Origin of the sequence: Acinetobacter sp. YH01022, assembly GCF_013420235.1 — a bacterium.
Lineage (GTDB): Bacteria > Pseudomonadota > Gammaproteobacteria > Pseudomonadales > Moraxellaceae > Acinetobacter.
On the sequence record NZ_VOYP01000001.1, the window covers coordinates 57,672 to 115,342 of the forward strand.

A 57,671-nucleotide genomic window follows, 5' to 3' on the forward strand; every position below is an offset into this window, starting at 1 on the left:
TTATCCATGATGAATAATCGTCAGTTAAACAAGTTTCAAAAATTACCGATTATTTCGCAGCGCCTGGTCATCAAGGACATTCCTAATTTTTCTCGGGCGATTTTTCTGGCCACCCCGCATCGGGGAACCGATTATGCCGATCGCTGGTTTACCAAGGCAGCACGTAAAATCATCCGTATTCCCGGAGCTTTCCTCTCTGCGATTAGCGATAGCATACAAACTCAGGATCTGGATTTGAAAGAGCTGTTACAGCAGATTGATCATGGCCTGATTCAAAATGGACCGAGTGATTTAAGTTATCAGTCCAAGTTTATTGAACTGACCAAAGACATTAACCCGCGTAAAGGATTGGTCTTTCATTCCATTATTGGCAATATCACCAACAGTAATGATATCCATGTGATCACTGATGACATAGTGCCCTATAAGAGTGCCCATCTGGAGGGTGCTATTTCGGAAAAAATTATTAAAGGCGGTCATTCCATTCAGGAAACACCAGAAGCTGTTTTAGAATTGCGTCGTATCTTGCGTCTACATTTAACCAGACTTGGTTTGCATCAGCCCTAATGTCCGCTTGAGTTCTCCAGTTTCGTATCAACCCGCAGCGTCATTTTCATTGCCGGTACAATCAGCACTGCGATAAAACCCGTCAAACTGTTCTCCTAATTTTTATTCATTTACTGCAAAGCATTTTTCGCAATTCATGCAAATTTGATAAGATGTCTGAGCAAATGAAATAGCGTTTTTCCATAGCTCGGGTTGGCTTGAAAATAACAATAAGAACAAAGCCAGAGTCTAGGATTTAACGCATATCGTTTCATGCATAAATTTGAAATTGGTGAGACAGCCAAATTTTAACGATGAGATGTATTTAAATATTTAAGGATTTTACCTCAATGAGTTACCCGGAAATCATGGCTGATCTTTCCACTTTAACGCCGATGATGCAGCAGTACATGAGCGTCAAAATGCAGCACCCGCACTCCCTGATGTTTTATCGCATGGGTGACTTTTATGAACTGTTTTTTGACGATGCCCATAAAGCCGCCAAATTACTGGGGATTACCTTAACCCACCGCGGTAAGGCCAATGGCGAACCGATTCCCATGGCAGGTGTTCCCTATCATGCCGCTGAAGGCTATTTGGCCCGTCTGGTCAAAAAAGGCGAAACCGTGGTCATTTGCGAACAGCTTGGTGAGGGCGAGAGCGCAGGCTCTCGCGGAAAGGCACCTATGGAGCGTGGTGTGGTGCGTATCATCACTCCGGGCACCCTGACCGATGATGCGCTATTGAACAGTCATCAGTCTTCCAATCTGGTTGCACTCTGCTTACATCAGGGGCAAATTGGTATTGCATTGCTGGATTTAAGTGCCGGTATTTTCAAGGTACAACAACAAGAGTTTCATCACGAACAACTGGCAATTGAACTTTCCCGCTTAATGCCAAGTGAAATTGTGGTAGATGAAGATATTGTCGATCCCAATATTATCGAGCAGATCAAAAAACAACTCGACTGCCCTGTGACCCGTCGTCCGAATGTCGATTTCAACCTGAATAATGCACAAAAAACCTTATGTGACCAGTTCGCGGTATCTACCCTGTCCGGCTTCGGAATTGACCATTTACCGCTGGCCAAAGCGGCGGCAGCGGCACTGATCCATTATGCCAAAGAAACCCAGAAAACTGCTTTACCGCATATCCGCTCGATTCAGCTAGAACAAAGCAGTGATTTTATTGCGCTAGATCCGGTCACGCGTCGCAATCTGGAACTGGTTGAACCTCTATTTGAACATGGTACATCCCTGTTCCAGCTGATCAATGACTGCCAGACTGCCATGGGTGGCCGACTGCTCAGCCGTACACTGATGCAGCCTTTACGCGACACCAAAATACTGGATGCCCGTTTGGATGCCATTGCCGCTATGTTGAGCGGTTATCATGAAACACCGATTCGTCTGGTCCTGAAAGAAATTAGCGATATTGAACGTGTACTGAGCCGTGTCGCTTTAGGCAGTGCACGTCCGCGTGATCTGGTACAACTACGTCAGGCCTGTGCGCAAATTCCTTTTTTACGCCATGCCCTACAGCCAATGATGCAGACTAAGCAATCCGTTCTAATTCAGCAGCTGACAGATGAACTAGGGGATTTTAATGGCCTGCATCAACGCCTGATGTCTGCGATTGTCGAAAACCCTCCGGTATTACTCCGTGATGGCAATGTCATTGCAGAAGGATTTGACAGTGAACTGGATGAGCTGCGTAAAATCCGTGATCATGCAGGCCAGTTCCTGATTGATCTGGAAACTCAAGAACGTGCCAACACCGGCATTTCAACCCTGAAAATTGGCTATAATCGTGTCAGTGGCTACTATATTGAACTGACTCGTGCTCAAGCCGAGCAGGCACCGGATCATTATATCCGTCGCCAGACCTTAAAAAATGCCGAGCGTTATATCACGCCGGAACTGAAATCTTTTGAAGATAAAGTCCTGTCCAGCGAATCACGTGCCCTTGCGCGTGAAAAAATGCTGTTTGAAATGCTGCTGGATGAATTACGTCAAGACATTGGCAATTTACAGATGATGAGCAGCGCTATTGCCCAGATTGACATGCTGGCCAATTTTGCCCATCAGGCGCGTTTACGCAACTGGTCCCGTCCAGAATTCAGCCCTGAAATTGGGGTTAAAATTGTTGCAGGCCGGCATCCTGTGGTGGAAGCCTTAAGCAAAACTGCTTTTACCCCGAACGATACCACACTAGACTTTAACCACCGTATGGCCATTGTGACCGGTCCGAATATGGGCGGCAAATCCACCTTTATGCGTCAAACCGCACTGATCAGTTTACTGGCCTATTGCGGTTCCTATGTGCCTGCAAAGTCCGCAGTATTAGGCCCGATTGATCGCGTGTTTACCCGTATTGGTTCAGCAGATGACTTATCGACCGGTAAATCGACTTTTATGGTGGAGATGACCGAAACTTCGCAAATTCTGCATCATGCCACCAACCAGTCTTTGGTACTGATGGATGAAGTCGGACGCGGAACCAGTACCTATGATGGTTTGTCTCTAGCCTGGGCTTGTGTGATTGACCTGAGCAAACGGATTAAGTGCCTGTGCCTGTTTGCGACTCATTATTTCGAGTTGACCGAACTGGGCAAGGAATCAGGAATTGATAACTATCATGTCACAGCCAAGGAGCTGAACGGTAATTTAATCCTGCTACACAAGGTTCAGCACGGCCCTGCCAGTCAAAGCCATGGCTTACAGGTAGCAAAACTGGCCGGTATTCCTGCCAGCGTGATTAAAGAAGCACAAAATCGGTTAAAGATTCTGGAAAAACAGCAACATCAACAGGTCAATAAGGTAGTACAAAATGACTTGTTTAGTGCGATCGATGAACCGGCTGTAGAAATTATTGAACGTGTAGTGGAAATTGAAAAAGATAGCCCTGCACTAAGGTTGTTAAGATCGCTGGATGTAGACAATCTTTCTCCCCGGGAAGCCTTGCAACAAATTTATGCTTTAAAAGATGCCCTGGAAAGCTAATTTAAATCTGTGCCAGAAAAAGACTTCTAAATAGAAGTCTTTTTCATTTACTACATATATTTAATGAAATATTCAATTTTTACTAAAATTAACAGCCTTATATATAATAAATATCAATAAAAGCAATTGTTACTTAGCAGCATTTTTGCCTAAAATACAGCAAGAGTAACTAGAACCATATTTTTTAGGTAGCTGTCGCCATGACCTTTGTTGTCACTGAAAATTGTATTAAATGTAAATACCAAGACTGCGTAGAAGTTTGTCCGGTAGATTGTTTCTACGAAGGTCCAAATTTCCTCGTGATTAATCCAGATGAATGTATTGACTGCGCATTATGCGAACCTGAATGCCCGGCAAATGCTATTTTCTCGGAAGATGAGTTGCCTGAAGGTCAGGAAGTCTTTATTGAGCTGAATGCCGATCTTTCACAAAAATGGCCAAACATCACTCAAATTGGTGACCAGCCTGCCGATCGTGAAGAATGGAACGGTAAAGCCGACAAGTTACAATACTTGGAAAAATAAGACTGTTTCTGAGCCTGAAAAAGATCAGCATAGGCTGATCTTTTTTATACTTAAAAAAACATTTGATTGCAATATTTTCAAATTTTATCCTTCAAATTAGATTAAAATAGCATGTATTTATAAATATCTGATTTCTATAATGAAGCATGTTTTAAAGGGCTTACTGGGCTTGAGCTTGGTCCCACTTGTCATGATTGGATGTAGCACATCTCCTCAGAAACAAGGGCAAATGCCCCATGGAAAACGGATCTTCATTCCTCAAGAACGCATTAGCCTTGAACGCCCAATTCCACCTAAAACAGTACCTTATGTTTATAATTCATGGATTGCCATCGGTGATAATTTACATCGTGTCCGTGAATATGAAAATTTTCTGGAACGTAATGGTGTCGGCAATATTATCCCAAGTTTCGAATTGTTGCGTTCTGCCCGTGACTGGCAAAAATGCGGCCGTCCACAATATATGATTCCTAACCGTGAATTGTGGAACAATCAAATTGCAACTTTACGTGTCTTTAAATACCTGGTTGCTGCCAAAGTGCTTACTGACTTTGAAGTGACCTCTGTTTACCGGGATTTGTCACTTAACCAGTGTGCCGGTGGCGCAAATTCATCACGCCACTTATTTAATTCGGCGATCGATTTCCGTATTGGGCCTGAAGTGCCCCAAGCAGAAGATTATGCATTTATTGAAAATAGCAAATTTAAATTATGTCAATTCTGGGTGCAGTACGGACAAAGCCTGAATATGGGACTTGGGCTATATGCTTCTGGTCAAATCCATATTGATACTCAAGGTTACCGCACCTGGGGTCCAGACCACTCACGCCACAGCTCGATGTGTAATTTTTAAAATCGTGTATTGCGGTAAAAAAGAGATCCTGCTGATCTCTTTTTTATTGCCCTATTTTCAATAAATCAAAACGATAAATTGCACTCTGAATGGAAAAGTTTAAAATGCATGCATCGCAACACAGGTGACCAGACTATGCAACAAATGTGGACAGAGATTGATGCTTACATCGATTCACATTTAATTCCAGAAGACCCCATTCTGCTACAGACATTAAAAAATACTGAAGATAAAGGTTTTCCAGATCACCTCGCAGTCGCACCCAATCAGGGCATGCTGCTGCAAATGCTGATTCAGATGAACAAGTGCAAACGTGTACTGGAACTGGGTACCTTTGCTGCCTACAGTACAATGTGGTTGGCTCGTGCGCTACCAGAAGATGGCTACATTCTGACCATTGAGGGTCGTGATACTCATGCAGCTTTGGGTCAGGAAAATATTGATCATGCCAAACTTCCGCAGACCATTGAGCTTAAGGTAGGGCGTGCAGCAGATGTATTAAAGGCATTGCCTGCAGATTTTGAACCATTTGACTTTGTGTTTATTGATGCCGACAAACAGAGTTATCCAGAGTATCTAGAACTCAGCTTAAACTTGTCCCATTCAGGGACTATTATTGTGCTGGATAACGTGATTCGTGCTGGCGAGATCATTAATCCTGCAAACCACAAACCTAGTATTGAAGGTATTCGCGATATGTTTGTCGCCTTGCAAGACCATCCTCGAATTTTGTCCTGTACTGCATTACAAACAGTTGGTAGCAAAGGACATGATGGCTTTGCACTTGCCATAGTGAAATAATATGACACAAAGGTTAAAAAACAATCTTTTTATTTTTTTTGTTTTTTATTAATAACTTAAAGATACTGTCCATATAGTTATCCACAACTTATGCGGATAACTATGGGCAATTATTAATCAAACCTGTTAGATATTGACTCAGTTATTTCACCACCAGTAAGGGTACGGTTGAGTTTCGGAATATACTTGTTGCCACACTTCCCAAAAAGAATTGGCGAATCTTGCTGTGACTAAATGCACCCAGCAATATCAGTTGTATGCCATGTTCACTTTGGTATTCCAGTATATTTTCCGAAACATCGCCATAACGGTATTCAGTCACCACATCCATCCCGGCATCACGTAAATACTGCGAAGGTTCATTCAGTATTTCCGGATGATCACCTACATATAACAGATGGCACTGTAAGAGTCTTAATAAATCACTTTGTGCGACACGTTTCATCAGATTAACGCAGGTTGGTGAATATTCATAGGCAAAAATGAATCGTGTGGGTGGTTTAAACTGTTCCCCGACGGTCATTACGGTACATTTTGCACCACGAATAAAATTTTCTACATTACTGCCTATTGGTTTGTTTCGTTCCGCAGAACGCTCTCCGACCCGGCCAATAATGGCGATGTCATCTTCTTTAAGCACATGAAAACTTTGTTCCAGGAAATCGCCTTTTTCTTGCAGATGCGAGGCGCTAATCTCATACTTCTGCTGAATCATGTCAGAAATATGGGTTAAAAGATTATTGCTGTAATCCAGTGCCAGTTCACTTTGTTTTTGTTCAAGTTCTGCCAGTTCTTTCAGTAACATTGCATTACTTTCAAACCCGATCACCCCACTAATTTCCCCCAAATGATAACTAGCCGGGTAATAATCTAAAACCTGTAATAGTACCAATTCACGTTGTGTCTGCTTTGCAACCCATGCCGCAGCTTCAGCCACTGCATTTACACATGGAGAAGAATCAATACAAGCGATTACACGTTTCATTTTCGCCTCGCTTTTCGCCCATACAGGCTTTAAGTCTAATTGTTATTTTAACTTAGCATAACTCTTCACCGCTGTGCAGGCTTTTATGTAATTAAACTTACTCCCTGATTCATCTTCATTTTCTTGGATTTTTTAATCCCGATGACGAATAAACCTGGCCGGATTACCCGCAACAATAGTTGCCTTTTCAACATCCTTTGTGACCATACTGTTCATGCCGACAATGGCATGAGCATCAATCTTTATACCATCTTTAACACCCACATGCGCGCCTAGCCATACATCCTGACCAATCTCGATGCCCTGAGAACGTACCGCTTGCTGGTAAATGGGCTGTGCAAGTTCAATCCCGTGGTCAAAAGCATATAAATGGCAATATGCAGCTATACGGACCTGATCATGTAGCTTGATCCCCATGCGCCCACCATCGAGAATACAGTGATGGTTAATGGCCACTTCATTGCCAATTTCTAAAGGACCATGCAAGGTACAGTCTGCGGCAATAAAAGTATTGTCACCAATCGTGATTTTCCGGCCCGGCTCGGCAAAAATATGGGCCAGCGGTGAAATAAAACAGTTTTCACCAATTTCGACAGTTTCCATTTCCATCAAATAAGCCTGATATTCTTTTTGCCACTGTTCTGCCCAGCCGCGATTTTTCGGTTTTAATGACCAGTACAGCCACGGCATGTAATTTAAACGGTGCTTATGTTGTTCACGATATTTTAATAGCGGATCCTGTTCAGTCATGGTTCGGCTCTTCTACAATTTTCAGTTGTTCACGTCCGCGAGTCACATCCTGAATTTTCAGTGCCAAAGGCTGAATTTGATGAACTTGTAACAAGGCTTCGACCTGTACGCCTGTGGCAGTATATTGTTCTTGAAATTCGATGTTTTGGTGGTTCAACTCATACTGAAAAATAGCCCATTCATTAAAATGGGAGGCAAAGCTGACTTTCTTTTTTTCAATCAGTTCAATTTTTTCCGCCAGTACCAGGCACTGCCCTGCACAACCACCATAGGCCCGAACTAGCCCTCCCGTTCCGAGTTTAATACCGCCAAACCAGCGATTGACCAGAACGATGATATTGGTTAATTCATTGCCTTCAATGGTTGCCAAAATCGGGCGTCCAGCAGTACCTGATGGTTCACCATCATCATTAAAACGAACATTATGGCCAATTTTCCATGCCCAGCACTGATGTGTGGTGGTGATATCTTTATGGAACTCTAAAAAGTTTTTGACATCCTGTTCATTTTCGACTGGTGCAGCAATCGCCTGAAAGCGACTTTTTTTAATGTCTTCTTCGAAAGTAACGGATGAGGCAATCGTAAATGGCATAAATCTGGAATAAATAACAATACAGCAGCAGTATAGCCTGTTTTGAACCGCTTGCAGATACAAAAAAACCTCCTATAAAAGAAGGTTTCTTAATAATTAAAAATATTTAAACTTAAATGATACTGTAATTTATAAGATTAAATCATTCTGATTAAACTTTAATTAAACAGTAAAATCTTCACCCAAATAGACTTTGCGCACAGTGTCATTTTCAAGCACTTCTTGCGGTGTACCCTCTGCAATTACCGCACCTTCACTGACAATATAGGCATGCTCACAAATCGCCAATGTATCCCGTACGTTATGATCGGTAATCAGTACACCAATTCCGCGGTCTTTAAGTTCACGGATAATATCCTTGATGTCCGCTACAGAAATAGGATCGACCCCCGCGAAAGGTTCATCAAGCAGCATGAACTTGGGATCGGCCGCCAAAGCACGGGCAATTTCAGCACGACGGCGCTCACCACCAGACACACTCATCCCCAGTGAATCCTTAATATGCGTGATTTTAAAATCTGCCAATAGTTCATTTAAACGCTGTTGACGCTGTTGCTTGTTCAGATCTTTACGGGTTTCAAGAATCGCCATAATGTTTTCAGAAATCGTCAGTTTTCTAAAAATTGAGGCTTCTTGCGGCAAATAACCAATGCCTTTACGGGCACGTTCATGCATGGCCAAGTCTGACAAATCAAGATCATCCAAATGAATCTCGCCTTTGTCCATCCGAACTAAACCCACCACCATATAGAAACTTGTGGTTTTACCCGCACCGTTTGGACCAAGTAAGCCTACAATCTGTCCACTCTGCATCTGAAAAGAGACATCTTTCACAACCCATCTTTTACTATAGTTTTTTGCCAGATGTTTAATACACAATGTTTGGGGCTGATTTAGCGGTTGATCCATTAATCACGTGCTCCTGGGAACGTTTTTGAGCTAGATGGTGGAATAATAATTTGTACGCGACCTGAAGATGAGCCAGTATTGTTCGGTGTACCTGTCGCTTCAACATCACCTTTATTCATGCTGTATTTCAAAGTATTACCGCGAATACTTGCCCCATCCTGCTGTAAAAATGCATTGCCGGACAAGGTGATAATGCCAGTTTGGGCATTATAAAGAATCTTTTGTGCCTGACCTTTCGCCAAGCCTTTATTGACATCAATTTGTTGTTGGAAACGTGCCGGACCGCCTGTCGCCGTAATGCTACTGATCTGTTTTTGACTGTTCAGATTGGCAACAATAGAGTTGGCTTGCAATCTCATGGTGCCCTGTTCGATGATGACATTCCCGCTATAGGTCGTCACCCCGGATTTTTCATTATAGGTGGCACGGTCAGCAACCAGTGAAATAGGCTGATTTCGGTCAGATGGAATGGCCAATGCCGCTGCCGACGAGAATACAACCAAACCGGCTAAAGCTGCCTGTTTAAGCAAAGTTTTAGACAATGTAAGCTTAAGATTGTGGTTCATATTTTCCTCGAATATTAAAAAATTCGTATTGACCGTCATTTAAATTGGCTTTCAGACCTTGGCTTACAAATTCAGCTTGCGGAGATTGCACAATGACCTGTTTATCTGTCTCAATTTCCCGGGTTTCAGGATATCCGGTTAATTCCTGGGTCTGAAACTGCATTTTGCCCTGTGGCATCAACTTGGTCGCCACGACATTTCCTGACAGAATCACCCGTTGATTGTCATCATAACTGTTCGCCACTTTGGCATAAAAAGTGGCATCAACTGCGCCATTTTTATACAGCGAGGCATTCAGGTTCTCGAGTTTGGCCGTTTCTTTTTGCATGTCCTGTTCCATACGGTCGACCTGAGCACGGGCATACAAATTACCGTTGTCATCGGTTTGAGTCAGGTTAATTTTTTCAGCGGAATAGGTCATGCTTCTGGCTGAATCAACCTCGAGCTTGTTGCCCTTACCACTGTAATAGTAGTAACCACCACTTATAGCTGCAATTGCTATAGCAGTCAGGTATAAAACTTTTGTATCCATAAGTGTGGCACTTAACTCAAATTCAATGAATTGTTTAACAATTAATGTGGGGCAGCGGTATAGGTTTCAAGCAGCTGTTCATAAGCCCCTTTGGCCGTCAGAATCATGTCGCAGATTTCACGCACTGCACCACGACCACCCATGGCCTGAGTAACAAGGTCAGCACGGCGTCGAACTTCGACATGACCATTGGGAACAGTCACTTTCATACCGGCAATGGCAAATGCCGAAAGATCAGGCCAGTCATCGCCCATATATAAACAGTCTTCTGGAGCAACATTCAATTGGGCACAGGCTTCGCGTAATGCAGTGCCTTTGTCTTCACGGCCCTGGAAAACCAGGTCTACACCCAAGTCAGACATGCGCTTTTCTACAATATTGCTTTTACGTCCAGTAATAATAATGACTTTTACACCGGCTTTCTGTACGAGTTTCATACCTAAACCATCACGGATATCAAAGGACTTGATTTCATCCCCGGTATTGGTCAGGGTGACAAAACCATCACTCAGAATTCCATCGACATCAAGAACCAAAGCTTCAACATGGCGCGCCTGTTCCAATAAAATATAAGATGCCATTTATTAATTTACCCCGGCTTGAATCAGGTCATGCATGCTAATCACGCCAATAACCTTGTTTGCACTATCTACTACAACAAATTGATTAATTTTCTTTTCGTTCATGCGCTCTAGGGCTTCAACGGCACGTGCCTCTTGCGAAATGGTCAATGGATTTTTAGTCATGACCTCAGAAACCGGCAAGTTCACATCAAAGCCTTGTTGTTTATCAATTAAACGACGTAAATCGCCATCAGTAAAAATACCCAATAGAACGTCATTTTGATCGACAATTGTGGTTAAACCTAGGCGTTTGTTTGAAATTTCGTATAAAACCTGATTCATTGGTGTATCTGGAGAGACTTTTGGCAATTCTGTACCTGTGTGCATGAGGTGTTCGACATGTAACAACAAGCGTTTACCTAATGCACCGGCTGGATGAGACAGCGCAAAATCATCAGCAGTAAAACCACGTGCATCCAGCAAGGCAACCGCCAAGGCATCGCCTAAAGCCAGAGTTGCCGTGGTGCTTGAGGTCGGTGCCAGACCCAGTGGACAGGCTTCCTGAATATTTCCCAAGGTTAAAGCGACATCGGCATTTTGCGGCATAGGGCCTTTGTTGTCGCCACTAATGGTAATTAGAGGAATTTCCAGACGCTTGATTAATGGCATGAGCATCATGATTTCATCACTCTTGCCCGAGTTAGAAATGGCAATCAGCACATCGCCAGGAACCAGCATGCCCAAATCGCCATGTCCCGCTTCACCTGGGTGCATAAAGAATGACGGCGTACCTGTAGAAGCAAAGGTTGCTGCCATTTTACGGCCGATATGCCCTGACTTCCCCATACCGGTAATGACTAAACGCCCTCGACACTTCAAGATGATTTCACAGGCACGACTAAAACGATCGTCAATTTGTGTTGCCAATATTTCCAGTGCTCGTTCTTCTATACGCAAAGTTTCTAATGCAACTTTTTGAAAGTCTATTTGATTTGGCATATTTGGTGGGTTCAAAATAGGTTTACCTTTACTCTATACAGAGTTGATTCAATCAAGCAAAAAATAATTTTCGCAATTTTATCATATCTATGCAAATGTCACGTTTCTAAATTACAAGATTTCAATAATTGTGCAGAAATTATGGTGAGTAAAACTCAGGTTTATCGCGAACGTCATCCTTACTCTCTTCAGGTCATGTGTCATGAATCATTCTGCATTTATGTAAAGCTGAGTGTATATTATGAAACTTGGTTTATTATTTAATTCTCATATGAAAAATACGCTTTCTGATCACAAGCAAATTGGTGTGGTTGCCACTTTTCCTGAACTGGTCAATTCCAAGTTTCAAGGAAATATGAATGCCATGTGCTGGTATAGAAATCTGGCTGGTGATTTTAAAGAGATTGTGACTAAACTTGAATTAAAAGAGAATATTACAGAAATTTCTGTGGAAGATCTTTTAGCGCTGCAACTTTCAGAACAAGGTCATCTGGCTCGGGAAATGATCTTAAAAGATATCCAGCTATTAACCGATTTCGGAGCATCCCCATCTCTTAATTTACTTAAAAGTTATGAACGGGATGAAGAGCTGGATTTCATTGCAACAGATGTGTATTCCTATCACGTTGACCGCTCACCTATAGAAACCGATACTTTCTTATGTACTTATTCTGGTTGTGCCAGTGATATTTTGCCAAATGATCAGGTTGAGCAAAAGATTTTGATTCCCGAATTAAGAGCAAAGCTGAAAGACTTACATGATGGTCCAGAAACTGAGTTCGAAAATTTCCTGGAAGAATATTTCTTTGATTTGCATTATGCCCCCAAAGCGGATGCAACACCGATCAATTTAGGCCAGGGACATCTTTGGCGTTTGGCTGTCGATCATCCAACGCAGCCCGTTTTGCCTTGCGTGCATAGAGCGCCTGCTGAAGCGGGTGAATACAGACTTCTCTTGATCTGTTAAATATTGATGAGATATAGGGCTCACTTGATCTATAAGATTTAGATGTTACATCTGTCTGTTTATTCAATGCTCTGCTCTTGAATGCTCTAGAGGAACGGGACAGATTGGTCCGTATGAACTCACATTCCCGCTATACAACTATTTTGATTGCTGAATTGTTATTTTTCAGGTATCGCTGATTATTTTCATGAGCAGTGTGCTTTCTTAAGCCATAAGTAATGACATTAAATTTTCATATCGAGTTTTATATTCCCTAAAAAACTTCTGCATTTTTTCGTTTTAACTTTATGAAAAAAAATGCTTAGGTTAAGATGAGCCATCTTTTGTAAAAGCATCTTAGAAGACCTATGCAGCCATTTGTTCTATATAACTCAGAGCAACGTAAAAAAGTAGAATTCGTACCTCGTAAAGAAGGTCATATCGACATGTATGTCTGCGGTATGACCGTATATGACTACTGTCATATTGGGCATGCTCGAGTGATGGTTGCATTTGACTACATTATCCGTTTCCTGCGCAGTCAGGGCTGGAATGTAAAATACGTACGTAACATTACCGATATTGACGACAAAATTATTAAACGTGCCAATGAAAATGGGGAAAGCATTACAGCTTTAACGGATCGTTTCATTCAAGCAATGAATGAAGATGCTGAAAACTTGGGCTGTCTGCATCCAGATGAAGCCCCTCGTGCGACTGATTACATCGACCAGATGCAAAGCATGATTGGTAACCTAGTCAATAAAGGCACTGCTTATCCATCATCAAATGGTGATGTGTATTTTGAAGTGGAAAAATTTGCCAAATATGGCCGTCTTTCAGGCCGTAAACTGGAAGATATGCAGGCCGGTGCATCTGAACGCGTTGATGTTGAAGTAGAGAAAAAACATCCATTTGACTTTGTGCTGTGGAAACATGCCAAAGAAAATGAACCGTCTTGGGCTTCACCTTGGGGCAATGGCCGTCCGGGCTGGCATATCGAATGTTCGGCAATGTCAACTTGCTGCCTAGGCAATCATTTTGACATTCACGGTGGCGGTTCAGACTTAATGTTCCCGCACCATGAAAATGAAATTGCCCAATCAGAAGCATCTACGGATGAACAGTATGTGAATTACTGGATGCATGTCGGTTTCATTAATGTTGATGGCGAAAAAATGTCTAAGTCTTTAGGCAACTTCTTTACCATTCGTGATGTGATGGAAAAATTCCACCCTGAAGTGATCCGTTACTTTATTGTGTCTTCACACTACCGCAGCCCAGTGAACTTCTCGGATGTGGCATTAAAAGAAGCCAAAACAGCCCTTTCCCGTTTCTATCATTCATTTAAGGCTTATCAGCAGGTCTACGGTGAAAAAACCGTAGAAACTCTGGATGATGCATTGGTTGAACGTTTTAATACTGCTATGCGTGATGACTTCAATACAGCAGAAGCCATTGCTGTACTGTTTGAAATCAACAAAGAATTCAACCGTGCAGTGAAAGACGAAAACCAGGAGCAGGCAGCGGTTTATTATTCAACTTTACGTCACCTTACCAATATTCTAGGTCTGGTTCAGTACAATGTTGATGACTTCTTGAAGTCTGATATTGGTCAGGAAGCATTAGGTTTATCTGAAGAACAGATTGAAGATTTGATTCAGCAACGTAAAGATGCGAAAAAGGCCAAAGAATTTGCCAAGGCCGATGAAATTCGCCAGTCTTTACTGGATCAAGGTGTGGTTCTGGAAGATACACGTCAAGGCACTATTTGGCGTCGTGCTGATTAATTAATCATTTGGAAGCATAAAGAGTTGACAGTTAAAAGAAACTCTCTATAATTCACTTCCATATTGCGGGAATAGCTCAGTTGGTAGAGCATAACCTTGCCAAGGTTGGGGTCGGGAGTTCGAGTCTCCTTTCCCGCTCCAGAATATGAAAAGCCCAGATCAATTGATCTGGGCTTTTTTATTTATTAATCTCATTAAGTTTTAAGCTGAATATACGCCAAACCCATAATGATAGTTCCACTTAAACTTTTTAGTAAAATACACAAGATCGTTTGCCCTCGCATAGATGGTTTAGAAAATTAATTAAAATAATTTACAGGCTCAATAATAAATCATAAAAGATACATTTTTATCCTTTTTCCTTTCCACATTCCGGCTATGTTAAGCTTTGAACAAATAATAAATATTGAAACAAGAGGACAGCATCATGGAGTATTACCAGCACATTCTAGTTTCTGTCGATGACTCGCCCATTGCCGTAGCCGCAGCTGATCAGGCCATGGTGTTAGCCAAAGCTTTTGGCAGTAAAGTGACCATTGTGAGCGTAGTGATTATTGATCCTTTAACCAGTGTCAGTTTTTATAAAAATGTTCCCGGCGTCACTGATTATTTTATGGAAGCTCAAGCTCATGCTAAAAATATATTGGCCGAGCTAGGTGCCAGATTTTCCGAAGCAGGTATTCCAGCAGAAACCAAGCTTTTAGCCAAACAATCCCCTAGTGAGGCCATTGCTGAACTTGCCGATGAACTAAAGGCCGATTTGATTGTGGTTGGATCGCATGGCCGAACCGGTTTGAAAAAAACCTTCATTGGCAGTATTGCCCAAGATATTCTGACCGCCAGTCATGTTCCTGTGCTTGTGGTTAAACATACCCAATAACCCTTTTACTCTGCTTTTTTATGCCATTAACCTATCACTTCTGAGTTAATGGCTTCACGCAATTGGGCTTAAAAACTGTCTTTTAAGGATTTGTGTTCTGCTCAGCTGACCTTATTGCTGCACTCATTTTAAAACACTTAGATTAGCATTTAAAAACATAGACATGAGCCAAGCAATCATCTCGCAGATTCTATAAAAAACATCAAACTACGACCATAAACCTATACGCATAAACGTGATTAAGACATAAACTTTGTTCACAATTTTTTATAGACATTCAAAGAGCAAAACATGTCACAACAAGATTTTGAAAATGGTTTAAAAGTTCGCACCGAAGTCATGGGCGAAGCTTTCGTAAAACGTGCACAGGACAATACGGTACCCTTTACCCAGCCTTTACAGGACTGGATTAATGAACATGCCTGGGGTTCAACCTGGCAACGCGAAGGCGTTCTTCCACGTAAATATCGTTCACTGATCACCATTGCTTTTTTAACCGCACAAAAAAGCCCCACAGAACTTAAGGGACATGTTCGTGGTGCACTCAATAACGGTGCAACAGTAGAAGAAATTCAGGAAGTGTTATTACACAGTTTGCCCTACTGTGGCGCTCCTGCCACCCAGGAAGCCTTTCGTGCTGCACTTGAAGTCATCAATGAATATCAAAAAACTGAATAATATAATTTGATATTTATAGAAATGGTTTAAGCAGTTTAGCATTTAAATTGCTTAGGCTATTTTTATTGTTGACGATCTGATTCAACCGCAATCCATTGAATTGCGCTGTAATTGACCTTGACTTAACTGCAAAGTTTCCGCTTCCAGATATTCCAGTTCTTCGGGATGATGTGTGACATAAATCACTGGCAAATCCAGCTCCTCTTTTATCCGTTTAAAAAACGGTAAAATTTGCTGTTTTAAGCTACGGTCCAGTCCCGTTAAGGGTTCATCCAGAAGCAATAAATGGGGGGAAGATAGCAGTGCCCGCCCAATCGAGACCCGCTGTGCTTCCCCACCAGAAAGCTGATGGGCCTTACGTTGTATCAAGGTGGTCAAATCCAGCAATTCGACAATGTCATCAAACTGGAACTTTCGTTCTGACTTATCTACTAATTTCTCTGCATAGCGTAGATTCTGCTGCACATTCATATGTGGAAACAGCAAGGCATGCTGGAAAATTAAAGCGATTTTGCGCTGATACATCGGGATATGAATATTCTGCCGGGTATCTATTAACAGCTGTTCATTCAACTGGATATAGCCTTGTTGTGGCTTGAGCAAACCCACAATATTTTTTAGCAAGGTACTCTTGCCACTCCCTGATGCTCCGACAATGCCTAACAGTTGCTGCTGCATCTCCAGTTCAACGTTCAGGCTGAAATCACCCTGCTGATAGAGAAAATCACATTTCAACATATCAGGCTCCCAATTTCCGTTGATATTTTTGCAAAATAAAATAGTTCGCAATCAGGGCTGAAAATGCCAGAAATAAAGATAAGACCACCAGCCGCATGGCAAATTCTTCGCCATTGGGTTGTTGCAGCAAGGAATAAATCGCGATTGGAATGGTGCGGGTCTCATCTGGAATATTGCCGACAAAGGTAATGGTGGCACCAAACTCTCCCAGACTTCGGCTAAAACACAGAATGCTCCCGATCAGCATGCCCGGCAGTGCCAAAGGCAGGCTAATACTGCAAAACACCCTGAACGGGCTTGCTCCCAACGAGCCGGCCACCTGTTCTAATTGCCGGTTAATCAATTGAAAAGACAGGCGAATCGGCTGCACCATCAAGGGAAATGCCACAATCATTGATGCCAGTACCGCCCCTTTCCAGTTAAAGGCCAGTTCAATCCCGAGCGCATTCAGATATTGTCCAATCCAGCCTTTATTGCCAAACAGCAGCAACAGTAAATAGCCCAAGACCACAGGCGGCAGCACCATCGGTAATTGCAAACATGCTTCAAGCAAAAATTTCAGCCTGAATTCATGGCGTGCCAATGTCCAGGCCAAAGCCACTGCAAACGGTAAACAGATGACCGTTGCCCAGAAGGCGACTTTTGCGGAAAGATATAAGGCACTCAGTTCTTCGGGACTGAACATTGCGTGGCGATCTCCCTATGGTTGATTTATAGATTAATTCATGCGAAATCCATATTTTTGAAAGATGCTTTTTGCCTGTGAACTGCTTTTCACAAATTTTTCGAACTGCATTGCCTCTGCATTTTTCTCGCCCTGCTTGGTCAAGGCAATCGGATAAATAATGGGATGATGCGAATCTGCGGGAAAAGTTCCGATTATTTTCACTTTCTGGCTAATAAATGCATCCGTTTTATAAACAATGCCTACCTCACACTCACCCCGCTCTACAAAAGCCAAGGCTGAACGAACATCATCCGTTCCTACAATGCGGCTTTTGAGCTGAGCCAGCCAATTCAGCTTGATCAAACTCTGTTTGGCATATTTACCCGCAGGTACTGACTCCATTTGTCCTGTACATAAATGCCCTTTAAAGGCTTGGGCAAAATTAAAATTGGGCTGTGGCTTAAATGCAATATTTAAATTTTTCGGGCTAATGACCACCAGCTGATTGAACAATACGGGCTTGGCCCTATTGTGATGAATGAATTGCTTTTTAATCAGATAATTCATCCAGTCCAGATCTGCAGAGAAAAAGAGGTCACTGCTGGCACCAGCTTCAATCTGTTTGGCAAGTGCTGAGGATGCACCAAATACTGCTACAACATCCGTTTTCGGATGCTGCTTTGCATACAATTTTTTAATGTCGTTAAGGGCATTACTCAGACTGGCTGCTGCGTAGATTTTTACCGTGCCTGCATAGGTAGAGGAAAATGTAACTGACAAACACGCTGCTAAAAACAGGGATTTTTTCATCGATATTTTCCTTCTCAGTGAATAAACAGACCTTGCACGATTTGCCCTTTAGATAATGCAGCTCCCGCAGGAATCCTGACCAGACAATTGGCCTGCATTAAATTGCTCAGCATATGTGACTGCTGTTTGGACAAGCTCCGGACTTTGAGCAGTCCCTGATCAAAACTGGCCGACATTCTTAAAAAACGTTCTCGGCTATCCATTTTTAGCTCATGGGTCAACACGACGCTAAACCAGTCCGGTTGCTGTTTCTGTCCTTGCAAAGCCCTTAACAGGGTTGAAGTATAAATTTGCATGCCTACATAAACTGCTGCCGGATTGCCCGGCAGTCCAAGCAGATAACAACGTGTGCGATCAGGGCGTGTTAATTCTGCAAAGAACATCGGCTTGCCCGGCTTTTGTTTCACTTTCCAGAACAGCTGTTCAAAACCCAAATCGAGGGCTACCGGTCGAATAAAATCATAATCTCCAACGGATACACCACCGGTGGTTAAAATCACATCATGGCTTTCCGATAATTCCTGGATTAAGGCTTTCACGGCATCTTCTGTATCAGCCACATGGAAAATTTCAACCTGCTGTCCTGCATTTTGAAACCAGGCCTGAATCAGGGGAGCATTGGCATCAAAAATTTTTCCTGCTGCAAAATCCTCGATGCTGCTCGCGACTTCATCTCCCGTAATGACCACTGCAACTTGGGGATAGCGAAAAACTTCAACCTTTTGAATGCCTGCCATACTTAAGGAGGCAATTGCACCTACTGAAAGGAACTGTCCTTTGTGGGCCAATAATTGTCCAACCGAAATTTCTTCACCCACATTGCGAATATCGGCATGAGCATGCAGGTTTTCGACTATTGCGATTTTGCCTGAATCGATGAGCTTGACGATTTCCTGACGTGCCACCGTGGTGGTTCCATAGGGAATTTTGGCGCCAGTAAAAATCCGTACGGCTTGCCCTGCCTTAAGTTGTAATTCGGACGAATGTCCGGCTTGAATTTCACCGATCAGTTTAAATTCGCTATGCGGCTCAATGGCAGATTGGGCGCAAATTGCATAGCCATCTACAGCGCTTTGCGAAAATAAGGGCAGATTAATGGCAGAATAAACCTCTTGCGCCAAATAGCGGTTTAAAGCCCCATTTAACTCCAGACTTTCCGTGGCCAGTCCCTGAGTATGCTGCAAAATTAAATCCAGGGCCTGATCTACCGTAATCAGGCCATGCTCTGCTCCACATCCAGACATGATGCTATTCATTGGTACCCCCCTGGATGGGGAATATTTTTCTGGACATCAAATAAATGTACCAATGCCGGCAAGACTGCAATCAACGATTCTTTCGCCCCCTGACGGCTACCCGGTAAAGTCATTACCAGACTGTTATCAATATAACCGGCTACACCGCGACTTAAAGCCGCATAAGGCGTACGCTTTTGGCCAAAACTGCGCGAGGCTTCCATCAGTCCGGGAATTTCACGTTTTAATAAAGGCTGCAGGGTTTCCACGGTTAAATCTTTTGGTCCCAGACCCGTTCCCCCAACGGTTAAAATTAGCGGATAGTCATTTTTTTGCTGTTCAATCAAGGCCAGTAACTGTTCCGGACTGTCAGGAATGACATGGTAAGCAATATCGCTAAAATTGGCTTCCTGCAAAATTTCCCGCACATTCTGTCCTGCCGTATCCGGTTTCTTTCCTGCAGCAACGGTATCGGACAACACAATGATAGACGCAGGCAGCGCTTCTTTTAATACACGGGTAAAATGGGATTTGCCGCCTTTTTTCTTTTGTAACTTGACCTGATCCAGGCATAAATCTTCCGGTTCACAATGCGGTTTCAACATGTCATACAGCGTTAAACCGGCCAGACTGACTGCGGTTAAGGCTTCCATTTCCACCCCGGTCGGACCGATGGTTTCTACGGTTGCAATAATCTCGACATGGGCATCGAACAGTTCATATTCCACATCGGCACGGTAAATCGGCAGCGGATGACACAGTGGAATCAGCTCATCGGTGCGTTTCGCAGCTAAAATGCCTGCTATCCGTGCTGTCTTCAAGGCATCGCCTTTTTCAGTATTGCCTTGACGTAATAATTCAATGCAATGTGGCGGTGCATGCAAAATCCCTGTGGCTACTGCAGTCCGGTAACTTTCTGCTTTCATCCCGACATTTTTCATTGCATATTTCCTGAATTCATTTTTACTTTAAATATTGCTGTTGACTGACATCTACCCGGGTTCACTCAGTAGATGAAACTGTTTTTAATGATGGCAATGGGCATGATCACCGTGTGCAGGTTGTTTATCTGCATATTGTTTATCTGCATGATGATGGACATGCACCTGCTCCGCTGTATCTTTACGGATACAGCAGCCTTCTACATATTGACTGCTGCCATCCAGATAAAATTCCTCTTTCCATACCGGAACTTCATGTTTGACCCGTTCCACCGCTTCTTCACAGGCAGCAAAGGCTTCGCGGCGATGGGCCGCATAGGCCATGGCAATAATGGCTTTTTCACCAATAGCCAAAGCCCCAATCCGGTGAATCACCCGAACATAGGACACCGCATATTTGGCCTGAATCTCCTGTTCGATCTGACGGATCATTTTTTCCGCCACGGGTGCATAGGCGGTATATTTCAGCGCTTTAACCGCTTTACCTTCATGATGATTACGCACGGTTCCGATGAATACGCCAATTCCCCCACACTCGGGAAAATGTTCGATCGGGTCAAAACTGTCCAAGCTTAAGGCAGTATCCTGAATTCTGCAAAATGTTTTCAATAACGTCATTTCAGCCTCCTGCCACTGGCGATAACAGCACTAGCCTGCTGTCGATGCTTAATTGCGTCTGGCGTGAAATAATGTCTTCACCGATGGCACAGGCACAGCGTTCAATCATGGCAAACGCTGCCGGATAATCTTGCCCTACTTGAGCCAGTACCTGAGCAACCGTGCTGTATGGGCTACACATCATTTCCAGATTTTCCGGTAACTGGCGTTCTACCGCACCAAAGGCCTCAATTTTAATTTTGATCTGTGGCATCTTAACCTCCTATCATGTGCATGCTGATTTTTCGGCTGCTTTTATTCATGCGCTGATTTTCCAAACGTTGTGCTATGGCGTGATAACCTGATTCTTTGTTCCAGATATATTTTGATAACACGGCATGCAAACTCAGCACACTCAAAGGCTCAGAACAACCCAGGGCTTTAATTTCAGTTTTTAGATTCAGGCCTTGAGGAGCAAACAGGCAATTATAAAATTCACCCTGTGCGGTTAAGCGGACACGATCGCAAGTTCCACAAAATGAATTGGTGATGGTGGATATGATTCCAAGCGGATGGCCATCCATAAAATACTGTCGTGCCGGCTCTGAACTGGAGCGTGATAAATCACCTGGCTGTTGAATTACAGTAAATTCAGTACTCAGGCTATCTAAAATCTGCTGTTCGCTGACCACATGTTCTGATGACCATTTACGGTCACCATCCAGGGGCATAAATTCGATAAAACGCAGCATAATTTTTTGCTGAACCGACCAGCGTGCCAAAGGCAGAATTTGATTGTCATTGATCCCGTTCATCAATACACAATTGATCTTGATTGGCAGACCTACCGCTTGTGCTGCATGAATTCCTTCCAGTACGGGAGATAACTCTTTTTGTGTCAGCTGTTTAAATTGATGTGCATCCAGACTGTCTAAACTGATATTTAAATCATCCAGTCCGGCCTGTTTTAAAGCCTGTGCATATTGTCCAAGATAATGCGCATTGGTAGTCATGGAAATGCGTTTTAAACCCAGCTTTTTTAGCTGTTGTAGTTGTGCAATAAAATGCACCACGCCTTGACGCATTAAAGGTTCGCCACCGGTAATGCGAATAGATTCGATGCCACGACGCACCATAAAATCACAAAAATGATAAAGCTGTTCAAAACTGAGCAAATCGTGTTTTTTCATCCATTCAGGGTGTTCCGGCATGCAATAGATACACTTGAAATTACAGCGATCGGTCACTGAAATTCGTAATTTGCGCTTGCTGCGACCAAACTGATCGACAAAACGCGCTTCGGTTTCAAGTTCTGTCATCATATTCATGTTGAACATCCATCTTCGAGCAACTTCCTGTTACCGCACAGCAATTGTGCGCAAGATTTAAAGTGCCCAATCTTGTTATTGTTAGAATTGCAATAAGTGTTCCAAGTTTGTGCCAAAGGCAAAAGATTCAGTTTTAATGCAGAAATTTAAGTTGTTGATGCTGCTGTAGCTCATCCAGTGAATTAATGCTGTGAAAAAACAGGGCACGATTTTTAAAACTTGCCACTTGAGCGTGCAAGTCGGCAAAACAGTGTTTTAGACTGCGCTGTTTTTGTTCGAGATGACTGATGAAGGTAGGTAGACTACTGCGTTTAAGCAGACAAAATGGATAGAGTGCCTTGCCGTTGATTTCCACATAAGCCACCTCTGCCAGACTGTTTTTGGCCAAAGCTTGATGCAACTTGAGTAGAACTCGTGAAGGGATATAGGTCACATCACAAGGGACAAATAGCACATAGTCGGCCTGTACATGTGCCCAGGCACTTTTCATGCCCATCAGTGGACCTAAAAAGCCGCTCTCATCATCCTGATAGCAATCAATACTGGGAATGATTTTCTGGTAAATCGAATCATCCCGGTGACTGTTAATCCAGACATGTGCCACATCGGATTTTAGCTGTTGATGGATTTTGATCAGTTGAATCTGGTCATCAAATTTCTGCAACAGCTTATTGATGCCATTCATGCGCCGTGCCTGCCCCCCGGCTAAAATCACCAGATCGGTGCTCGGATAAACAGCATTTTTTAAGGTTTTTCTCATTCTACCGCCTCCATTTGACAGGCTTTAATCAGACCACGAATTTCAGGCAGACATGAACCACAGTTACCGCCCGCTTTTAAACAGGCAGTGACCTGTTTTTCATTGGTTATATTTTTTTCTTTAATGGTTTCAATAATGCGGTTTTTACCCACCTTAAAACAGCTACATACCAATGGACCTTCATTATTTGCCATCGACATCGGTTGTCCGGCAAGTAATGCCTTGCGGTGCATGGCACTTAAACGTTCACGTTTAAACAGGCTGGCGACCCAGTCACGATCAGGCAATAAAGCCTTGGGAGCAATATATAGGCTAGCAATCAAATGCCCATCTTTCAGCACCACACTGTGACTGATATGGGCAGTCTGATCTTCAATATTCAGCCATTCAAAACTTTCATCCTGAAATGGTAATAGCTCTTTTAACTGCTCTGTGGTCTGGGTAAATTTTTTACGGTCGGCCAGTTCATAACGCACAGCCTTGGCGGTGATGATTTTGGTCCACCACACCATATTCTGAATGGATGATTGCACAATCTTTTCAAAGCCCTGACGTACATAGAGGACGCCTTGCCACTGATTGTAAAATGGCTGGATGATGACTGGGGTATGCTTAAATTCAGGCTCACCGGAAATGGCATCCACCACCGGATTGACTACTTTGCCAATCCGTGCATCGGACGCGACCTGGTCATTCCAGTGAATCGGTGCAAAAACCTGTCCACGACGGATGTTGTCACTGACTGTGGCGCGTAATATACAACTCCCCCATTTCGATTTGACTTCCACCAGCTCGCCATCTTTGGCCCCGTATTTCAAGGCATCATGTGGATGGATTTCACAAAATGGCTCTGCGCGATGACTACTTAAATTGGCAGATAAACTGGTACGGCTCATGGTGTGCCACTGGTCACGAATCCGCCCGGTATTCAGCACCAAAGGAAATTCGCTACACACCTGATTGACGGGATTAACTGCGCTAATGGCAATAAATTGGGCTTTGCCATCCGCATGACTAAACTGACCTTTGGAATAAAGTCGCGCTACACAACCATCTGCCTGATGTTTAGTCCAGACCGGCCATTGCACCGGTTTTAGGTCATCATATTGATTAAAGGTTAAATCTGTTAAGCCGTTTAAATTAAAATAGCGGAAATATGGCGTTATATCGCACTGGCTTAAATCTGCATTTTGATGTGCCGATAAACGGGCATGTTCCAGAAAAATGTCATGGCTATTGTTAAAATCAAAACCGCTAAAGCCCATGCGTTTTGCGACCTGACTGATCGCCCACCAGTCGGCTTTAGCCTGTTCTGGCTCTTCTAAAAATGCACGCTGTCTGGAAATACGGCGTTCAGAATTGGTGACTGTACCATCTTTTTCACCCCAGCCTAAAGCCGGTAACAGCACGTCGGCATATTGTGTAGTGTCGGTGTCTTGGCAAATGTCGGACACCACCACAAATTCACACTTGTCTAAGGCACGTTTGACCTGATCGGCATCGGGTAAGCTCACCACCGGATTGGTGGCCATAATCCAGATGGCTTTAATTTTGCCACTTTCTACCGCATGGAATAGATCAACCGCCTTAAACCCAGCCTGCTTGGCGATATAGGGACTTTGCCAGAAGTTTTGCACCAGCTGTTGATGGTTTTCATTTTCCAGCTCTAAATGTGCTGCCAGCATATTGGCCAATCCACCGACTTCACGACCGCCCATCGCATTCGGCTGACCAGTCATGGAAAATGGCGCTGCACCGAGCTTGCCAATTTTTCCGGTGAATAAATGGCAGTTGATTATGCTATTGGCTTTATTTACCCCTTGTGAAGACTGATTCACCCCCATGGAAAACAGAGTCATTACTTTTTCAGTTTGGGCAAATTTCTGATAAAAAACTTGCAGTTTTTCCAGTGAAATACCGGTACGTACCACGACATCTTCAATGGACGATTCAGTTTGGCTGTGGATCAAAGCTTGCTCTAAGCCGTGGGTATGTGCAGCAATAAAATCTGGGGCAGCATGACCATTTTGCGATAGATATTGCAATAAGCCGTTAAATAACTTGACATCCTGCCCCGGTAAAATCGGCAAATGTAAGTCTGCTGCTTCACAGGTGCTGGTAAAGCGCGGATCAATCACCACCACAAACAGATCACGTTGCTCTTTGGCTTGCATGATGCGTTGATACAATACCGGATGACACCATGCGGTATTGGAACCCACCAGCACCACCATGTCGGTATGTTCAAAATCTTCATAGCTTGCCGGTACAATATCTTCACCGAAAGCACGTTTATGTGCCGCAACTGCGGAAGACATGCAGAGTCGTGAATTGGTATCGATATTGGCTGTACCGAGGTAACCTTTAACGAACTTATTCACTACGTAATAGTCTTCCGTCAGCAATTGCCCGGACACATAAAAGGCAATACTGTCACGACCATATTGATCAATGCATTGCTGAAACTTATTGGCAATTAAATCCGTTGCAGTATTCCAATCGGTCTTTTCACGCTGATTTTTTCTGCCCAGCATAGGATAAAGAACGCGTGTTTCAAGCCCCAGGGTATCGGCCAGATTACTGCCTTTAATGCACAGTTTCCCGTAGTTGGATGGATGATTAACATCCCCTGCAACCGACACTTTTTGCCCTAAAGCAGTGTCCTGCACAGTCGCAGTGACACCACAACCTACCCCACAATAGGGACAGGTGGTATTGGTGATTTTGGTATTTATTTCTGTGGAGCTATGCAGTTCCATAACGGGAATACTATTCATGGATGCTCCTTTCTATCGAATAAATTCACTTGAATAATTTCTTCTATTTTCCAAGCTATCTAAATCTTTAGAGTTCACGTAAGCATGTATTCTGTCGAGGTGGCATGGATGCCACCGTTTCCCATCATTACAGGACGTAATGTATGGGAAACAAAGATTTTTGTTACTTTTGATCTTTCAAAAGTAAGATCATGCCTACGCAATTACTCTTTACTTATTAGTGCAAAGTGTGGCTGTGCAAATATTTAAAATTGAACAAATACCACTTATGTGATTAGCCTGCTTTCTTTAATGCAAAATCTTTACCAAAAAGCAATTTATTACGAATATTACTGATTGGCGTTTGATCAGAAATCAGTTCTGCATACCAGGTACCATCTTCAGTATCACCAAACAGCACTGCACCAATGACTTTATCTTTTTGAATAATAATGCGTTTATAAATCTGACGTTTTTCATCATTCAAGATAATGTCTTCGTAATCGTCCTGTGGTTCACCATTTTCTAAATCAATTCGACCCGCTGAAAATACATCACAGCCACTGACCTTGAGCTGCGTTGGAACTGTCGGTGCTTTAAAAGTTAAGCTGCCGTGTTCGGCCAGATGTGAGGCACAAATAAAGGCTTGACCCCAAAGTGGTTCAACCAGACCGAAGGTTTGATTACGGTGCTCAATACATTCACCCACCGCATAAATACTCGGATCAAAGGTTTGCATGGTGTCATTCACCATCACACCACGGTTACAACGTAAGCCGGCACTTTGCGCCAATGCCATATTCGGACGGATGCCCACAGCAAAAACCACCAGATCAGCATCCAGCACCGTTCCATCTTTCAGCTTGATTTGGGTGACATGACCCTCTTCGCCAATCAGTTGTTCGGTATTGGCTTGAGTCATGATGTTGATGCCCTTGGCTTCAATACTTTGTTTTAACAGGCTGCTTGCACGACTATCCAATTGACGTTCCATAATCCGGTCCATCAAATGCAAAACTGTCACATTCATGCCGCGTTGTTTCAGACCATAAGCCGCTTCAAGCCCAAGCAGACCGCCACCAATCACCACGGCATTCTGTTTAGATTTGCAGTAATCCAGCATGGTATTGACATCATAGATATCGCGGAAACTGATCACGCCCTTTAAGTCCGAACCTGGAATAGGCGGGACAAAGGGTTTGGAACCTGTTGCCAGAATTAGACGATCATAATCCACCACCAAGCCTTTTTCGGTATAGACCTGCTTACGTGGACGGTCAATTTTCACCGCAGCATCACCGGCAATAAAGCGAATGTTTTTATCGCTATACCAGGCATGTGGATGCAGCATGATGTCATCAATGGTTTTATCGCCAGATAACACCGGTGAAAGCATGATGCGGTTATAGTTGCCCCACGGCTCTTCGCCAATGACCGTCACTTCATAACGTTCAGGTGCCATATCCAGTAAGTCTTCCAGACAGCGCATACCCGCCAGACCATTACCTACCAACACCAGTTTCATCTTTTCTTGGGAAGTGCCGTTATTGGTGATATAGGTTTTTTGCGGTGTAGGACTGATCCAGACCTTGCCATTTTCAATCTTGCTTGGGAAAACCAGTAACTTTTGATCTTTATCTTCCAGACAACGTCCGGTGGCCAGACTGAAATGCTGCTTGTAGATGGGAGATGCCACTACACGCTCACCCTGCAAATCGCCAATGATGCCGCGCGACATGACAAAAGCCTGACTAAACGGATCTTGATTGCTCAAGGCATAGACGCGTTTTTCATTACCGACACGGAAAATGGCAATTTGCTGATTTTCAATTAATGCACCTACACCGGTATTCGGGGTAATGTCATCCAGTGCACAAATTTCCAGCCATTCCAGCTCATTGGTTTTATTCATTTCTTTTAAAATTGTCATCATCTTTCTCCTTTATTCTTTTAAGCTTCAACAACAGGAATACGCATCACATCACGTTCAGCCTCGGTTTTTGGACGGATTTGCCCGCGCACCTCGGCGAATTGAATGTGTGGATCATTTTGTTGTTCAACTTTTGCATTGATAAAGGTTACGAAGCGTTTACGGACTTCCGGATCTTCCACCGCGGTACGCCATTCATCTTGATAGGTGCCGACCACATGGTTCATACGGCGTTCCAGTTCAGCAGCCAGACCCAGTGAGTCATTTACCACCACATCTTTTAAATAATCTAGACCGCCTTCCAGGTTGTCACGCCATACCGAAGTACGTTGCAAACGGTCTGCAGTTTGGATATAGAACATAAAGAAGCGGTCGATATAACGGATTAGAGTTTGCGTATCCAGATCCGATGCCAGCAATTCCGCGTGGCGTGGTTTCATGCCGCCATTACCGCAGACATACAGGTTCCAGCCTTTTTCTGTAGCAATCACCCCAACATCTTTACTTTGTGCTTCGGCACATTCACGGGTACAGCCCGACACCGCCATTTTCAGTTTGTGTGGTGAACGCAGACCTTTGTAACGGTTTTCCAGGAAGATGGCCAAACCGACTGAGTCATCCACCCCATAACGGCACCAGGTACTGCCGACGCAAGATTTCACGGTACGCAATGATTTACCGTAAGCATGTCCTGACTCAAAACCGGCATTGATCAGTTTCTCCCAGATTTCAGGCAGCTGATGCACTTGTGCACCAAACATGTCGACCCGTTGTCCACCGGTGAGTTTAGTATATAAACCGTATTCTTTGGCAATTTGACCGATTGCAATCAGGCCCTCTGGAGTGACTTCACCTCCAGCCATTCGCGGTACAACCGAGTAAGAGCCATCTTTTTGAACATTACCCAGATAATAGTCATTACTGTCTTGCAACCCTGCATGGCTTGGCTTCAATACAAAGTCATTCCAGCAGGAGGCTAAAATATTGGCTGCAGTCGGTTTACAGATATCACAACCTAGACCGTGACCATGTTGTCCGATCAAATCATCAAAGGTTTTGATTTCATTGACCCGCACCAGGTGATACAGCTCCTGGCGTGAATAGGCAAAGTGTTCGCAAAGGTGATTGTTTACAGTCACCCCTTGACGTTGCAATTCAGATTTCAATACTTGAGTGACTAAAGGTGCACATCCGCCACAAGCCGTTGCCGCTTTAGTACATTTTTTCAAGGCACCCAGCGAGGTTGAACCATCAGCGATAGCACTGCAAATATCGGCTTTAGAGACGTTATTACATGAACAGATGGTGGCACTATCTGGAAGCAGATCCACACCGCTACCACCCGCTTTGGCCGTAGATTGCGCATAGCCTGGCATGATCAGGCTTTCCGGATTTTCTGGAATTTCCAATCCATTCAGCATCATTTGCAGCAGGTCGTTATATTCTTTGGCACAGCCCACCAGAACAGCACCGAGTAGCTTGGTTTTTTCCGCATTCACCACGATTTTTTTATAAATCATGGCATCTTCATCTGCATAGAAATAACTTAAGGCATTTGGCGTCATGGCATGCGCATCACCCACCGATGCCACATCTACCCCCATCAGTTTGAGCTTGGTGCTCATGTCTGCGCCGGTAAATGAATTGCAAGCCTGATCCATGACATGTTTGGCTGCAATACGTGCCATGTCATAGCCCGGAGCCACCAGACCATAAATTTTGTTTTGCCACAGTGCACATTCACCAATCGCGTAAATGTCAGCATCAGAAGTCTGGCAATAATCATTGATGACAATACCGCCACGCTCACCCAGCGCCAAGCCGCTTTGACGCGCCAATTCATCACGTGGGCGAATCCCCGCAGAGAATAAAACGATATCGGTTTCAAGTTCAGAACCATCGCCAAACTTCATCACATGCGTGGTATTTTCACCGGCTTCGATGCATTGTGTAGCTTTTTGGGTATGAACTTTCACACCCAGATTTTCGATTTTTGCACGTAAAACCTTACCGCCTAAATCATCAATTTGTACCGCCATTAAACGGGGTGCAAATTCGACCACATGGGTTTCAAGATCCAGATCACGCAAGGCTTTCGCAGCTTCCAAACCGAGTAAACCACCACCAATCACCACGCCGGTTTTGGCATTTAAACTCGTGGCACGAATGGCATCTAGGTCTTCAATAGTACGGTAAACAAAGCAGTTTTCACGCTCATTCCCTGGAATAGGAGGAACAAAAGCATATGAACCAGTTGCCAGCACCAGTTTGTCATATGCAATGACTTCGCCATGATTGGTGGTAACGGTTTTATTCAGAGTATCTATTGCAATAGCTTTGGTGCTTAAACGCAGATCAATACCATAGGCATCGGCAAAATCCGCACGACATAAAGTTAAGTCTTTGGCTGATTTACCAGTGAAATATTCGGTTAAATGCACACGGTCATAAGCTAAACGTGGTTCTTCTGCCAGAATCGTGATTTCAACCTCGTCACCTGCATGTTCAAGAACCGATTCAATGAACTTGTGCCCTACCATACCGTGACCAATCATGACTAATTTCATATCAATTCTCCTTAATCCCTTTGCTTAACCTTGCGCCATGTTGTTGCGTTCAAGCACTGCATCTTCAAACAGTTTTTGTTCTTTCTGTTTATGCTCAACCGAGAAGCGAATCATCAGTACAAAGCTTGCTGCAATCACCACCAGTCCACCTAGAGCCATCAGGCAGGTTTGAATATCCAGCATGCCTTTCAGTAAGAAACCTGCTGCCACTGCACCGACGTTACCGCCTGCGCCAATGATGCCAGCAACACCACCCAAAGCATCACGGTCAATGAAAGGCACCAAGGCATAGGTGGCACCACAGGCCATGTGGGTAAACAGTGCAAAAACTGTCATGACCAGAATTGCGAGAACTGCGGTATTCATTTGAGAGAACAAGATCAGGAACAGGCCTTCCATCAAGATCATGCCGAACAGCACTTTGGTACGACCATCCAGGCCTTTTTTAATTGCGACTTTGTCCGAGACAATGCCACCTAAAGCACGGGCAAACAGCGCCAGTAAACCGAAGATCCCTGCTGCCAGTCCTGCTTCTTTGAGGCCAAAGCTAAAGTGTTCAACGTAGTACATCGCCACAATGTTATGAATGAAGATTTCAATACCGAAACACGCAGCATAAGCACCAAATAAAATCCAGACCCGGTAGTTACGTGCAGCGTGCATCAGAATCGCCATGCCGCCTTTTTTATCGCTACCAACTTGAATGCCTTGTGCACGAAGTTCTTTAAAGTTGCCTTGTGGACAGTCCTGGGTGAATTTCCAGTACATTGCACCGACAATCAGCATCATCAAACCTGGAACAATGAGCGCAATTCTCCAGCCCATCGCCTGTTCAACACCAAACATCACCAAGGCAGCAAGCATTAACGGCATCAAGGCTTGAGTTGCACCACCACCCGCATTCCCCCAACCTGCTGATGCAGCATTGGCAGTCCCGACCACATTCGGAGCGAACATAATACTGGTGTGATATTGCGTGATCACGAAGCTGGCACCAATGGCACCAATCAATAAGCGGAAGAAAAGGAAAGATTCATAGCTGTTGGCAGAGGCCACACCAAAGACAGGAATACTGCCGATAATCAGTAATGCGGTATAGGTTTTGCGTGGGCCATACTTATCACATAAAGGCCCGACAATCAGACGAACTAAAATAGTAATTGCGACTGCGGCAATATTAATATTGGCAATTTGATCTTTAGTAAGATGAAATTCACCGGCAATGACAGGCATGAGTGGGGCACAGGCAAACCAGGCAAAGAAACAGACAAAAAATGCGAGCCAACTCATATGGAAGGCCCGCATTGCTGCGCTACTGAAATTGAAAAGACTTATTTTTGTTGCTTTTTTAGCATTTAAATTTGAAGACATAGCCCTCTCCTTCCTGAACTGAACGTATTGTTTTATCTGTCATGCAGATAGCTGCACAGCAGATTCGATCAGAACGGACGTCTTTGGCCGTCTTACAATTTTTGGAGTCGTCTTTGACTCACAAGAGATATAGCAATGCGCGTGCCAATAACTCAGAGAAAACTATAAGTTTATATTTTTTATCATTTTTAATTTTTATTTATAATTTTTCAATGCCAGTAATGGTCTGCTTCTCTATTTTTAACTATGACCTCCTGACTCAGCTCAACAATGATTATGCTTCCTTGTAGCGCATTTTTGCATTAAGACAGTGCGCAATTTGCTCACCGTTCCTTGGTTCAGTGAACTTTTATTGAAATCATAATGATTTAACTCATTTGGCATTTTAATTGCTTTAAATAGATTATGACTTTTTCTTTCAGGCATGGCCTGATGATATTTAGCCCATATGCCAAAACTCAAAATCGCACTGATTGATGACGATCAAGACCGTGCCCATTACATTCAAGCCTCCCTGATCGAACACAATTTCGAGGTCGTGGCCTGCCTCAGCGCGGATCATTTAAGCATGTTCCGCCTCGAACAGTTGCATGCCGACGTGATTTTGCTGGATATGGATCATCCCCATCGTGACATCATTGAAAGCTGTGTCAGCCAGTTCGATCTGCCGACAGTACTGTTCACTAAAAACAGCCACAAAGACACGATCAAAAACGCCATTGATGCCGGGGTTACGGCGTATATTGTCGATGGCATTGACCCATCCAAACTGGACAGCATTTTAGAAATCTCGATTGAACAGTTTAAAAAACATAAAAAATTGCTCGGCGATCTGGAAGACACCAAAAATAAGCTAGCCGACCGTAAAGATGTGGAGAAAGCCAAAGTATTGATGATGCAATTGCACCATCTTACTGAAGATCAAGCCTTTCAGTTACTGCGTAAAAATGCCATGAGCCACCGTATGACCATTGGCGAAATGGCACGGCGTTTACTGGATGCACAGCAACTACTACAAAGCCAATTGAAGGATTAAGCCATGCCAGATTTAGAAAAAACTCAAATCCAGTTCGGCTATATTCCTCTGCTGGATTGTGTGGCCATTCTTTGGGCCAAGCAGCGTGGTTTTTTTGAGGAAGCGGGTTTAGAGGTCACGCTGGTGAAGGAAGCATCTTGGGCCAGCTTAAGAGACCGGTTGGCTTTTGGTTTTTTAGATGCTGCACATTGCCTGTCTGCCATGCTGCCTGCCGCAGCACTTGGTGAAGACCAGCTCGGTATTCCACTCCAGACTGCCCTGGTATTAAGTTATAACCGTGCCTTTATTAGTTTGAGTCAAAAACTGTGCTTTGATCTGAACATTTCCAGTCAGGACAGCGCACAACAATCTGCACAAAAAATCGTCTCTGCCCTACAAGCGCAAAAAAAGATTCAATTTGCCCATGTCTTTAAGCAGTCGATTCATCATTATTGTCTCAGAGAATGGCTCGCCCTTGCCAATCCTGAAATTGCACGAAATATAAAACTGGCCACGCTTCCCCCGCCCTATATGGTGCAGGCATTAGCCAATCAGGTCATTGATGGTTTTTGTGTCGGTGAACCCTGGAACAGCCAGGCTGAACTACTGGGAATCGGTCAAATTGTCGCTTCCAGTCAGGACATTATTCCCCAAGTGGCAGATAAGGTTTTGGCAGTCACCTGTGATTGGGCAATGCAACATCCAAACACGCATCAGGCTTTAACGCAGGCCATTCAAAAAGCCCAGCAAGAACTGAAAGATTTACAGGACTATGCTGACGTTTGGCAAATGCTGACCGAGTTCAATATTGTGCAATTTCAATGCTCAGACAGCATTCATGTACAAAAATTCCACTCCATTCAAAATATTATCCGCAATTTTGTCGATGAGACATCTGTGCCAAAGGTAGATGATTTTAAATGGCTGACCCAAAAAATGCTGAAATGGGATAACCCAATTCACTTGAATGATGCGGTGATTGAAAACATCAGCCAAAACTGTATTTTATCTTTGACGAAATAAGGCAGCATCCGCATTGCCCCCGGCCACAAAAAATAATCAGAATGCTGGGGTTAAGCCATTCATTTTGATTATTTTATCGCTGTAATCCAGTTTTATGGTTTATTTTCATTTCTGCTGTTTCCCACAAATTTTCTCCATATTTTTACGTTATCTTACGCAAAATTACATAGGGAACATCGAATAATGAAACGCATACAACCGCGTTGGCAATGGAGCACCCTGAGTTGTGCACTGTTTAGTTTTATCTCCCCAAGCTGGGCGGCTGACACGATTAGCGATGCCACAACAAACAGCACGGTTGTTCAAACAGACCCGGTACAGACACTGGCAACCCTAAAATTTCAAGCAACGCCCGCCCAAGCCAAAGACCCGGATATCAGTGCGGTGGCGAAAACTATTGTCACGCGTGAAGAAATGCTGCAATTTGGTGATCAATCCGTGAATGATACCTTACGCCGTGCCGCCGGTTTTCAGATGCCCACACCGGGACAAGGTCCACGTGGGGGTGGCGGTGCTTCAGCTATGCGTTTTCGTGGCGGTGGTGCCCCGGCATTTTTAATCAATGGTGAACCGGTTCAAGGTGGCCCACGCGGTGGCATGTCGGTTGTTGACAGCATCACGCCAGACATGATCGAACGGATTGAAATTACCAAACAGCCAAGTGTCGCTCAGGTTTCTGTGGCATCTTCCGCCGTCATCAATATTATTCTGAAACAACCCTTGGATCATGCCCGCATCAGCGGAACCATTCGTGCAGGATATGGTTTGGCAAAATCTGACCAAAAAGAAGAGGAACGTAAAAATATCAGTGTTCAGGCTGATGACCGGGATAATGCCTGGTTATACAGCCTGTCTGCCAACCAGATGTGGAATGACACCATCTCGATCACCCAGACCCAAAACAGCAGCCAAACCCGCGAACAAAAGCGTATTACTGAACGCAAGTCGCAAATGCTGACACCCCGTGTTGAATATGAACTGGATGACCAGCAAAAACTGGTTGCCGAACTGTTCTATCGTAACAATGAAAGTGACGGCAGCCGTGGCGATCAGACGCAAAATGACAAGAATGACAGCATCCGTTTAAATACCCGTTATGAACGTAAAGACAAGGATAATTCCGACAAAATTCGTCTTTCAGTCGAACAGCAGAACGAAATCGAATCGACCCGGTCACCGCTCTTCAGCAGCTATACCGATGAAACCATCCATGAGTATGGTGTGGCTTATGATGGTGTGCGTAAATTTGATGACACCCGACAACTGAAGTTTGGTACGGATATTCGCTCGAATGAACTTGAAAGTAATATTACCGATACACTCGATGAACAGCATTATGCGCTCTATACCGAAGGTAGTTGGAAGTTTACCGACCGGCAAACCGTGACCTTGGGTGCACGTCAGGAATGGATTCATCGTTCAGGACTTGTGGATTACAGTGACCAGCACTTTAGTCCTGTTTTGGCACACCGATTTGATTTTGATGATCACTGGTCATTACAAAGCAATATCAGCCAGGCATTCCGCAGTCCTAAAACCGACCAGCTGTTACCTACGGTTTCTGTTTCTACCGATAGTGATGCCGGTAGCCTGAACAATCCGGATCGTGGTGGAAACCCCAATTTACGTCCGGAAAAAATAACCGCCTTTGAATCCACCTTAGGTTATAACACCCCGTCAGGTGGCGTCAACATCACGGCATATCAACGTGAAATTGAAGATTACATTGAGAAAGTGATTCGTCAGGAAGGCTCGCGTTTTGTAGAACGCCCGCAAAATCAGGATAATGCCACCACCTATGGGGTTGAAATTGCTGCTCGTTATGCCTTAAAGCAAACTGAAAATGGGCATGCATTGATGTTGAATGGTCAACTGTCGACGGTACGTGCAAAAATTGAAGAGACCAATCATCAGCAACGTTTAGCCAGTGATGTGGCACCTTATACAGCCAGTGCCGGTTTATCTTATAACTACCAGCCCTGGCGTCTTTCCAGCAGTGTGAACCTGAACTATGTTCCTGAATTTACCCGTGCCCTGGATAACCAACCCTATGACCGCACCAGTAATGAACGGGTCAATGTCGATATCAGTATGAGCAAACGCTTTGATGATGGCTGGGCAATGACCCTGAGTGCACGCAATATCTTGAGTACAGATTATAAAGAGCGTTTAACCAATCAATCTGATGGCAGCCTGTATGAATCCCGGGTCAATCAGGCCATTCCAAGTGTACTCCTCAGTGTAGAAAAAAAATTCTAAACGGGGAAGATAAAAAACCGGTGCCAGTCACCGGTTTTTTATCTCCAGATAATGATTGTATTTATGCTGCCCAGCGGAAAAATTTAATCTTCTGGCCGTTGCCAATTTTCTATGATTTCTCAACTAGTCAGGATTTTTAGCTTTACCCTATCACCGCCCTCAAAACTGGTATTCGAGCTTGAATATCAATCTGATGCTTAGGGCTTTTTAATGGTTGATCATCTGAATATGATTCAAACATGCTAAAGTTCGAGAACCTCTTATACATGGTTTGCAAGATAGCCTAGATATGAGTAAATGATGCATCAAAAATAGATAACCGGGCAATATTTAATAAAAAAATTATAAAATTCATTAACTTAAAATGGTAGGTATTTGGTAGGTAGGATTTTTTCCAGCTTCATTCGATACTCCAATTACGGTGAGAGTCACCGATAATATAATGAATGGTAGAAGGAATCGCACCATGGCTTTTAAAAATATTGCAGATCAAACCAACGGTTTTTATATTCCCTGTGTTTCACTTTTTGGCCCAGGCTGTGCCAAAGAAATTGGAACTAAAGCGCAAAATCTAGGTGCCAAGAAGGCCTTGATTGTGACTGATGCAGGTTTATTCAAATTTGGTGTCGCAGATACTATTTCAAACTATTTAAAAGATGCTGGCGTTGACAGTCATATTTTCCCGGGTGCAGAACCGAACCCAACCGACATTAACGTACATAACGGCGTTCAAGCCTATAATGAACAGGGTTGTGATTTTATTGTTTCTTTAGGCGGTGGTTCATCACATGACTGTGCCAAAGGTATCGGCCTGGTGACAGCGGGTGGCGGTCATATTCGTGACTACGAAGGGATCGATAAAAGCACTGTACCGATGACACCGCTGATTGCGATCAATACCACGGCAGGTACGGCTTCAGAAATGACCCGTTTCTGTATTATTACCAATACCGATACCCATGTAAAAATGGCTATTGTTGACTGGCGCTGTACCCCGCTGATTGCCATCGACGATCCTAAACTGATGATTGCCAAACCAGCCAGTTTAACTGCGGCAACCGGTATGGATGCATTGACTCACGCTGTTGAAGCCTATGTATCAACTGCAGCCAATCCAATTACCGATGCCTGTGCCGAAAAAGCAATTACCATGATTAGCGAATGGCTTAGCCCGGCTGTTGCCAATGGTGAAAATCTTGAAGCACGTGATGCCATGAGCTATGCACAGTATCTTGCAGGTATGGCTTTTAACAATGCATCTTTAGGTTATGTTCATGCCATGGCGCATCAGCTGGGCGGTTTCTACAATCTGCCACACGGTGTTTGTAATGCCATTCTGCTTCCGCATGTATCTGAATTTAACCTGATCGCCTGCCCGGATCGCTATGCGAAAATTGCACAGTTAATGGGAGTCAACACTGAAGGCCTGACGGTAACTGAAGCTGCATTTGAAGCCATCAATGCCATTCGTCAACTTTCTGCTTCTATTGGTATTCCATCTGGTTTGGCTGAACTGGGTGTCAAAGAAGCTGATCTGGCCATCATGGCAGAAAATGCGCAAAAAGATGCCTGCATGCTGACCAACCCACGTAAAGCTAACCATGCTCAAGTGGTCGATATCTTTAAGGCAGCATTGAAACCTAATGCATCGGTAGTCGATTTTAAAGCAGCAATGTAATACCTCCCTGTAAGTCTTCTATCCAATTCTTTGACTTACACTTTTAGCAACCCATGTTCGCACTTCGTCAAGAAGTGCGCCAAGAAAAGAAACCATTTCCCTTTTCCTGGCTGATCCTGTGTCCTTGATGACAGGATAAGAACTGTGGTTGCTTTTTTTTTATAAAAATAATTCAATTTGACAAATTACCACTCATCATGAAGGATAAGAGAAAACAGATTCTTCTCTATGAGTATAAAAATGAGCAATGGCAACACCGCCCCACTTTATCAACGCGATATCTTAGGCCCAGGTTATGAACAGGCCACTTTAAATTTCCCGGATGATTATGAAGGTCAGGTTACAGCGACCTTAGTCAGAAAAAAAGCCGACCAAACCACATCCAAAGCTGTGTTATATATTCATGGCTTTATTGATTATTTCTTCCAGACCGAAATGGCCGAACAGTTCAACCAGCATGGTTTTGACTTTTATGCACTGGATTTACGTAAATATGGCCGCTCCATTCTGCCGCATCAAAAATATTATAATGTGCGTGAAATTGCCGAATACGATGCGGAAATTACCGAAGCCTTAAACATTATAGGCGCAGAAGGCCATGATGCCATTTTACTCAGTGGCCATTCTACCGGTGGCTTAACCACCACACTGTATGCGGCACATCATCCAGAGCATCCTTTAATTAAGGCACTGTGGGTCAATAGTCCGTTTTATGATTTCAATATGAACCCGATCAAGAAAAAATTGGGCATTCCCAATTTAAGCCGGGTGGGTAAGGTTTGCCCGGATTTAAAATTTCCCAGTGAGCTGAACAAATGGTATGTTCCCAGTCTGCATAAAAATCTGCATGGCGAATGGGACTTTAATCTGGACTGGAAACCGCAGTCTTACCCTCTGGTTCGCTTGAGTTTTGTTCGGGCCATTTTTGAAGCACAGAAAGAAATCCATCAGGGAGTCAGCTTAACGGTACCTGCTTTGGTGATGCATTCCGATCAAAGCAAAAATCCAAAAAAATGGCATCAATATGCGCAAAGCAGTGATGTGATTCTAGATGTCAAACATATCGACAAATATGCCAGAAAAATCAAAGGTGATGTCACCATTGCTAAAATCAAGAATGGCTTACATGATCTGGTCTTGTCGGAAAAATCGGTACGCCAGAATGTCTATCTGCGGCTGTTTGAATGGCTAGAAATTAAAGGGCTGTAAATATATCTTACAGCTCTCAGGCATCCTTATATTTCAGCAGGGTTTGATGCACAGGGTGCGTTTTGGGCATGAGCTCAATCAGGCGTTCAACCGCATCAATCGCCTCAGGGAATCGAGCCACATGTTTTAGCAGCACATCGGTTTCATTGGCTTTAAAAATGGCATCACTTAAACGTGATTCCAGACAATCGCGCCAGGCACATAAAAAAGGACTTTCAGTTTTGGCTAGAAATACGCCAGTACACAGTTTTAAGGCCGAATCGATATAGCCGGCATCCAAAGACTGTTCTGTCAATAAAAAGTCAGCCTCGACATGTGCCAATAAACGATAAGGTCTGGAACCCAGCATACCGCCCAGTACATCACGCAACTGCGACATTTCCGCCTTTAAGGTACCTATACTGACTTTTCGTTCTCCGTATAAAGCCTGATGCAGGGTATCCAGACTTAAACCTTGCGGACATAATGCCAGGATGGTCAAAATTTCAATTTGGCGGGGGGTCAGAACCAGTACCTTGCCATTAAACAAAACCTGAGGCACGGAAAAAGCCCGGATAAACAGACGCTGCTTTTGGTATTCCAGCAAAGCCGATTGAATAATCGAAGCACAGCGTTCCGCTGCAAGTAGTCCCAAACTGTTATGCTTTTGCCAGGTAGTCGACAGGTCAATCACCCCTAACACCTGCTTGGAATAAGGATCAATAATCGGGGCAGCATAACAGACCCAATCATGAATGGAAGGCATATAATGTTCATTGGAAAACACACAACTCGATTGCTGGGTTTTTAACGACAGTGCCAAGGCGTTGGTTCCGACCAGTTCCTCGCGCCATTGCCCGCCTTCAATAAAATGCACACTTTCTGCTGCACGCTGCATTTGTGGACTGGAGGCTGACCAGATAATGGTGCTACCGATATCCCCGACTGCAATTACCATCGAAGACTGTTCGGCAATATGCTTTAAATCCTGTGCGCAATGTTGCAAGGCATTTGCCAAAGCCGAAGGATAGGTTTCTTTTTGTAAGTGAACCAGTGGGGCAGCCAAGCGATCCTTGGGAATTTCGGCCGAGGATGAACGTTGCCAAGAACTCGCAATACTTTGACCCAGTTGTTCCGCATGTAAGGCAGATAAACTGCTACTTTGCCTAAACTGATCAATTTTATGCCTTTTTTGCATCAAATTTTGTTTTGTCATCATTCCTTATTCTCACAACAATTCATGATTTACATCCACTGTAATCGCTATTTTTTATGCTGGATTGAAAAGATTGTAAACCTTCTTGTATCCAACCTTTCTCCAACCTTATTCAGGTTATGCTAATCATATAATGTACACAAGTACCTTATATACCAAAGCTGTAGATACGGTTTTAAGACACTAAAATAAGCAAAGGAAATACATATGCGTTACGTCGATCCTAATCAACCTGGTTCAAAAGTTCAGTTTAAAGCCCAATATGAAAACTTCATTGGTGGACAATGGGTAGCGCCTGTCAAAGGAGAATACTTTGACAATATTTCGCCTGTAGATGGTAAAGCTTTCACCAAAGTTCCGCGTTCTAGCGTTGAAGATATTGAGCTTGCTCTTGATGCTGCACATAAAGCCAAAGCACAATGGAACAAGTCATCGCCAACGACCCGTTCCAATATCCTGTTAAAAATTGCCGACCGTTTAGAAGCCAATCTGGAGCTTTTGGCAGTTGCTGAAACCTGGGATAATGGTAAGCCGATTCGTGAAACCCTGGCTGCCGATATTCCTTTGGCGATTGATCATTTCCGCTATTTTGCCGGCTGTATCCGTGCACAAGAAGGCGGCATTTCAGAAATCGATGAAGATACTATTGCTTACCATTTCCATGAACCTTTAGGTGTAGTCGGACAAATCATTCCGTGGAACTTCCCGATTTTAATGGCAACCTGGAAACTGGCACCGGCTCTGGCTGCAGGTAACTGTATTGTTTTAAAACCGGCTGAACAAACACCGGTCAGTATTCTGGTACTGGTTGAACTGATTCAGGACCTGTTGCCTGCAGGCGTATTAAACATTGTAAATGGTTATGGCGTTGAAGTGGGCCGCCCATTGGCTACCAACCCACGTATTGCCAAAATTGCATTTACTGGCTCAACAGCTGTCGGTCAGCAGATCATGCAATATGCCACCGAAAATATTATTCCGGTAACCTTAGAGCTAGGTGGTAAATCACCAAACATTTTCTTTGAAGATGTTATGGCTCAGCAAGATGACTACCTAGAAAAAGCGCTAGAAGGCTTTACCATGTTTGCCCTGAACCAAGGGGAAATCTGTACCTGTCCATCACGTGCTTTGGTTCAGGAAAGTATTGCAGACCAGTTCCTGGAACTTGCAGTAGAACGTGTGAAACGCATTAAAACCGGTCATCCACTGGATACTGAGACCATGATTGGGGCACAGGCTTCTCAAGAACAGCAAGACAAAATTCTGGGATGTATCGCAACCGGCCGTGGAGAAGGTGCTCAACTATTGACGGGTGGTGAAGCACGCCATGAAGTTGGCCAAGGTTTCTACATTGAACCGACCATTTTCAAAGGCACCAATGACATGAGAACGTTCCAGGAAGAAATTTTTGGACCAGTACTCGCAGTGACCACCTTTAAAGATTTTGATGATGCCATCAAGATTGCCAACGATACCATTTATGGTTTAGGTGCTGGTGTCTGGTCACGTTCAGCGCATACGTCATATCGTGCAGGCCGTGCGATTGAAGCAGGTCGTGTATGGACCAACTGTTATCATATCTACCCTGCACATGCTGCATTCGGTGGTTATAAAAAATCAGGTATTGGACGTGAAAACCACAAGATGATGCTGGATCATTACCAGCAAACCAAAAACTTGCTGGTGAGCTATGCCACCAAGCCAATGGGCTTCTTCTAAACATAACGTTGTATCAAGTATCTCAAAAGCGAACTTCGGTTCGCTTTTTTGCTTTAAATTGCAAACGATCAACAGAGAAATCTTCATTTTTCTGACTATTCAGGCTAAATTGCTATGATTCCTTCTCTATGAAAACAAAAGCATGATAACTATTCCTCCAGACTTTCCTGACACCATTTATGCCATTCAACATCTTGCCTTTGAAGACCTGGGGGCATTTGAAGATGTCTTTTATCAACTCGGTTTTCGGGTACGTTATTTTGAAGCCGGTGTAGATGATTTAAGCAAAGCATTGCAGCATAAAGGTCTCACCATTATTTTAGGTGGACCGATTGGCGTGTATGAAACAGATGACTACCCTTTCTTACAACAAGAAATAGACTTACTTAAAGTTCGCCTAAAAGAAAACTTGCCAACTTTAGGCATCTGTCTAGGTGCTCAACTGATTGCTCATGCCCTGGGTGCCAAAGTGTATGCAGGACATCAAAAGGAAATTGGCTGGAGCCAACTCAGTATTACAGATTGTGCAAATAATCTGCTTAAGCCATTAACTGGAACTGCTGTATTACACTGGCATGGCGATACCTTCGATTTGCCTGAACAGGCTACATTATTAGCAGGTTCAGAGATTTATCTTCATCAGGCATTTTCTGTGGGGAAAAATATTCTGGCCTTACAATTTCATCTTGAAGTGGCCCCAGAAAGTCTGGAAAAATGGCTGATTGGCCATACCTGCGAATTAAGAAAAGCTAACGTTAATATTCCGGCTTTGCGAGCCGACAATCAACGCTATGCCACTGCATTAGCATTGCAGGCACAGGCTGTATTGCAGGCATATCTCAAACAGATTTCAGCAATTTAAAGTAAAATTTCAACCAATAAAAAAGCACCCTCTCAAGGGTGCTTTTTTTATTAGCCAATTCAGGCTTATTTTTTCGCAGGAACAGAAGCTTCAGTGGTAATGTTTACCGTGATTTTATCGCCCACATTTGGTACATAAGCCCCTACGCCAAATGCTGACCGGTTGAATGAAGTCGTGGCATTGAAACCAATAGCCTCTGCTTTAGTCATTGGATGTACACCTTGTTTATTTAACACTGCATCTAAAACTACAGGTTTAGTCACATCTTTCACTGTAAGGTTACCAGTGATTTTGTATTTGTTTTTACCTAATGCCTGAACTTTAGTACTTTTAAATGTGATGTTTGGATACTTCGCTGCATCAAAAAAATCTGCTGTTTTTAAATGCTCATCCAATGCTTTTACGTTGGTATTTAAACTCGATAAAGGAATAGTCACATTCACAGATGAATTTGCAGGTTTTGCATTATCGACGTTAATTGTACCTTGAATGTCGCTAAAGTTTGCAGAAGGCGTAGAGAAACCAAAGTGACTCCAGGAAAAAACAGTTGCTGTGTGGGTTGGATCAATCTGATAGGCAACCGGTTTTGCCATAGTAAAAGTTGCCACTGATGCAACCGCCAGACCTAAAGTTAGTGCTTTAAAATTCATGTCTTATTATCTCGCATTGGAATGATTATTAGTTTATACCTTTCTTATTTTAATTCACCGATATAGATAAAACGATATGTTGCAAGAATAGAACAATTACCGGTTATCTAGCTCCATAAATGAAATGATATGGTCACCTCATCTTAATATATTGATCATCATCATAATTTATTTTAAACCCTGATTCGCAATTTTATGTCTTTATCACTTGTTTCTGTTTTTATTAAATATTTAATACAAAAATATACAGTTTATAAAAATCATGATCAATTAATGAAAAGTACAGCCCATCTATTCGTAACTGTTCACATTTTTAAATATCCAAAATAATAAAAGCCCCCATTGGGGCTTTTTAAAGATGTTTCATCTTTATAACTTTTCAACCAAAATACGGTCGATTTGCTTTAAACCGGTATGCTTTTCATGATTCTTACGGCGGATCTTGATCACCTTGTCTTCCTGCAAGTCTTGCAGCATGAGTTCCACAGCAACCATAGCATCAAGTTCAAGGTCTGTACCAATCCATTTCTGTTCACCAGCATCCATCAGGACAATTTCATCATTAATCTGATCATAAAGGCTCATATTTTCCTCACTTGGGGCAATCATGCACCCCGGGCTGAATACTGTATGAATGAATTAATTTTAAACCTAGACGTTTAAATCATTCGTTACAAATCGTTATTTCTGCAATGAAAAACGCCCCTTTTGCTGGGGCGTCTTTTTAACCTGCTAATCGGATTGATTAAGCGGTAATGTCTTTTACTGCTGCAACAACCGCTTCAGTGGTAATATCGAAATATTGGTACAAGTCTTTCGCAGGTGCAGATTCACCGTATGTAGTCATACCGATCACTCGACCATCCAGACCCACAAATTTCCACCAGTAATCCACATGCGCAGCTTCAACTGCGACACGCGCACGAATATGAGATGGAAGAACCGCTTCACGGTAAGCAGCATCCTGTTTCACAAACTCTTCGGCACATGGCATAGATACTACACGTACACCATCAAGCTGTGCATAAGCTTCCATTGCCAATGAAACTTCAGAACCAGTCGCAATAATAATCGCTTTTAATTCACCTTTTTCTTCAGCCAGCACATAACCACCTTTAGCAACGTTCTTAATTTGTGCTTGAGTACGGGTCTGGAATGGCAAGTTTTGACGAGAGAAAATTAATGCTGTAGGACCTTCGCTACGTAACAATGCAGATTTCCAAGAAATAGAAGCTTCTACAGTGTCACATGGACGCCAGGTATTTAAGTTTGGTGTGCCACGTAAAGAGGCGATCTGTTCTACCGGTTGATGCGTAGGACCATCTTCACCCAGACCGATTGAGTCATGGGTATAAACATGGATGACACGCTGTTTCATCAATGCAGACATACGCACTGCATTACGCGCGTATTCCATAAACATCAGGAATGTTGCAACGTAAGGGATGAAACCGCCATGCAATGCAACGCCGTTGGCAATTGCAGTCATACCAAATTCACGTACGCCGTAGTGAACATAGTTACCCGCTGGATTGTCTTGTACGCCTTGCGCACCTTTCCACAAGGTCAGGTTTGAACCTGCCAAGTCAGCAGAACCGCCCAAAACTTCTGGCAACAATGGTACAAGTGCTTGAAGTGCATTTTGGCTGGCTTTACGCGTCGCAATAGTTTCAGCTTTTGCATTTACTTCAGCGATATAAGCATCTGCTTTAGCGACGAAGTCAGCCGGTAATTCACCGCTTAAACGACGTTTAAGTTCAGCCGCTTCAGTTGGGTATTTTGCAGCATATGCAGCAAAAGTTTCATTCCATGCAGATTCAGATTGAGCACCTTTGTCTTTGGCATCCCAAGCTGCATAAACGTCAGCAGGAATTTCGAATGGACCTTCAGTCCAACCCAAAGCTTCACGCGTCAAGGCGATTTCGTCATTACCCAGTGGTGCACCATGACAATCTTCTTTACCTTGTTTGTTTGGTGAACCTAAACCAATAATTGTTTTACAGATAATTAAAGTCGGTTTAGCCGTTTCAGCTTTTGCTGCAACAGTTGCTTGACGGATCGCATCGCTATCGTGACCATCCACTTTAATCACTTGCCAACCATAAGCGTGGAAACGTTGTTCTGTATCGTCAGAGAACCAGCCTTCAACTTCACCATCAATAGAAATGCCGTTGTCATCGTAATAAACGACAAGTTTACCCAGACCCAAAGTACCTGCAAGTGAACATGCTTCATGAGAAACACCTTCCATCAAGCAGCCATCACCTAGGAAACAGTAAGTGAAGTGGTCAACCACTTTGATGTCGTCTTTGTTAAATTGAGCAGCTAAAGTTTTTTCAGCCAGCGCAAAACCAACCGCATTGGCAATACCCTGACCCAATGGACCAGTCGTGGTTTCAATCCCTGGTGCATAACCTAATTCAGGGTGACCTGGAGTTTTAGAATGTAACTGGCGGAAAGATTTTAAATCTTCAATAGAAAGATCATAACCGGTCAAATGCAATAGTGCATATTGCAGCATAGAGCCATGGCCGTTAGACAATACAAAACGGTCACGGTTGGCCCATTGCGGGTTTTGCGGGTTATGATTTAAAAATTCACGCCAAACGACATCAGCGATGTCTGCCATCCCCATCGGAGCACCTGGATGTCCTGAATTTGCTTTTTGCACAGCATCCATTGCCAATACACGAATTGCGTTTGCAATACGACGTTCGTTAAGCGGGGTTGTCATAGGTCAGAGTCCAACTAAATCGTTTAAAGAATATGATGAATAGGAAAATTCAAAGCTGGCTATATTGTCTTAAAAAAACAGCAAAGGGTAAAGTCTAATAGCCAACATTTCGGCATTTATTCACCACTGGACATACTTTAATGCAGGCAGAGCTCAATTTCACATCATTTGCAGCGACTTAGCGCATGATTAAATACCTTGGCTTATTTAATCTAAAATTTATATATGACACTTTAACCATTATTAATTGCATGAGCGTTGTTTCACCAGTTGCTTTTATTTCTTTATGTGGAAAAAGATCAAGAAGATCCAACAATGATGAAAAACCTCTACTTTGGCTATTGAATATAGGCTTTAAAGCTTTTCCTCATTTACAGAATCATTTTATTGTTTATGCTTTGATAAATACCCGCTACAAAATTACAGGGTAAATTAAATTTTTGGCCTTACCCAATTGATGAATAAACACTCAAAAGCTTAAAAAATGAATTTGATTCACTTTAAACAAAACTAACTGAAAAATTTAATTCCTTTTAACTGTATCGCTTCACTCTTATAAAGTTTCATCCCGTCAGGCTTTTTTCAAAATGATTTTTTGTCGAAGTTAATATATAACAATAATATATATAAATTTTTAAATGATTAAATATATTTATAATCGTTTTTGATTAAATAGAAATGCTTTTGAAGCAAGGATTAAATATTTGCTTAAGCAAATTTTTGTTATAAGCAAAATTACTATTTCAGGCTCATTTTTAACGACTTATCAGTTTTTTAGATGCCCATATCAATTAAAAAGTCATTGAATTGAAATAAATTCATCCATTTTTATCGTCTAGAACTGGTCCAAAAGTCCAACTCGATGTAACATATTGCGTCTTTTGAATTAACTGTGATAGGACTTATGCGCGAGTACGCTGTATTTACCTCGGAATCTGTAAGCGAAGGCCATCCGGATAAAATGGCTGACCAAATCAGTGACGCTATTTTGGATGCAATCTTAAAAGAAGACCCTTATGCACGGGTTGCTTGTGAAACGCTTGTAAAAACGGGTGCGGTAGTACTTGCCGGTGAAATCACAACAACTGCTAACGTCGACTTTGAAGCAATCGTACGTCAAACCGTCAATGGTATTGGCTATCATCATTCTGACCTCGGTTTCGATGGTTCAACCTGTGCCGTGATCAACATGATCGGTAAACAGTCTCCTGAAATTGCTCAGGGTGTGGACCGCCAAAAACCTGAAGATCAGGGTGCCGGTGACCAAGGCTTGATGTTTGGTTATGCCAGCCGTGAAACTGACGTGTTAATGCCAGCTCCTATTTCATATGCACACCGCTTAATGGAAAAACAGGCTGAGTTACGTCGTAATGGCCGTTTACCTTGGTTACGTCCAGATGCGAAAAGTCAGGTGACTTTTGCCTATGAAAATGGCGTGCCTGTCCGTTTGGATGCTGTGGTACTTTCTACCCAGCACGATCCTGAAATTTCACAAGCCAACTTAAAAGAAGCTGTGATTGAAGAAATCGTGAAGAAAATCATTCCTGCCGAAATGTTCCATGCAGACACCAAATTCCACATCAACCCGACCGGGATGTTTGTGATTGGCGGTCCTGTAGGTGACTGTGGTTTAACTGGCCGTAAAATCATTGTCGATACTTACGGTGGTATGGCTCGTCACGGCGGCGGTGCTTTCTCTGGTAAAGATCCATCTAAAGTTGACCGTTCAGCAGCTTATGCCGGGCGTTATGTAGCGAAAAATATTGTAGCAGCTGGCCTAGCAGATAAATGTGAAATCCAGGTGTCTTATGCGATTGGTGTTGCTGAGCCAACTTCTATTTCAATCAATACATTTAACACAGCCAAAGTACCTGAAGAATTCATTATTCAATTGGTTCGTGAGCACTTTGACTTGCGTCCATACGGCATTACCCGCATGTTGAATCTGATTCAACCGATGTATAAGCAGACTGCTGCTTATGGTCACTTTGGCCGTCAAGGTTCAGATACTGCATTTACCTGGGAAAAAACCGATAAAGTGGAAGCACTTAAAGCCTCTGCCGGACTGTAATTTTTCCATAAAAAAGCCCACATTGTTGTGGGCTTTTTTATTTCTGCTTTAAAATAATATAGCAAAGACTACAATGTTATGATCAATCATCGTTTTATGGCATAGGATAAAAATATGGCTGTTATTCTTCAAGTTGACTTCCCTTCTCAAGGTCCATTTGGCGAGGAAATGAGTCAGGCCTATCAACAACTTGCTGAAAGCATTAATCAGGAAGATGGTATCTTATGGAAAATATGGACAGAAAATAGTGCCACCAAGGAAGCGGGCGGTATCTATTTATTTGACAGCCAAGCGAATGCAGAAAAATACTTAAATATGCACACTGCACGTCTGCAAAGTTTTGGCATCGATAATATTCGTGGAAAAATTTTTGAAGTGAATCTGGCTCTGTCTACCATCAATCAGGCAGACTTTTTAAATCCATAAAATCTAAAAGTTACTCAACAAAAAAATCCTGACGGTCAAAAATCAGGATTTTTTTCAATCACTCAAACTGAATTCTGTTATTGTCTAGTACTAATCACTTCCAGTACAGAAGGTTGCAGAGGAACATCTTGATGATCCTGTAAATAAACATGGCTAATTTTAAAAAGAATAACGGCTGCCAGACAGGTTAAAATACACAAAATCCAGAAACCATAAGGACTTCTTATATTATGTGAACCGCAACTACTACATTCCTTTTCAGTCGATTCAACAACTTTGTTACAACAGGCACAATGATATTGATATAGCATAGCTATGCTCCTACTATTTTTGTTTTTATTTTCCATCTTTTAGCACTAATGGACCGGAGTTTCAATAAAATATTAAGCCAGTCTTTTTGAGAATACAAGCTTATTGATCTATAAGTAAAGTCACCCAAGTAAAAATAGTTCCAGCACAAATTCAAGATACTAATTTTTATAAAAAAATAAAAACCTCAAAATAAAGAGTCCCTATTTGAAACACAAAACATCACCCTTAAATCTGTATATTTTAATCTTCTCCCTAAAGGCTCGTATTTTGAGTAAAATAACCCTGAATAACTTGAAAGGGAGGATCTTATGGTTCAACTGATTAAAAAAGGCGGCTTACGCGAACGTGCCAACCGTAGTCGCAGCTATAAAGGCTCAGAAAATACAGAAACGACCTTAAAACCCAATCGCTATTCTCAAGGCGAAAAAAATGAGGAAGTACGCACTGCTACTCCCTCATCTACTCCTGCGACTGATGCTATCAGCAAAGAGTATTAAAATATGGCAAGTACGTCATACCATAACCAGATGGCGAACATCAGAAATAACCCACCCGAAATCACATCAATATAACTGCCAGAACTCTGATAGGCCGTTTTAATTTTTGGCCTAGACAAAATCAGCATGAGCAAAGTAAAGACCAAAAAAGTTTGGATTGGGATAATAATGGCCAGCTGTGTTTTTAAATGGGTCGATGCGGATGAACTTAAGGCCAAAGAAAAGACACTACTAAAATAAATCAGCGTTTTAGGGTTGGAGAGATTGGTCAACAATCCCGATAAAAAATAATTTTGCGCATCTGATGTTGCAACCTGCTGACCATCCGTCTCTATGCCGGTGTGCTGTTTAAGGGTTGTTAAACCGCCATTCAGCATGGCCCAGCCCATCCGTGCCAGAAATAGCCCACCGACCAGCATTAAAATCTGTTGTATCCATGGAAATTGTTTAACCAGCACAGTAAAGCCCAGCAAGGTCAACACCACCCAAACCAGAATGCCGACTGAAATACCCAGAATAATCTTTAATGTATTGGCTCTTGAGGTCGATGCCGAACTTCTGGCAATCAATAAAACATCAGGTCCCGGGCTAAGCTGTGCAACAAAATGCAGTGCACAAATGGTCAAAAGCAGTGACATAGAAATAGTGGAGATTTTTAAAAAACGTATTATATCGTTTGTTTAATCTTTTGCATGATTGCAGCTTTAAATAATTTAGATAAAAATTCAGAACATAAAAAAGCCGAAGCATGATGATTCGGCTTAAAAAATATCATTTTAAAAATTATTTTTTCACATCTTTCAATTCAATTTTTTTCGCTTCAGGTGTTACTTCACGTGCTTCACCATCAATGATGCTGGAATCGCGATGCTGTGAACCGCCTTGCTGCATGCCTTGCATTTGACGCATTAAATCCGCAAATGGGTTTTGACCTTGAGCATCACCGCTCATGCCATTCATGTTGCCCATCATGCCACCCATCATTTTATCCATCATGGCTTGCTGACGTTTGGCCATGGTTTTCATCATGACATTTTTAAAGGCATTCTGCACCCCTGGAATCAAAATTAACAATGCCAAAACATCGGTAATTAAACCTGGAATCAGCAGGAAAAAACCGGCCAGAATTTTAGGCAAATTATTGGTCAATGCAGGATCGCCACTCATTTGTCCCATTTGCATTTGCTGCATTTGTGGCATTAAACCCGCTGAATATTTACGAATCAGGTTCATCCCGATAAAGAAGGCAATCACAAACCAGAAAAATACGTACCACATGCTGCCGACGAGGTCACCCACGCCAATCCAGACAAAAACTTCCAGGATTAAGCCAACCAGTACAATAAGAAATAATTTCATAAAAATTAATCTAATCTCAACAAAATGAATAAGGTGTAGTCATTAACTGCTTAATCACTATCAAGCTTTTTTGCTACGCTTATGTAACAATATGGGCATTATTTTATTTTTAAAGGCTTTGCATGTCATTAATTATCGGTATTGACCCCGGTTCACGCTTAACAGGTTATGGCATTATCGAAAAAGATGGGCAAAAATTAACATTTGTAGATGCAGGAACCATTCGTACCGAAACCCCGGAAATGCCTGAACGCTTGAAACGGATTTTTGCAGGTGTGGAACGGATTGTTAAATTTCATGGCCCTACCGAAGCCGCAGTCGAACAGGTGTTTATGGCACAAAACCCGGACTCTGCTTTAAAGCTGGGACAAGCCCGTGGCGCAGCCATTGCTGCCTTGGTAAATCTGGATTTACAGGTAGCCGAATATACTGCCCGTCAAATCAAGCAGTCTGTGGTCGGTTATGGCGCAGCAGATAAAGAGCAGGTACAAATGATGGTGATGCGGATTTTAAATTTAAGCATCAAACCACAGCAGGATGCTGCCGATGCCCTGGCTGCTGCGATTTGTCATGCCCATGCTTCAGGCAGCATGAGTAAAATGGCGGTGCTGAATGCTTTAGGGGGTATGGCCCGTGGTCGTAGCCGTTACAGCGGTAGAAGACGTTAAGCATGTTTAAAGATAAGGTGCAAAATCCTGACGCATTTCCCGGATCGAGGGTTGCTTGCTATAGGTAAAAGTTATTCTCTGTCCAAAGTTCCTGATGTTCTTTTTTTGGTTTGGATCAATTCGAATCAAGATTCGTTCTTCGAACTGATCATGCCTATTGTGCTCACCGATAACAATCACACCATTTCTTTCAATAACTTTATATGGGCTAAATTCTTTTTGCACAATGTCTTTAAATGATCTGCTCGCCGTACCCGTATCAGCGCGCTGCGTATAAATGACGATGAATATACATACGATCACGACTATAGCCACTATCAGATATTTATCCATCTTTCCCTCTTAGATCATTATTCTGGTCAAGTTTCCATTTAATACAATATTTTAAAATCTTTCAGATTCGAATCTGGCTGGGCTGGTGTGTTTGAATAATTCGTGAAACTTCTGCCCGACTCGGTCCTAGCCAACTTCGTTGCAAAAGCTCCTGAATAGTCAGTTCATCACCGCCAACCATGGCCTCCACTTCACCAGTGGAGAGATTTTTCACATAACCTTTCAACTCTAATTCTTCAACCTGCTGTGCAAGCCCACGACGATAACCGACACCTTGAACCTTGCCCTGAATAATCAGTTTAACTGCCCTATTCATTGACCCTATCCTTGGTTCACCACATGATAAATTGCTGCATGCATATAATGGGCCTGTAAACCGCGTATGCCTTGCTCCGCCAGCCAATCCCCCGCCAAGGCATGCAAAGTTACAATTTCATGCAGCTGGATTTTCCCGGCAAATTGCGCCTTTAAACTGGCAGCCATACCCGCCAAGACATCGCCCATACCGCCAGTTCCCATACCGGCATTTCCGGCGGTACAAATCCACAGCTGATCTTGCAGAATTAAACTGCCTGAACCTTTCAGTACCCATTGTCCGGCATATTTTTCCTGAAGGGCATGTATCGCTGCGACTCGATCATTTTCAACATCTTTGACTGAACACCCCAACAATTTTGCTGCCTCACCCGAATGAGGTGTGGCATAACTATTTGCTTTTAATATGTCGGGATGCTCCGCTAAGAACCACAATGCATCGGCATCCAGCACCACATGTAAATGGTCAACTGAATTTAACTTCGGAAACCATTTAAAATAGTGCTGTTCTGACCATGCATCACGGCCAAGTCCCATGCCAAAACTGACGGCATCAACATGATCTAATAATTGCTGAATCTCGACTTTGGTCAAGACATTAATATCTCGCAGCATGATATTGGGTGAACGTGCCAAAATTGCAGTGTGATGTTTTTCATGACAGACAATGGTGACTTTGCCCGCCCCGGCACTAAACGCAGATTCAGCCGCCATCATTACTGCACCACCCATATTTTCATGGCCACCAACGACCAACACATGACCATAACTACCTTTATGACCAAAAGCTTGGCGTTGCGGTAAATGAATACTCTGCGATGAAAGCTGGGCAATGGGCTTTAATTCAGCATCGGTAGGAATCAGGGAAATCACCTCCACCTGTCCGGCAAACTCTTTGCCTTGTCCGGTAAAGAGTCCAGCTTTCAAGCCCAAAGCTGTATAGGTATAATCTGCCTTAATGGCGCAGGGTAAGGGCTGACCACTATTTGCTTGTAAGCCGCTTGGAATATCAATGGCGATTTTCAGGCCTGTTTCAGCATTGATACTTTGAATGATCTGTTGCCAGTCTGCCCCCAGTTCCCGGTTTAAGCCGATGCCAAATAGTGCATCAATATAACCATCATATTTTTTTTGAAATGCAAACCCTGCATAAATGTTGATTTCAGTACTTACTGCCTCCTGATAGGCAGTGTTCAAATCTTTGGATGCACCCAATTCAGCAGCATAAATATCTACATCAAAACCATATTGTTTTAAATATTTAGCCGTCAGATAACCATCTCCGGCATTATTGCCCTGTCCACAGCAGACCGCAATATTTCGGATATTTTGTCGCTGAAAAATGGGAACTAAGCGCTGCGCAATCATCCAGGCCACTTGCTGCATTAAGCCATAAGAACTGTTTTGCTTGGCAAACCAGCGTTGCTCCCAAGCTTGAATACTTTGGCTATGATAAACAGGGCTATGGTAAACTTGCTGAGGCATTGTTCTTCCTTTTTTATATCATTATGGCTTCATCCGCAGCATCACAAAAAATTCCTTTAGATCAAACCGATCCTGAAGCGCTGAAAGCGTGGATTAAAGCACAGGCGTTGCAATTAGGTTTTAGTGATTGTGTCATTGCCAAACCGGATGCTCAAGAAGAATTACCACGTTTTCAAGAATATTTGAAACGTGGCTACCATGGCGACATGAAATTTCTAGAAGAAAACCTGGAAAAACGGGCTGATCCGACTTTACTAGTGCCGGGGACCAAAAGCATTATCTGTGTCCGGATGAACTACTTGGTGGAAACACCCAAGCCACGTTATGTCCCGGATGAACCAAATGCCGCCATCATTGCACGTTATGCGCGTGGTCGAGATTATCATAAAACCATGCGTGGCCGTCTCAAAACATTAGCCAGCAAAATTCGGGAAAAAGTGGGAGATTTTGAATCTCGTCCCTTTGCCGACTCTGCTCCCATCTTTGAAAAATCTTTGGCTGAAAATGCCGGCATGGGCTGGACCGGAAAACACACCTTACTGATCCATAAAAAATCAGGTTCATTTTTTGTTTTAGGTGAATTGTTCACCTCGCTGGATTTGCCTTTTGATGCTCCAGCCAGCAAACACTGTGGCTCGTGTACAGCGTGTATTGATATTTGCCCAACCCAAGCCATTGTTGAACCCTATATGCTCGATGCACGTAAATGTATTGCCTATTTGACCATTGAATATCAAGGCATTATTCCTGAAGAATTACGCCGTGGCATCGGTAACCGCGTGTTTGGCTGTGATGATTGCCAGCTGATCTGTCCCTGGAACAGCTTTGCCAAGAAAGCCACTATTGAAGATTTTAATCCGCGACATGGTTTAGATCAGGTGAGTTTACTGGACTTATGGCATTGGGATGAACAGACTTTTTTAGCCCATACCGAAGGCAGCCCACTACGGCGCACTGGTTACCAAAGCTTTATGCGTAATATTGCCATTGGTTTGGGCAATGCACCTTTTTCCACAGAAATTATGGAAACTTTAAAGCAAACTCGCGACCAGCATGATGAGATTGTGCAAGTCCATATTGACTGGGCAATTCAAGAACATCTGGCCAAATCCAGTTCCATACTGAGCCAAAATTAACAGCTATTGCTCCAGTTTTTTAATTTCAAGATACTGACAAAGTTTTACCTTAATAAAAAACATAAACTCCAGATCAGGACAAAATTATAAAAACAATAAAAAAACTTTGCAGTGATATTTATAGTAAATAGCTTCAATTTGCTACTAAATATACAATCTTACAATTACTATAAACTTTAAAAATCAATCGTTAGATGCTATTAAATTTGGTCGTTTATGCCTTTGGATTTGGCATAAATTATGTATGATAAAAGTAATAATGAAGATATTTATGGAATTTCACTAATGAATGTACGTAATGACTGGACACGAGAAGAAATTCAGGATTTATATAACCAGCCTTTTTTAGATCTGGTTTTTGAAGCACAGCGCATTCATCGTGAACATTTTGCTGCAAATACCATTCAGGTCAGTACACTACTTTCGATCAAAACAGGTAAATGCCCGGAAGACTGTAAGTATTGTTCACAATCGGCGCATTATGATTCGAAACTTGAAGCCGAAAAACGTATTGCCGTGGATAAAGTGATTCAGGAAGCCAAAGAAGCGCTTGCTTCTGGTTCATCTCGTTTCTGCATGGGTGCAGCATGGCGTAATCCACATGAACGCGATATGCCTTATGTACTGGAAATGGTACGGGAAGTAAAATCCTTGGGTCTGGAAACCTGCATGACTTTAGGCATGCTCAACCAGTCGCAAGCAGAACGTTTAAAAGATGCAGGGCTAGACTATTACAACCACAATCTAGATACCTCACGTGAATATTATTCCAATGTGATCAGTACCCGTACCTTTGATGACCGCTTAAATACTCTGGATTTTGTCCGTCAAGCTGGCATGAAAGTGTGTAGTGGCGGAATTGTCGGTTTGGGTGAAAGCAGCCAGGACCGTATTGGTTTATTGCATGAGTTAGCGACTTTAGCGATTCATCCTGAATCAGTACCCATCAATATGCTAGTGCCAATTGAAGGTACGCCACTGGCTGATGTGGAAAAACTAGATGTGACTGAATGGATTCGTACCATTGCAGTTGCCCGGATTATTATGCCTAAAAGCTATATTCGCCTGTCTGCAGGGCGAGAGTCTTTGTCCGATTCTGATCAGGCACTGGCTTTTATGGCAGGTGCCAACTCGCTTTTCTCAGGTGAGAAACTCTTGACCACACCGAATGCCGGTGAAGGTAAGGACAGACAGTTATTTAACAAGTTAGGTTTAATCGCAGAAAAAGCCAAACCAACAGTCAAAGAACTCTCTGTAGATGCAATGGCTAGTTAAACTGAGCAAATTCTAAAAAAGCCCTTTTAGGGCTTTTTTTATTTAACCCGAGGTAATTAACATGCCATAACGTGTATTTAAATAATTTCCCCGACGAATGATATCTGCTCCATTGGCATGGTAAACCACCAACTCCTGAGTAAAAGTGTCATGACTGAACGAATCAAAACAATCCTGATGATGACTTAACCAAACCAAAGTGTCTGCTAATTGATCAGTGACAATATAAGTATCTGCAGTAAAATCAATGCTCATAACTACAATTTTAAATAGGTCTAAATTGGTAGTTTAATCTTTTTTTCAATTGTTTCTAAGAACTAAAAAGTGAGCCCGAAGCTCACTTTGTAATGATCCCCATAGTTTCATTTAAAGCGGTTTATTGATGCCACACTTTCTGCATTCTTTATGTTCTCCGATCTCTTCCATATGCTCATACTCATACACATGTAAGCAAAATAATTTCATAAGTAATTGAAGCATTTTCTAAACTCCATCATTGTTTATTTTTTAAGTTCAGCTTCTATAATCTGATATTTCATCCTGAAACACCAAAGTGATCAAAAAAAGATCACGGTTATTTATTAACATATTTTTATGATAATTCAAATAACTTAACTCTAATTTTTAAGAAAATTACAAAATAAAATTCACTTAAGTGCTAAAGAGACGAGACTATCCTCAAAGGCAAGAAATTTTAATCAATCAATAATTTTAGTTTCTAGAAAAACCTTAATAAAGCAATATAAAACAATAGGTTATTAAAAATAAAGACTATAATATGAATATGTAATTTTTGACTATCTAAGAAATAAAAGCTTCTTAATGAGACTTTTTTATTGCCTACCCTGCTTACACCATTTATTTTTGATTGCTTACATAGGATTTAGAATTAAAAAAGCACTCAAGAGAATTACTCTTAAGTGCTTGATTTATTTGGTGGGCCCAGACAGACTTGAACTGTCGACCAACGGATTATGAGTCCGAAATACACTAATATGTAAACCTATAAATCAATCACTTACATCGCTTGCCTGCACATTTCTCTATAGAAACCAATGTAACTAAAGCATATTTAGTTGATTTCATGACACAAATGTGTCACAGAGCTTAGGCAATCATTTAAGTCATTGGCAGAGTGGGTAGATATGTCTGTAGGGTGACAGCAAAAATTTTTAGGCATAAGCTAAGTGCTTTAGTAGAAAAGCAATATACTTTTCGCCGATCCTAATAAAAATATTATAAAATTCAAATTCTTCTATTATAGACAATTTTAAAAATCGGTAATTTTTCATGCACAAAGATTTTGAAAATATTTCATCCAACAACTTATTTAATATTAAATATATTATTGTTTGTAAAAATAACGATAATATTCCCAATGTTTTAGAAAAACTTTTACATCTTCCATGGGATGTCAGAGAAATTTTTGATGCAGAAGAAGAAACATTATCAAAATTAATTGAAAAAGGGGCAATTTTCCCAAACTATATAACCATAGATGAAAACAATTCGAATGAAATACTGAAACACTACAAATCACATTTATTCACTCTAGTAATTAAACTCGATAATACTAATCTTGATATTATTGATCCACTCCCTGATATCTTCTCTAGGCTTAATCAAAATTTATCCAATGATTATAAAGTATCACCATTAGATACAGTAAATTTATTAGATTTAGAAGATTTGAATATTTATTCATGGCTTCAACAAAAAACATATCATTTTAGTAAAATTATATTTAGTAATTACCTAGGTCGTTTTGAAGGAGAAGAAAAATATAATGCAAAAATAAATAGCCTACCAGAAAATAAAAAAATAGTTTTAGATC

Annotated in this window: 55 protein-coding genes and 1 tRNA gene (2 of these 56 cut by a window edge); 24 read left to right on the forward strand and 32 right to left on the reverse strand. The window is 42.6% G+C overall.

What is annotated here, in order from left to right; translation table 11 throughout:
- The 5 genes from FTT87_RS00275 to FTT87_RS00295 form a co-directional block, all read left to right on the forward strand.
- Positions 1–567, forward strand: partial view of an alpha/beta fold hydrolase gene (locus tag FTT87_RS00275; RefSeq protein WP_180043653.1) — the 3' end only. It extends 1,443 nt beyond the left edge of the window; 567 of the gene's 2,010 nt are visible here — the last part of the coding sequence; its start codon lies off the left edge, out of view; the stop codon is at positions 565–567.
- A gap of 329 nt (positions 568–896) precedes the next feature.
- Positions 897–3,548 (forward strand): DNA mismatch repair protein MutS, encoded by a 2,652-nt coding sequence (gene mutS, locus FTT87_RS00280; RefSeq protein WP_180043655.1) that lies wholly within the window; start codon positions 897–899, stop codon positions 3,546–3,548.
- 200 nt (positions 3,549–3,748) lie between these two features.
- Positions 3,749–4,072, forward strand: coding sequence for a ferredoxin FdxA (fdxA, locus tag FTT87_RS00285; protein WP_004279936.1), 324 nt, complete (start codon positions 3,749–3,751; stop codon positions 4,070–4,072).
- 139 nt (positions 4,073–4,211) lie between these two features.
- Positions 4,212–4,925, forward strand: coding sequence for a D-Ala-D-Ala carboxypeptidase family metallohydrolase (locus FTT87_RS00290; RefSeq protein WP_086195110.1), 714 nt, complete (start codon positions 4,212–4,214; stop codon positions 4,923–4,925).
- A gap of 135 nt (positions 4,926–5,060) precedes the next feature.
- Positions 5,061–5,726 carry an O-methyltransferase gene (locus FTT87_RS00295; RefSeq protein ID WP_180043665.1) on the forward strand — a complete coding sequence of 222 codons (666 nt, stop codon included), beginning with the start codon at positions 5,061–5,063 and terminating at the stop codon, positions 5,724–5,726.
- A gap of 142 nt (positions 5,727–5,868) precedes the next feature.
- Here FTT87_RS00295 and FTT87_RS00300 read toward each other — a convergent pair whose 3' ends face one another.
- From FTT87_RS00300 to FTT87_RS00335, 8 genes are all read right to left on the reverse strand, one after another.
- Positions 5,869–6,711, reverse strand: a complete 843-nt coding sequence (locus FTT87_RS00300; protein ID WP_180043659.1) for a universal stress protein — start codon at positions 6,709–6,711, stop codon at positions 5,869–5,871.
- Positions 6,712–6,843: 132 nt separating this feature from the next.
- The gene (locus FTT87_RS00305; RefSeq protein WP_180043661.1) at positions 6,844–7,461 is read right to left on the reverse strand and encodes an acyltransferase; all 618 of its coding nucleotides are present in this window, start codon (positions 7,459–7,461) and stop codon (positions 6,844–6,846) included.
- Positions 7,454–8,053, reverse strand: coding sequence for a YigZ family protein (locus FTT87_RS00310; RefSeq protein WP_180043663.1), 600 nt, complete (start codon positions 8,051–8,053; stop codon positions 7,454–7,456). The genes FTT87_RS00305 and FTT87_RS00310 overlap by 8 nt, the downstream gene beginning before the upstream one ends.
- A gap of 162 nt (positions 8,054–8,215) precedes the next feature.
- On the reverse strand, positions 8,216–8,962 hold the full coding sequence (gene lptB / locus FTT87_RS00315; RefSeq protein ID WP_166168127.1) for an LPS export ABC transporter ATP-binding protein: 747 nt from the start codon (positions 8,960–8,962) through the stop codon (positions 8,216–8,218).
- Positions 8,962–9,528: a lipopolysaccharide transport periplasmic protein LptA gene (lptA, locus tag FTT87_RS00320; RefSeq protein ID WP_180043089.1), complete on the reverse strand. Its 567-nt coding sequence runs from the start codon at positions 9,526–9,528 to the stop codon at positions 8,962–8,964. Before lptA ends, lptB begins: the two co-directional genes overlap by 1 nt.
- Complete coding sequence (gene lptC / locus FTT87_RS00325; protein ID WP_180043090.1) at positions 9,512–10,060, reverse strand: LPS export ABC transporter periplasmic protein LptC; 549 nt, start codon at positions 10,058–10,060, stop codon at positions 9,512–9,514. Before lptC ends, lptA begins: the two co-directional genes overlap by 17 nt.
- A gap of 41 nt (positions 10,061–10,101) precedes the next feature.
- Positions 10,102–10,641, reverse strand: coding sequence for an HAD family hydrolase (locus FTT87_RS00330; RefSeq protein WP_092819354.1), 540 nt, complete (start codon positions 10,639–10,641; stop codon positions 10,102–10,104).
- Between the two features lie 3 nt (positions 10,642–10,644).
- Positions 10,645–11,622 (reverse strand): KpsF/GutQ family sugar-phosphate isomerase, encoded by a 978-nt coding sequence (locus FTT87_RS00335; RefSeq protein WP_180043091.1) that lies wholly within the window; start codon positions 11,620–11,622, stop codon positions 10,645–10,647.
- A gap of 271 nt (positions 11,623–11,893) precedes the next feature.
- On the opposite strand from FTT87_RS00335, the gene FTT87_RS00340 reads away from it, so the two are divergent.
- The 5 genes from FTT87_RS00340 (at position 11,894) to FTT87_RS00360 (ending at position 15,916) form a co-directional block, all read left to right on the forward strand.
- On the forward strand, positions 11,894–12,589 hold the full coding sequence (locus FTT87_RS00340) for a DUF1826 domain-containing protein (protein ID WP_180043119.1): 696 nt from the start codon (positions 11,894–11,896) through the stop codon (positions 12,587–12,589).
- 347 nt (positions 12,590–12,936) lie between these two features.
- The gene (gene cysS / locus FTT87_RS00345; RefSeq protein ID WP_180043092.1) at positions 12,937–14,358 is read left to right on the forward strand and encodes a cysteine--tRNA ligase; all 1,422 of its coding nucleotides are present in this window, start codon (positions 12,937–12,939) and stop codon (positions 14,356–14,358) included.
- A 65-nt stretch (positions 14,359–14,423) separates the two neighbouring features.
- Positions 14,424–14,499 (forward strand) — tRNA-Gly (locus FTT87_RS00350).
- A gap of 286 nt (positions 14,500–14,785) precedes the next feature.
- Positions 14,786–15,238, forward strand: a complete 453-nt coding sequence (locus FTT87_RS00355; RefSeq protein ID WP_131274254.1) for a universal stress protein — start codon at positions 14,786–14,788, stop codon at positions 15,236–15,238.
- A gap of 291 nt (positions 15,239–15,529) precedes the next feature.
- On the forward strand, positions 15,530–15,916 hold the full coding sequence (locus FTT87_RS00360) for a carboxymuconolactone decarboxylase family protein (RefSeq protein WP_092819349.1): 387 nt from the start codon (positions 15,530–15,532) through the stop codon (positions 15,914–15,916).
- An 81-nt stretch (positions 15,917–15,997) separates the two neighbouring features.
- On the opposite strand, the gene FTT87_RS00365 is transcribed toward FTT87_RS00360, so the two are convergent.
- The 13 genes from FTT87_RS00365 to FTT87_RS00425 all read right to left on the reverse strand — a co-directional run bounded on the left by FTT87_RS00365 (position 15,998) and on the right by FTT87_RS00425 (position 31,616).
- Positions 15,998–16,654 (reverse strand): ATP-binding cassette domain-containing protein, encoded by a 657-nt coding sequence (locus FTT87_RS00365; RefSeq protein ID WP_180043093.1) that lies wholly within the window; start codon positions 16,652–16,654, stop codon positions 15,998–16,000.
- A gap of 1 nt (position 16,655) precedes the next feature.
- Entirely contained in the window at positions 16,656–17,339 is a 684-nt protein-coding gene (gene modB / locus FTT87_RS00370) for a molybdate ABC transporter permease subunit (RefSeq protein ID WP_180043094.1), read from the reverse strand.
- Between the two features lie 33 nt (positions 17,340–17,372).
- Positions 17,373–18,131, reverse strand: coding sequence for a molybdate ABC transporter substrate-binding protein (gene modA, locus FTT87_RS00375; RefSeq protein WP_180043095.1), 759 nt, complete (start codon positions 18,129–18,131; stop codon positions 17,373–17,375).
- Positions 18,132–18,145: 14 nt separating this feature from the next.
- Positions 18,146–19,387, reverse strand: coding sequence for a molybdopterin molybdotransferase MoeA (locus FTT87_RS00380; RefSeq protein WP_180043096.1), 1,242 nt, complete (start codon positions 19,385–19,387; stop codon positions 18,146–18,148).
- Positions 19,384–20,307 (reverse strand): bifunctional molybdenum cofactor biosynthesis protein MoaC/MoaB, encoded by a 924-nt coding sequence (moaCB, locus tag FTT87_RS00385; RefSeq protein ID WP_131274259.1) that lies wholly within the window; start codon positions 20,305–20,307, stop codon positions 19,384–19,386. Before moaCB ends, FTT87_RS00380 begins: the two co-directional genes overlap by 4 nt.
- Before the next feature lie 84 nt (positions 20,308–20,391).
- Positions 20,392–20,925: a molybdenum cofactor biosynthesis protein MoaE gene (locus FTT87_RS00390; RefSeq protein WP_180043097.1), complete on the reverse strand. Its 534-nt coding sequence runs from the start codon at positions 20,923–20,925 to the stop codon at positions 20,392–20,394.
- Between the two features lies 1 nt (position 20,926).
- A complete protein-coding gene (locus FTT87_RS00395; RefSeq protein WP_131274261.1) occupies positions 20,927–21,178 on the reverse strand; it encodes a MoaD/ThiS family protein in 252 nt (83 codons plus the stop codon).
- Between the two features lies 1 nt (position 21,179).
- Complete coding sequence (gene moaA / locus FTT87_RS00400) at positions 21,180–22,232, reverse strand: GTP 3',8-cyclase MoaA (RefSeq protein ID WP_180043098.1); 1,053 nt, start codon at positions 22,230–22,232, stop codon at positions 21,180–21,182.
- Positions 22,233–22,365: 133 nt separating this feature from the next.
- Positions 22,366–22,992, reverse strand: a complete 627-nt coding sequence (locus FTT87_RS00405) for a molybdenum cofactor guanylyltransferase (RefSeq protein WP_180043099.1) — start codon at positions 22,990–22,992, stop codon at positions 22,366–22,368.
- Complete coding sequence (locus FTT87_RS00410; protein ID WP_180080929.1) at positions 22,989–25,769, reverse strand: nitrate reductase; 2,781 nt, start codon at positions 25,767–25,769, stop codon at positions 22,989–22,991. Before FTT87_RS00410 ends, FTT87_RS00405 begins: the two co-directional genes overlap by 4 nt.
- Positions 25,770–26,043: 274 nt before the next feature.
- Complete coding sequence (gene nirD / locus FTT87_RS00415) at positions 26,044–27,678, reverse strand: nitrite reductase small subunit NirD (RefSeq protein ID WP_180043120.1); 1,635 nt, start codon at positions 27,676–27,678, stop codon at positions 26,044–26,046.
- A 20-nt stretch (positions 27,679–27,698) separates the two neighbouring features.
- A complete protein-coding gene (gene nirB, locus FTT87_RS00420) occupies positions 27,699–30,245 on the reverse strand; it encodes a nitrite reductase large subunit NirB (protein WP_218944719.1) in 2,547 nt (848 codons plus the stop codon).
- Between the two features lie 24 nt (positions 30,246–30,269).
- The gene (locus tag FTT87_RS00425) at positions 30,270–31,616 is read right to left on the reverse strand and encodes an MFS transporter (protein WP_180043101.1); all 1,347 of its coding nucleotides are present in this window, start codon (positions 31,614–31,616) and stop codon (positions 30,270–30,272) included.
- A 448-nt stretch (positions 31,617–32,064) separates the two neighbouring features.
- On the opposite strand from FTT87_RS00425, the gene FTT87_RS00430 reads away from it, so the two are divergent.
- The 5 genes from FTT87_RS00430 to FTT87_RS00450 all read left to right on the forward strand — a co-directional run bounded on the left by FTT87_RS00430 (position 32,065) and on the right by FTT87_RS00450 (position 38,800).
- Positions 32,065–32,652 carry an ANTAR domain-containing response regulator gene (locus FTT87_RS00430; RefSeq protein ID WP_086195084.1) on the forward strand — a complete coding sequence of 196 codons (588 nt, stop codon included), beginning with the start codon at positions 32,065–32,067 and terminating at the stop codon, positions 32,650–32,652.
- Positions 32,653–32,655: 3 nt separating this feature from the next.
- Entirely contained in the window at positions 32,656–33,654 is a 999-nt protein-coding gene (locus tag FTT87_RS00435; RefSeq protein WP_180043102.1) for an ABC transporter substrate-binding protein, read from the forward strand.
- 183 nt (positions 33,655–33,837) lie between these two features.
- Positions 33,838–35,913 carry a TonB-dependent siderophore receptor gene (locus FTT87_RS00440; RefSeq protein WP_180043103.1) on the forward strand — a complete coding sequence of 692 codons (2,076 nt, stop codon included), beginning with the start codon at positions 33,838–33,840 and terminating at the stop codon, positions 35,911–35,913.
- A gap of 466 nt (positions 35,914–36,379) precedes the next feature.
- Positions 36,380–37,591 carry an iron-containing alcohol dehydrogenase gene (locus FTT87_RS00445; RefSeq protein WP_180043104.1) on the forward strand — a complete coding sequence of 404 codons (1,212 nt, stop codon included), beginning with the start codon at positions 36,380–36,382 and terminating at the stop codon, positions 37,589–37,591.
- Between the two features lie 240 nt (positions 37,592–37,831).
- Positions 37,832–38,800: an alpha/beta hydrolase gene (locus FTT87_RS00450; protein ID WP_086195080.1), complete on the forward strand. Its 969-nt coding sequence runs from the start codon at positions 37,832–37,834 to the stop codon at positions 38,798–38,800.
- A 16-nt stretch (positions 38,801–38,816) separates the two neighbouring features.
- Here the strand turns inward: FTT87_RS00450 and FTT87_RS00455 are convergent, their stop codons facing one another.
- Positions 38,817–39,998, reverse strand: coding sequence for a transcriptional regulator (locus FTT87_RS00455; protein WP_166168067.1), 1,182 nt, complete (start codon positions 39,996–39,998; stop codon positions 38,817–38,819).
- A 204-nt stretch (positions 39,999–40,202) separates the two neighbouring features.
- Between FTT87_RS00455 and FTT87_RS00460 the strand changes: the two genes are divergently transcribed.
- Both FTT87_RS00460 and FTT87_RS00465 read left to right on the forward strand, forming a co-directional pair.
- Positions 40,203–41,714: an aldehyde dehydrogenase family protein gene (locus FTT87_RS00460; RefSeq protein ID WP_180043105.1), complete on the forward strand. Its 1,512-nt coding sequence runs from the start codon at positions 40,203–40,205 to the stop codon at positions 41,712–41,714.
- Between the two features lie 142 nt (positions 41,715–41,856).
- Positions 41,857–42,576 (forward strand): glutamine amidotransferase, encoded by a 720-nt coding sequence (locus tag FTT87_RS00465; RefSeq protein ID WP_180043106.1) that lies wholly within the window; start codon positions 41,857–41,859, stop codon positions 42,574–42,576.
- Between the two features lie 65 nt (positions 42,577–42,641).
- On the opposite strand, the gene FTT87_RS00470 is transcribed toward FTT87_RS00465, so the two are convergent.
- From FTT87_RS00470 to tkt, 3 genes are all read right to left on the reverse strand, one after another.
- Positions 42,642–43,226, reverse strand: coding sequence for a YceI family protein (locus FTT87_RS00470; protein WP_086195076.1), 585 nt, complete (start codon positions 43,224–43,226; stop codon positions 42,642–42,644).
- A gap of 369 nt (positions 43,227–43,595) precedes the next feature.
- Entirely contained in the window at positions 43,596–43,811 is a 216-nt protein-coding gene (locus tag FTT87_RS00475) for a hypothetical protein (protein WP_180043107.1), read from the reverse strand.
- A 160-nt stretch (positions 43,812–43,971) separates the two neighbouring features.
- Positions 43,972–45,960 carry a transketolase gene (gene tkt / locus FTT87_RS00480; protein ID WP_180174141.1) on the reverse strand — a complete coding sequence of 663 codons (1,989 nt, stop codon included), beginning with the start codon at positions 45,958–45,960 and terminating at the stop codon, positions 43,972–43,974.
- A 904-nt stretch (positions 45,961–46,864) separates the two neighbouring features.
- Here tkt and metK point away from each other — a divergent pair.
- Positions 46,865–48,031, forward strand: a complete 1,167-nt coding sequence (metK, locus tag FTT87_RS00485; RefSeq protein ID WP_180043109.1) for a methionine adenosyltransferase — start codon at positions 46,865–46,867, stop codon at positions 48,029–48,031.
- A 114-nt stretch (positions 48,032–48,145) separates the two neighbouring features.
- Positions 48,146–48,457, forward strand: coding sequence for a monooxygenase (locus FTT87_RS00490; RefSeq protein ID WP_180043110.1), 312 nt, complete (start codon positions 48,146–48,148; stop codon positions 48,455–48,457).
- Positions 48,458–48,534: 77 nt separating this feature from the next.
- Here the strand turns inward: FTT87_RS00490 and FTT87_RS15950 are convergent, their stop codons facing one another.
- Positions 48,535–48,768, reverse strand: coding sequence for a hypothetical protein (locus FTT87_RS15950; RefSeq protein ID WP_086195071.1), 234 nt, complete (start codon positions 48,766–48,768; stop codon positions 48,535–48,537).
- Between the two features lie 309 nt (positions 48,769–49,077).
- On the opposite strand from FTT87_RS15950, the gene FTT87_RS00495 reads away from it, so the two are divergent.
- On the forward strand, positions 49,078–49,266 hold the full coding sequence (locus tag FTT87_RS00495; RefSeq protein ID WP_180043111.1) for a hypothetical protein: 189 nt from the start codon (positions 49,078–49,080) through the stop codon (positions 49,264–49,266).
- Here the strand turns inward: FTT87_RS00495 and FTT87_RS00500 are convergent.
- On the reverse strand, positions 49,263–49,904 hold the full coding sequence (locus tag FTT87_RS00500; RefSeq protein ID WP_180043112.1) for a LysE family transporter: 642 nt from the start codon (positions 49,902–49,904) through the stop codon (positions 49,263–49,265). The two genes, FTT87_RS00495 and FTT87_RS00500, sit on opposite strands and share 4 nt — an antisense overlap.
- A gap of 145 nt (positions 49,905–50,049) precedes the next feature.
- Complete coding sequence (locus FTT87_RS00505) at positions 50,050–50,625, reverse strand: FxsA family protein (RefSeq protein WP_180043113.1); 576 nt, start codon at positions 50,623–50,625, stop codon at positions 50,050–50,052.
- Between the two features lie 122 nt (positions 50,626–50,747).
- On the opposite strand from FTT87_RS00505, the gene ruvC reads away from it, so the two are divergent.
- Entirely contained in the window at positions 50,748–51,293 is a 546-nt protein-coding gene (ruvC, locus tag FTT87_RS00510; protein ID WP_086195067.1) for a crossover junction endodeoxyribonuclease RuvC, read from the forward strand.
- A 6-nt stretch (positions 51,294–51,299) separates the two neighbouring features.
- On the opposite strand, the gene FTT87_RS00515 is transcribed toward ruvC, so the two are convergent.
- The 3 genes from FTT87_RS00515 to FTT87_RS00525 form a co-directional block, all read right to left on the reverse strand.
- On the reverse strand, positions 51,300–51,626 hold the full coding sequence (locus tag FTT87_RS00515; protein ID WP_180043114.1) for a hypothetical protein: 327 nt from the start codon (positions 51,624–51,626) through the stop codon (positions 51,300–51,302).
- A gap of 61 nt (positions 51,627–51,687) precedes the next feature.
- Positions 51,688–51,942: an acylphosphatase gene (locus FTT87_RS00520; protein WP_180043115.1), complete on the reverse strand. Its 255-nt coding sequence runs from the start codon at positions 51,940–51,942 to the stop codon at positions 51,688–51,690.
- A gap of 5 nt (positions 51,943–51,947) precedes the next feature.
- Entirely contained in the window at positions 51,948–53,426 is a 1,479-nt protein-coding gene (locus tag FTT87_RS00525) for an NAD(P)H-hydrate dehydratase (RefSeq protein WP_180043116.1), read from the reverse strand.
- Between the two features lie 23 nt (positions 53,427–53,449).
- Between FTT87_RS00525 and queG the strand changes: the two genes are divergently transcribed.
- Together queG and bioB are read left to right on the forward strand one after the other, a co-directional pair.
- A complete protein-coding gene (queG, locus tag FTT87_RS00530; protein WP_180082415.1) occupies positions 53,450–54,562 on the forward strand; it encodes a tRNA epoxyqueuosine(34) reductase QueG in 1,113 nt (370 codons plus the stop codon).
- A gap of 285 nt (positions 54,563–54,847) precedes the next feature.
- Positions 54,848–55,837 carry a biotin synthase BioB gene (gene bioB, locus FTT87_RS00535; RefSeq protein WP_180174142.1) on the forward strand — a complete coding sequence of 330 codons (990 nt, stop codon included), beginning with the start codon at positions 54,848–54,850 and terminating at the stop codon, positions 55,835–55,837.
- A gap of 42 nt (positions 55,838–55,879) precedes the next feature.
- Here bioB and FTT87_RS00540 read toward each other — a convergent pair whose 3' ends face one another.
- On the reverse strand, positions 55,880–56,092 hold the full coding sequence (locus FTT87_RS00540; protein ID WP_180043118.1) for a hypothetical protein: 213 nt from the start codon (positions 56,090–56,092) through the stop codon (positions 55,880–55,882).
- A 1,035-nt stretch (positions 56,093–57,127) separates the two neighbouring features.
- Between FTT87_RS00540 and FTT87_RS00545 the strand changes: the two genes are divergently transcribed.
- Positions 57,128–57,671: the 5' end (the start) of a hypothetical protein gene (locus FTT87_RS00545; protein WP_180174143.1), read on the forward strand. The gene runs 1,607 nt beyond the window's last position; only the first 544 of its 2,151 coding nucleotides appear in the window; its start codon is at positions 57,128–57,130; its stop codon lies beyond the right edge, outside the window.

Coding starts and splice junctions, on each gene's coding strand:
- mutS (WP_180043655.1), top strand. CDS start 897: ATGAGTTACCCGGAAATCATGGCTGATCTTTCCACTTTAACGCCGATG.
- fdxA (WP_004279936.1), top strand. CDS start 3,749: ATGACCTTTGTTGTCACTGAAAATTGTATTAAATGTAAATACCAAGAC.
- FTT87_RS00290 (WP_086195110.1), top strand. CDS start 4,212: ATGAAGCATGTTTTAAAGGGCTTACTGGGCTTGAGCTTGGTCCCACTT.
- FTT87_RS00295 (WP_180043665.1), top strand. CDS start 5,061: ATGCAACAAATGTGGACAGAGATTGATGCTTACATCGATTCACATTTA.
- FTT87_RS00300 (WP_180043659.1), bottom strand. CDS start 6,711: ATGAAACGTGTAATCGCTTGTATTGATTCTTCTCCATGTGTAAATGCA.
- FTT87_RS00305 (WP_180043661.1), bottom strand. CDS start 7,461: ATGACTGAACAGGATCCGCTATTAAAATATCGTGAACAACATAAGCAC.
- FTT87_RS00310 (WP_180043663.1), bottom strand. CDS start 8,053: ATGCCATTTACGATTGCCTCATCCGTTACTTTCGAAGAAGACATTAAA.
- lptB (WP_166168127.1), bottom strand. CDS start 8,962: ATGGATCAACCGCTAAATCAGCCCCAAACATTGTGTATTAAACATCTG.
- lptA (WP_180043089.1), bottom strand. CDS start 9,528: ATGAACCACAATCTTAAGCTTACATTGTCTAAAACTTTGCTTAAACAG.
- lptC (WP_180043090.1), bottom strand. CDS start 10,060: ATGGATACAAAAGTTTTATACCTGACTGCTATAGCAATTGCAGCTATA.
- FTT87_RS00330 (WP_092819354.1), bottom strand. CDS start 10,641: ATGGCATCTTATATTTTATTGGAACAGGCGCGCCATGTTGAAGCTTTG.
- FTT87_RS00335 (WP_180043091.1), bottom strand. CDS start 11,622: ATGCCAAATCAAATAGACTTTCAAAAAGTTGCATTAGAAACTTTGCGT.
- FTT87_RS00340 (WP_180043119.1), top strand. CDS start 11,894: ATGAAAAATACGCTTTCTGATCACAAGCAAATTGGTGTGGTTGCCACT.
- cysS (WP_180043092.1), top strand. CDS start 12,937: ATGCAGCCATTTGTTCTATATAACTCAGAGCAACGTAAAAAAGTAGAA.
- FTT87_RS00355 (WP_131274254.1), top strand. CDS start 14,786: ATGGAGTATTACCAGCACATTCTAGTTTCTGTCGATGACTCGCCCATT.
- FTT87_RS00360 (WP_092819349.1), top strand. CDS start 15,530: ATGTCACAACAAGATTTTGAAAATGGTTTAAAAGTTCGCACCGAAGTC.
- FTT87_RS00365 (WP_180043093.1), bottom strand. CDS start 16,654: ATGTTGAAATGTGATTTTCTCTATCAGCAGGGTGATTTCAGCCTGAAC.
- modB (WP_180043094.1), bottom strand. CDS start 17,339: ATGTTCAGTCCCGAAGAACTGAGTGCCTTATATCTTTCCGCAAAAGTC.
- modA (WP_180043095.1), bottom strand. CDS start 18,131: ATGAAAAAATCCCTGTTTTTAGCAGCGTGTTTGTCAGTTACATTTTCC.
- FTT87_RS00380 (WP_180043096.1), bottom strand. CDS start 19,387: ATGAATAGCATCATGTCTGGATGTGGAGCAGAGCATGGCCTGATTACG.
- moaCB (WP_131274259.1), bottom strand. CDS start 20,307: ATGAAAAATGTCGGGATGAAAGCAGAAAGTTACCGGACTGCAGTAGCC.
- FTT87_RS00390 (WP_180043097.1), bottom strand. CDS start 20,925: ATGACGTTATTGAAAACATTTTGCAGAATTCAGGATACTGCCTTAAGC.
- FTT87_RS00395 (WP_131274261.1), bottom strand. CDS start 21,178: ATGCCACAGATCAAAATTAAAATTGAGGCCTTTGGTGCGGTAGAACGC.
- moaA (WP_180043098.1), bottom strand. CDS start 22,232: ATGAATATGATGACAGAACTTGAAACCGAAGCGCGTTTTGTCGATCAG.
- FTT87_RS00405 (WP_180043099.1), bottom strand. CDS start 22,992: ATGAGAAAAACCTTAAAAAATGCTGTTTATCCGAGCACCGATCTGGTG.
- FTT87_RS00410 (WP_180080929.1), bottom strand. CDS start 25,769: ATGAATAGTATTCCCGTTATGGAACTGCATAGCTCCACAGAAATAAAT.
- nirD (WP_180043120.1), bottom strand. CDS start 27,678: ATGACAATTTTAAAAGAAATGAATAAAACCAATGAGCTGGAATGGCTG.
- nirB (WP_218944719.1), bottom strand. CDS start 30,245: ATGAAATTAGTCATGATTGGTCACGGTATGGTAGGGCACAAGTTCATT.
- FTT87_RS00425 (WP_180043101.1), bottom strand. CDS start 31,616: ATGTCTTCAAATTTAAATGCTAAAAAAGCAACAAAAATAAGTCTTTTC.
- FTT87_RS00430 (WP_086195084.1), top strand. CDS start 32,065: ATGCCAAAACTCAAAATCGCACTGATTGATGACGATCAAGACCGTGCC.
- FTT87_RS00435 (WP_180043102.1), top strand. CDS start 32,656: ATGCCAGATTTAGAAAAAACTCAAATCCAGTTCGGCTATATTCCTCTG.
- FTT87_RS00440 (WP_180043103.1), top strand. CDS start 33,838: ATGAAACGCATACAACCGCGTTGGCAATGGAGCACCCTGAGTTGTGCA.
- FTT87_RS00445 (WP_180043104.1), top strand. CDS start 36,380: ATGGCTTTTAAAAATATTGCAGATCAAACCAACGGTTTTTATATTCCC.
- FTT87_RS00450 (WP_086195080.1), top strand. CDS start 37,832: ATGAGCAATGGCAACACCGCCCCACTTTATCAACGCGATATCTTAGGC.
- FTT87_RS00455 (WP_166168067.1), bottom strand. CDS start 39,998: ATGATGACAAAACAAAATTTGATGCAAAAAAGGCATAAAATTGATCAG.
- FTT87_RS00460 (WP_180043105.1), top strand. CDS start 40,203: ATGCGTTACGTCGATCCTAATCAACCTGGTTCAAAAGTTCAGTTTAAA.
- FTT87_RS00465 (WP_180043106.1), top strand. CDS start 41,857: ATGATAACTATTCCTCCAGACTTTCCTGACACCATTTATGCCATTCAA.
- FTT87_RS00470 (WP_086195076.1), bottom strand. CDS start 43,226: ATGAATTTTAAAGCACTAACTTTAGGTCTGGCGGTTGCATCAGTGGCA.
- FTT87_RS00475 (WP_180043107.1), bottom strand. CDS start 43,811: ATGAGCCTTTATGATCAGATTAATGATGAAATTGTCCTGATGGATGCT.
- tkt (WP_180174141.1), bottom strand. CDS start 45,960: ATGACAACCCCGCTTAACGAACGTCGTATTGCAAACGCAATTCGTGTA.
- metK (WP_180043109.1), top strand. CDS start 46,865: ATGCGCGAGTACGCTGTATTTACCTCGGAATCTGTAAGCGAAGGCCAT.
- FTT87_RS00490 (WP_180043110.1), top strand. CDS start 48,146: ATGGCTGTTATTCTTCAAGTTGACTTCCCTTCTCAAGGTCCATTTGGC.
- FTT87_RS15950 (WP_086195071.1), bottom strand. CDS start 48,768: ATGCTATATCAATATCATTGTGCCTGTTGTAACAAAGTTGTTGAATCG.
- FTT87_RS00495 (WP_180043111.1), top strand. CDS start 49,078: ATGGTTCAACTGATTAAAAAAGGCGGCTTACGCGAACGTGCCAACCGT.
- FTT87_RS00500 (WP_180043112.1), bottom strand. CDS start 49,904: ATGTCACTGCTTTTGACCATTTGTGCACTGCATTTTGTTGCACAGCTT.
- FTT87_RS00505 (WP_180043113.1), bottom strand. CDS start 50,625: ATGAAATTATTTCTTATTGTACTGGTTGGCTTAATCCTGGAAGTTTTT.
- ruvC (WP_086195067.1), top strand. CDS start 50,748: ATGTCATTAATTATCGGTATTGACCCCGGTTCACGCTTAACAGGTTAT.
- FTT87_RS00515 (WP_180043114.1), bottom strand. CDS start 51,626: ATGGATAAATATCTGATAGTGGCTATAGTCGTGATCGTATGTATATTC.
- FTT87_RS00520 (WP_180043115.1), bottom strand. CDS start 51,942: ATGAATAGGGCAGTTAAACTGATTATTCAGGGCAAGGTTCAAGGTGTC.
- FTT87_RS00525 (WP_180043116.1), bottom strand. CDS start 53,426: ATGCCTCAGCAAGTTTACCATAGCCCTGTTTATCATAGCCAAAGTATT.
- queG (WP_180082415.1), top strand. CDS start 53,450: ATGGCTTCATCCGCAGCATCACAAAAAATTCCTTTAGATCAAACCGAT.
- bioB (WP_180174142.1), top strand. CDS start 54,848: ATGAATGTACGTAATGACTGGACACGAGAAGAAATTCAGGATTTATAT.
- FTT87_RS00540 (WP_180043118.1), bottom strand. CDS start 56,092: ATGAGCATTGATTTTACTGCAGATACTTATATTGTCACTGATCAATTA.